44 protein-coding genes and 1 pseudogene (1 of these 45 running past the window's edge) are annotated in these 56,221 nt (G+C 72.2%); 13 read left to right on the top strand and 32 right to left on the bottom strand.

The genetic code is table 11. The features are described from left to right. Positions 1-169: 169 nt before the first annotated feature. The 12 genes from AC07AB_RS16835 to AC07AB_RS16780 all read right to left on the bottom strand — a co-directional run bounded on the left by AC07AB_RS16835 (position 170) and on the right by AC07AB_RS16780 (position 14,653). Positions 170-505, bottom strand: a complete 336-nt coding sequence (locus tag AC07AB_RS16835) for an RNA polymerase-binding protein RbpA (RefSeq protein ID WP_076971064.1) — start codon at positions 503-505, stop codon at positions 170-172. Between the two features lie 158 nt (positions 506-663). Beyond that, entirely contained in the window at positions 664-900 is a 237-nt protein-coding gene (gene secG, locus AC07AB_RS16830; protein ID WP_384400125.1) for a preprotein translocase subunit SecG, read from the bottom strand. Between the two features lie 169 nt (positions 901-1,069). Beyond that, entirely contained in the window at positions 1,070-1,846 is a 777-nt protein-coding gene (gene tpiA / locus AC07AB_RS16825; RefSeq protein ID WP_478566733.1) for a triose-phosphate isomerase, read from the bottom strand. Positions 1,847-1,852: 6 nt separating this feature from the next. Then, the gene (locus AC07AB_RS16820) at positions 1,853-3,073 is read right to left on the bottom strand and encodes a phosphoglycerate kinase (RefSeq protein ID WP_478566730.1); all 1,221 of its coding nucleotides are present in this window, start codon (positions 3,071-3,073) and stop codon (positions 1,853-1,855) included. A 102-nt stretch (positions 3,074-3,175) separates the two neighbouring features. Then, positions 3,176-4,180 (bottom strand): type I glyceraldehyde-3-phosphate dehydrogenase, encoded by a 1,005-nt coding sequence (gene gap / locus AC07AB_RS16815; RefSeq protein WP_478566728.1) that lies wholly within the window; start codon positions 4,178-4,180, stop codon positions 3,176-3,178. Positions 4,181-4,346: 166 nt separating this feature from the next. Further along, positions 4,347-7,298, bottom strand: coding sequence for a M14 family metallopeptidase (locus AC07AB_RS16810; RefSeq protein ID WP_478566725.1), 2,952 nt, complete (start codon positions 7,296-7,298; stop codon positions 4,347-4,349). A 165-nt stretch (positions 7,299-7,463) separates the two neighbouring features. Beyond that, positions 7,464-8,465 carry a DNA-binding protein WhiA gene (gene whiA, locus AC07AB_RS16805; protein WP_363229098.1) on the bottom strand — a complete coding sequence of 334 codons (1,002 nt, stop codon included), beginning with the start codon at positions 8,463-8,465 and terminating at the stop codon, positions 7,464-7,466. Beyond that, positions 8,456-9,496, bottom strand: coding sequence for a gluconeogenesis factor YvcK family protein (locus tag AC07AB_RS16800; RefSeq protein ID WP_478566722.1), 1,041 nt, complete (start codon positions 9,494-9,496; stop codon positions 8,456-8,458). Before AC07AB_RS16800 ends, whiA begins: the two co-directional genes overlap by 10 nt. Beyond that, positions 9,493-10,425 carry an RNase adapter RapZ gene (rapZ, locus tag AC07AB_RS16795; protein ID WP_478566719.1) on the bottom strand — a complete coding sequence of 311 codons (933 nt, stop codon included), beginning with the start codon at positions 10,423-10,425 and terminating at the stop codon, positions 9,493-9,495. Before rapZ ends, AC07AB_RS16800 begins: the two co-directional genes overlap by 4 nt. Beyond that, a complete protein-coding gene (gene uvrC, locus AC07AB_RS16790; protein ID WP_478566716.1) occupies positions 10,422-12,581 on the bottom strand; it encodes an excinuclease ABC subunit UvrC in 2,160 nt (719 codons plus the stop codon). Before uvrC ends, rapZ begins: the two co-directional genes overlap by 4 nt. Before the next feature lie 433 nt (positions 12,582-13,014). Continuing rightward, the gene (locus AC07AB_RS16785; protein ID WP_478566713.1) at positions 13,015-13,959 is read right to left on the bottom strand and encodes a hypothetical protein; all 945 of its coding nucleotides are present in this window, start codon (positions 13,957-13,959) and stop codon (positions 13,015-13,017) included. A gap of 4 nt (positions 13,960-13,963) precedes the next feature. Further along, positions 13,964-14,653 (bottom strand): papain-like cysteine protease family protein, encoded by a 690-nt coding sequence (locus tag AC07AB_RS16780; RefSeq protein WP_478566710.1) that lies wholly within the window; start codon positions 14,651-14,653, stop codon positions 13,964-13,966. A 233-nt stretch (positions 14,654-14,886) separates the two neighbouring features. Here AC07AB_RS16780 and AC07AB_RS16775 point away from each other — a divergent pair, with 233 nt between their 5' ends. Continuing rightward, positions 14,887-15,831, top strand: coding sequence for a hypothetical protein (locus AC07AB_RS16775; protein WP_478566707.1), 945 nt, complete (start codon positions 14,887-14,889; stop codon positions 15,829-15,831). Between the two features lie 159 nt (positions 15,832-15,990). Here AC07AB_RS16775 and AC07AB_RS16770 read toward each other — a convergent pair. The 3 genes and pseudogenes from AC07AB_RS16770 to AC07AB_RS16760 form a co-directional block, all read right to left on the bottom strand. Continuing rightward, positions 15,991-16,227, bottom strand: a pseudogene (locus AC07AB_RS16770) (GNAT family N-acetyltransferase); the annotation flags it as partial. Positions 16,228-16,356: 129 nt separating this feature from the next. Continuing rightward, positions 16,357-17,445: a GNAT family N-acetyltransferase gene (locus AC07AB_RS16765; protein ID WP_478566704.1), complete on the bottom strand. Its 1,089-nt coding sequence runs from the start codon at positions 17,443-17,445 to the stop codon at positions 16,357-16,359. Between the two features lie 473 nt (positions 17,446-17,918). Continuing rightward, a complete protein-coding gene (locus tag AC07AB_RS16760) occupies positions 17,919-18,344 on the bottom strand; it encodes a Rieske (2Fe-2S) protein (protein WP_478566701.1) in 426 nt (141 codons plus the stop codon). Positions 18,345-18,616: 272 nt separating this feature from the next. Between AC07AB_RS16760 and AC07AB_RS16755 the strand changes: the two genes are divergently transcribed. Beyond that, positions 18,617-19,549, top strand: a complete 933-nt coding sequence (locus AC07AB_RS16755) for a carbohydrate kinase family protein (RefSeq protein WP_478566698.1) — start codon at positions 18,617-18,619, stop codon at positions 19,547-19,549. A 173-nt stretch (positions 19,550-19,722) separates the two neighbouring features. Then, positions 19,723-20,847 (top strand): WD40 repeat domain-containing protein, encoded by a 1,125-nt coding sequence (locus tag AC07AB_RS16750; RefSeq protein WP_478566695.1) that lies wholly within the window; start codon positions 19,723-19,725, stop codon positions 20,845-20,847. Between the two features lie 116 nt (positions 20,848-20,963). Here the strand turns inward: AC07AB_RS16750 and uvrA are convergent, their stop codons facing one another. Next, the gene (gene uvrA / locus AC07AB_RS16745; RefSeq protein ID WP_478566692.1) at positions 20,964-23,984 is read right to left on the bottom strand and encodes an excinuclease ABC subunit UvrA; all 3,021 of its coding nucleotides are present in this window, start codon (positions 23,982-23,984) and stop codon (positions 20,964-20,966) included. Between the two features lie 178 nt (positions 23,985-24,162). Between uvrA and AC07AB_RS16740 the strand changes: the two genes are divergently transcribed. Next, positions 24,163-24,888, top strand: a complete 726-nt coding sequence (locus AC07AB_RS16740) for a maleylpyruvate isomerase family mycothiol-dependent enzyme (RefSeq protein WP_478566689.1) — start codon at positions 24,163-24,165, stop codon at positions 24,886-24,888. A 10-nt stretch (positions 24,889-24,898) separates the two neighbouring features. Next, positions 24,899-25,555: an MBL fold metallo-hydrolase gene (locus tag AC07AB_RS16735; RefSeq protein WP_478566686.1), complete on the top strand. Its 657-nt coding sequence runs from the start codon at positions 24,899-24,901 to the stop codon at positions 25,553-25,555. A 30-nt stretch (positions 25,556-25,585) separates the two neighbouring features. On the opposite strand, the gene AC07AB_RS16730 is transcribed toward AC07AB_RS16735, so the two are convergent. The 5 genes from AC07AB_RS16730 to uvrB form a co-directional block, all read right to left on the bottom strand. Continuing rightward, the gene (locus AC07AB_RS16730; RefSeq protein WP_478566683.1) at positions 25,586-26,035 is read right to left on the bottom strand and encodes a lamin tail domain-containing protein; all 450 of its coding nucleotides are present in this window, start codon (positions 26,033-26,035) and stop codon (positions 25,586-25,588) included. Between the two features lie 116 nt (positions 26,036-26,151). Further along, the gene (locus tag AC07AB_RS16725) at positions 26,152-27,138 is read right to left on the bottom strand and encodes a TerC family protein (RefSeq protein WP_478566680.1); all 987 of its coding nucleotides are present in this window, start codon (positions 27,136-27,138) and stop codon (positions 26,152-26,154) included. Between the two features lie 146 nt (positions 27,139-27,284). Continuing rightward, complete coding sequence (locus AC07AB_RS16720) at positions 27,285-29,342, bottom strand: TerD family protein (protein ID WP_478566677.1); 2,058 nt, start codon at positions 29,340-29,342, stop codon at positions 27,285-27,287. 121 nt (positions 29,343-29,463) lie between these two features. Beyond that, positions 29,464-30,042 (bottom strand): TerD family protein, encoded by a 579-nt coding sequence (locus AC07AB_RS16715; protein ID WP_478566674.1) that lies wholly within the window; start codon positions 30,040-30,042, stop codon positions 29,464-29,466. A gap of 143 nt (positions 30,043-30,185) precedes the next feature. Continuing rightward, entirely contained in the window at positions 30,186-32,303 is a 2,118-nt protein-coding gene (gene uvrB, locus AC07AB_RS16710; RefSeq protein ID WP_478566671.1) for an excinuclease ABC subunit UvrB, read from the bottom strand. Between the two features lie 198 nt (positions 32,304-32,501). On the opposite strand from uvrB, the gene AC07AB_RS16705 reads away from it, so the two are divergent. From AC07AB_RS16705 to AC07AB_RS16695, 3 genes are all read left to right on the top strand, one after another. Then, entirely contained in the window at positions 32,502-33,431 is a 930-nt protein-coding gene (locus AC07AB_RS16705) for a glycerophosphodiester phosphodiesterase (protein WP_478566669.1), read from the top strand. Between the two features lie 45 nt (positions 33,432-33,476). Then, positions 33,477-34,094, top strand: coding sequence for a methylated-DNA--[protein]-cysteine S-methyltransferase (locus tag AC07AB_RS16700; RefSeq protein ID WP_478566666.1), 618 nt, complete (start codon positions 33,477-33,479; stop codon positions 34,092-34,094). A 262-nt stretch (positions 34,095-34,356) separates the two neighbouring features. Beyond that, positions 34,357-35,796: a WGR domain-containing protein gene (locus AC07AB_RS16695; protein ID WP_478566663.1), complete on the top strand. Its 1,440-nt coding sequence runs from the start codon at positions 34,357-34,359 to the stop codon at positions 35,794-35,796. On the opposite strand, the gene AC07AB_RS16690 is transcribed toward AC07AB_RS16695, so the two are convergent. The 4 genes from AC07AB_RS16690 to AC07AB_RS16675 all read right to left on the bottom strand — a co-directional run bounded on the left by AC07AB_RS16690 (position 35,780) and on the right by AC07AB_RS16675 (position 42,695). Next, the gene (locus tag AC07AB_RS16690) at positions 35,780-36,427 is read right to left on the bottom strand and encodes a nucleoside/nucleotide kinase family protein (protein WP_478566660.1); all 648 of its coding nucleotides are present in this window, start codon (positions 36,425-36,427) and stop codon (positions 35,780-35,782) included. The genes AC07AB_RS16695 and AC07AB_RS16690 overlap by 17 nt on opposite strands. A gap of 142 nt (positions 36,428-36,569) precedes the next feature. Continuing rightward, positions 36,570-37,796, bottom strand: a complete 1,227-nt coding sequence (locus AC07AB_RS16685; RefSeq protein ID WP_478566657.1) for an SWIM zinc finger family protein — start codon at positions 37,794-37,796, stop codon at positions 36,570-36,572. Beyond that, positions 37,793-40,597, bottom strand: a complete 2,805-nt coding sequence (locus tag AC07AB_RS16680) for a DEAD/DEAH box helicase (protein WP_478566654.1) — start codon at positions 40,595-40,597, stop codon at positions 37,793-37,795. The genes AC07AB_RS16685 and AC07AB_RS16680 overlap by 4 nt, the downstream gene beginning before the upstream one ends. Before the next feature lie 220 nt (positions 40,598-40,817). Beyond that, positions 40,818-42,695, bottom strand: a complete 1,878-nt coding sequence (locus tag AC07AB_RS16675; protein ID WP_478566651.1) for a helicase-associated domain-containing protein — start codon at positions 42,693-42,695, stop codon at positions 40,818-40,820. A gap of 128 nt (positions 42,696-42,823) precedes the next feature. On the opposite strand from AC07AB_RS16675, the gene AC07AB_RS16670 reads away from it, so the two are divergent. Beyond that, complete coding sequence (locus tag AC07AB_RS16670; protein WP_478567124.1) at positions 42,824-43,111, top strand: DUF6343 family protein; 288 nt, start codon at positions 42,824-42,826, stop codon at positions 43,109-43,111. Positions 43,112-43,222: 111 nt separating this feature from the next. Beyond that, on the top strand, positions 43,223-44,143 hold the full coding sequence (gene bla / locus AC07AB_RS16665) for a class A beta-lactamase (protein WP_478566648.1): 921 nt from the start codon (positions 43,223-43,225) through the stop codon (positions 44,141-44,143). Between the two features lie 108 nt (positions 44,144-44,251). Here bla and AC07AB_RS16660 read toward each other — a convergent pair whose 3' ends face one another. From AC07AB_RS16660 to AC07AB_RS16650, 3 genes are all read right to left on the bottom strand, one after another. Then, positions 44,252-44,620, bottom strand: a complete 369-nt coding sequence (locus tag AC07AB_RS16660) for a tetratricopeptide repeat protein (protein ID WP_478566646.1) — start codon at positions 44,618-44,620, stop codon at positions 44,252-44,254. 95 nt (positions 44,621-44,715) lie between these two features. Continuing rightward, positions 44,716-45,336, bottom strand: a complete 621-nt coding sequence (gene coaE, locus AC07AB_RS16655) for a dephospho-CoA kinase (protein ID WP_478566643.1) — start codon at positions 45,334-45,336, stop codon at positions 44,716-44,718. Between the two features lie 25 nt (positions 45,337-45,361). Further along, positions 45,362-46,306, bottom strand: coding sequence for a PAC2 family protein (locus AC07AB_RS16650; protein ID WP_478566640.1), 945 nt, complete (start codon positions 46,304-46,306; stop codon positions 45,362-45,364). 233 nt (positions 46,307-46,539) lie between these two features. On the opposite strand from AC07AB_RS16650, the gene AC07AB_RS16645 reads away from it, so the two are divergent. Further along, a complete protein-coding gene (locus AC07AB_RS16645; protein ID WP_478566637.1) occupies positions 46,540-47,547 on the top strand; it encodes a right-handed parallel beta-helix repeat-containing protein in 1,008 nt (335 codons plus the stop codon). A gap of 112 nt (positions 47,548-47,659) precedes the next feature. Here the strand turns inward: AC07AB_RS16645 and rpsA are convergent, their stop codons facing one another. After that, positions 47,660-49,177, bottom strand: coding sequence for a 30S ribosomal protein S1 (gene rpsA / locus AC07AB_RS16640; protein ID WP_478566634.1), 1,518 nt, complete (start codon positions 49,175-49,177; stop codon positions 47,660-47,662). A 352-nt stretch (positions 49,178-49,529) separates the two neighbouring features. On the opposite strand from rpsA, the gene AC07AB_RS16635 reads away from it, so the two are divergent. Next, positions 49,530-50,333, top strand: coding sequence for a class I SAM-dependent methyltransferase (locus tag AC07AB_RS16635; RefSeq protein WP_478566631.1), 804 nt, complete (start codon positions 49,530-49,532; stop codon positions 50,331-50,333). 114 nt (positions 50,334-50,447) lie between these two features. After that, positions 50,448-53,063 (top strand): ATP-dependent RNA helicase, encoded by a 2,616-nt coding sequence (locus AC07AB_RS16630; protein ID WP_478566628.1) that lies wholly within the window; start codon positions 50,448-50,450, stop codon positions 53,061-53,063. On the opposite strand, the gene pgfA is transcribed toward AC07AB_RS16630, so the two are convergent. The 3 genes from pgfA to AC07AB_RS16615 all read right to left on the bottom strand — a co-directional run. Then, positions 53,064-54,059: a cell envelope lipid trafficking protein PgfA gene (gene pgfA, locus AC07AB_RS16625; RefSeq protein WP_478566625.1), complete on the bottom strand. Its 996-nt coding sequence runs from the start codon at positions 54,057-54,059 to the stop codon at positions 53,064-53,066. Positions 54,060-54,157: 98 nt separating this feature from the next. Further along, the gene (locus AC07AB_RS16620) at positions 54,158-54,292 is read right to left on the bottom strand and encodes an SPW_0924 family protein (protein WP_478566622.1); all 135 of its coding nucleotides are present in this window, start codon (positions 54,290-54,292) and stop codon (positions 54,158-54,160) included. 156 nt (positions 54,293-54,448) lie between these two features. Continuing rightward, positions 54,449-56,221, bottom strand: the 3' portion of a protein-coding gene (locus AC07AB_RS16615) for a lytic transglycosylase domain-containing protein (protein WP_478566619.1). 66 nt of this gene lie beyond the right edge of the window; the window shows 1,773 of its 1,839 coding nt (coding positions 67-1,839); its start codon lies off the right edge, out of view — the gene reads right to left on this strand; it ends in the stop codon at positions 54,449-54,451.

The raw sequence follows: 56,221 nt of genomic DNA, 5'->3' as shown, positions 1-56,221 counted from the left end.
TTTGTCCCTCCAGCTACCCCCCCCCCTAACCCAGCCCCGGAAACACACCCCCCCTCCCCCCCCCCCCCCCCCCCCCCCCCCCCCCCCCCCCCCCCCCCCCCCCCCCCCCCCCGGGCCGTGTTGGTCAGGGTCGTGCTTCCTGCCGCCGCTCCCGTCCGGTCGGACGTGCTCAGATCTCGCCGCGGAGCTTGGCGAGCGCCTCGGCGAGGATCGCCTCGCCGTCCGCGTCGCTGCGCCGCTCGCGCACGTACGCGAGGTGCGTCTTGTACGGCTCGGTGCGCGGCGGGTCCGGCGGGTTGTCCCGGTCCTTGCCTGCGGGGAAGCCACAGCGCGGGCAGTCCCAAGTGTCGGGAATCTGCGCGTCGCTGGCGAAGCTCGGCTGCGTCTCGTGCCCGTTCGAGCACCAGAAGGAGATGCGGAGGCGGGGCGCGGACTCGCCTCGCTCTGCCTCCCCCATCGGCCCCGCTCCGACCCGACTTCCTCGGATCGCGTTGCCACTTGCCACGGTCGTAACTCCCTGCGTGATGGTGCCGCGAAACGTCAATGAGCCGCTCCGCTGCGGGCGCCCCAGTCTACGTAAGGCCCAACGCGCGTCCAGTGGCCGGAGTTACCGCCCGTCCGCGAGACGCAAGGCCCATGATAGGCCGCGCATACGACGGTACGTCAGCTGTCGAGTTTCATCAGCAGGCCGAGCACGATGATGCAGATGAACCAGAGCACGCCGACGGCGATGGTGATCCGGTCGAGGTTGCGCTCGGCGACCGAGGAACCCCCGACGGAGGACTGCATGCCGCCACCGAACATGTCGGAGAGGCCGCCGCCCTTCCCCTTGTGCATGAGCACCAGCATCATCATCAGCAGGCTGAAGACGATGAGGGCGATCGAGAACCCCAAGACCACGGCTGGACCAACTCTCTCGGACTGAACACTCTCGGACTGAAAACGCCAGAACCGCTAAGGAACACTGAAAACGGCGCAGGGCCGGGCGGTGCGTGTACACCGGTCCCGGCCCCGACAGGGTACGACGGGTGGGCCCCATCGTCATAGCAGCCGTAGCCGCCGCCCGCTGCTACTGGTCGCGGAACCTGACGATCTTGACGAACTCGTCCACGTCCAGCGCCGCGCCGCCCACCAGGGCGCCGTCGATGTCCGGCTGCGCCATGATCGCCGCGACGTTGCCGGACTTCACGGAGCCGCCGTACTGGATGCGGACCTTGTCGGCCAGCTCCTGGCTGTAGAGCTCCGCGAGGCGCCCGCGGATGGCGCCGCAGACCTCCTGCGCGTCCTCGGGGGTGGCGACCTCGCCGGTGCCGATCGCCCAGACCGGCTCGTACGCGATCACGATGGACTCGGCCTGCTCGGCGGGGATGTCCGCGAGGGCGCCGTCGAGCTGCGCGAGGGTGTGCGCGACCTGGTTGCCGGCCTTGCGGACCTCCAGGCCCTCGCCGACGCAGAGGATCGGCGTGAGGCCGTTGAGGTAGGCGGCCTTGACCTTGGCGTTGCAGATCTCTTCGTTCTCGCCGTGGTACTGGCGGCGCTCGGAGTGCCCGATCGCGACGTACGCGCACTTCAGCTTGGCGAGCATCGCGCCGGAGATCTCGCCGGTGTACGCACCGGAGTCGTGCGCCGACAGGTCCTGGGCGCCGTACTTGATCTTGAGCTTGTCGCCGTCGACCAGCGTCTGCACCGACCGGAGGTCGGTGAACGGCGTCAGGACGGCGACCTCGACGGACTCGTAGTCCTTGTCGGCGAGGGCGAAGGCGAGCTTCTGGACGTGTGCGATGCCCTCAAGGTGGTTGAGGTTCATCTTCCAGTTGCCCGCCATCAGCGGGGTGCGGTCACTCACGGTGATTCAGTCCTCCAGTGCGGCGAGGCCGGGGAGCGTCTTGCCTTCGAGGTATTCGAGGCTCGCGCCGCCGCCGGTCGAGATGTGATCGAATCCCCGACCGGTCTTCTCGTCGAAGCCCAGCTGGCGCACGGCCGCGGCCGAGTCGCCGCCGCCGACGACGGTGAACGCCGGGCTGTCGAGAAGCGCCTGGGCGACGGCTTTGGTGCCCTCGGCGTAGTCGGGGTGCTCGAAGACGCCCATCGGCCCGTTCCAGAAGACGGTGGCCGCGTCGGCGAGCTTCGAGGCGTACAGCTTGCGGGTCTCGGGACCGATGTCCAGACCCTCCTGGTCGGCCGGGATGGCGTCCGCGGCGACCGTCGTGGGGTTGGCCGGGGCCTTGGTCTTCAGGTCCGGGAACTCCGGGGCGACCAGGACGTCGACGGGGAGTACGAACTCCACGCCGCGCTCCTCGGCGCGCCGGAGGTAGCCCTGGACCTTCGGGATCTGGTCCTCCTGGAGCAGCGAGATGCCGACCTCGTGGCCCTGGGCCTTGAGGAAGGTGTACGCCATGCCGCCGCCGATCAGGATGCGGTCGGCCTTCTCCAGCAGGTGGTCGATGACCCCGAGCTTGTCGGAGACCTTCGCGCCGCCCAGGACGACGGCGTAGGGCCGCTCGGCCTCGGCGGTGAGCTTCTTCAGGACGTCGACCTCGGTGGCGATGAGGTAGCCGACGGCGTGCGGCAGCCGGGCCGGGAGGTCGAAGACCGAGGCGTGCTTGCGGTGCACCGCACCGAAGCCGTCGCCCACGTACAGGTCCGCGAGCTCCGCGAGCCGGTCGGCGAACGCGCCGCGCTCGGCGTCGTCCTTGCTCGTCTCGCCCGCGTTGAAACGGAGGTTCTCCAGCAGCGTGACCTCGCCGTTCGCCATGGCGGCTACGGTGGCCTTCGCGCTGTCGCCGACCGTGTCGGTGGCGAACGAGACGTTCTTGCCGAGCAGTTCGCCCAGCCGCGCCGCGGCCGGCGCGAGGGAGAACCGCGGGTCCGGGGCGCCCTTCGGGCGGCCCAGGTGCGAGGCGACGATCACCTTGGCGCCCGCCTCGGCGAGCGCGGTGACCGTCGGAACGACGGCGCGGATGCGCCCGTCGTCGGTGATGGCTGTGCCGTCCAGCGGCACGTTGAGGTCGGCGCGGACGAAGATCCGCTTGCCTTCGACCCCACCCTGAATGAGTTCGTCGATCGTCTTCATGGTGACTCCGTCGTAGTCAGTCATGAGACAGGGCCCGGACGACGCGCCATCGCGTCGCACGAGCCCTGTCCTTCACATCTCGGTGCCCGGGTCAGGCAGCGTTCAGAGCCGGCCACCGACGTAGGTGGTCAGGTCCACCAGACGGTTGGAGTAGCCCCACTCGTTGTCGTACCAGCCGATGACCTTGACGCTCTTGCCCTGGACCATGGTCAGGGAGGAGTCGAAGGTGCAGGAGGCCGGCCAGTTGACGATGTCCGAGGAGACGATCGGGTCCTCGGTGTACTCCAGGATGCCCTTGAGCTGGCCCTCGGCGGCCTTCTGGAACGCGGCGTTGACCTCGTCCTTGGAGACTTCCTGCTCCAGCTCGATGACCAGGTCGGTGACCGAGCCGGTGGGGACGGGGACGCGCATCGCGATGCCGTCCAGCTTGCCGGCGAGCTCCGGGATCACCAGGGCGGTGGCCTTGGCGGCACCGGTGGTGGTCGGGATGATGTTCTCGGCGGCGGCACGGGCGCGGCGCAGGTCCGAGTGCGGGAAGTCCAGGATGCGCTGGTCGTTCGTGTACGCGTGGACCGTGGTCATCATGCCCTTGACGATGCCGAAGTTCTCCAGGAGAACCTTGGCCATCGGCGCCACGCAGTTGGTGGTGCAGGAGGCGTTGGAGATGACGTGGTGGTTGTCCGCGTCGTACTTGTCCTGGTTGACGCCCATCACGATCGTGATGTCCTCGTCCTTGGCGGGCGCGGAGATCAGGACCTTCTTGGCACCGGCGGCGAGGTGCTTGGAGGCGTCGGCCTTCTTGGTGAAGATGCCGGTCGACTCGATGACGATGTCGGCGCCGAGCTCGCCCCACGGGAGGGCGGCCGGGTCGCGCTCGGCCATCGTCTTGAAGGTCTGGTTGCCGACCGTGATGGTGTCGTCGGTGTGGCTGACCTCTTGCTTCAGGCGACCCAGGATGGTGTCGTACTTCAGCAGGTGAACCAGGGTGGCGTTGTCGGTCAGGTCGTTGACACCGACGATCTCGATGTCCGCACCCTGCTCCAGCAGTGCGCGGAAGTAGTTACGACCGATACGGCCAAAGCCGTTGATGCCTACGCGGATCGTCACGAACCGATCTCCTCGTTGGTTTGCCGGTCTGGACGCCGGCGAGCTGTATGGGATGTCCCCGACCGACTCCGACCCTACCTCTAACAAGGGACGTACGTGACATTGGCAGCGCTGGCCCGCACCCCCTTGCCGCGGGGTGCGGGCCGGCGCCATCGGTCACGCTCGGTCAGCCGCGTACGGCGCGCAGCGCGCCGCCCAGGAGCTTCGCCCGCTCGGCCGCTCCCGGCACGTGTTCCAGGCCGAAGCCCAGCAGGACGGTGTCGCGGGTGGTGACGGCCGCCGAGGAGTGGAAGAGCTCCTTGGAGCGGGTCCAGTCGAGGGTGCTCGCCGGGCTGCCGGGCGGCGGCCCGGGCACGGTCCAGGGGGCGAGGGCGGTCTCGAACCCCTCGGTGGGCTGTGCGGCGCCGCCGATGACGACCTTGGTGCTGTCGACGAAGACGCCGCGGCCTCCGGTGCTGGGGTCGGTGATGTAGGAGACGGCCAGCTCGGCCTTCTTGCCCGCGTAGGCGCTCAGGTCGAAGGAGGCCGGCTGCCAGCCCGCGGAGGCGCCGGTGAAGCGGTGCCACGCCCCCGAGGTGCCGCGCGGCTGGCAGCTGCCGTCGCCCAGGGTCAGGTAGTGGGTGAGCCAGGGATGCAGGTTGATGTAGTAGCCCTGGCCGCATTCGGCGGGGACGTCGGTGGTGGTTCCGCCGTTCGCGTCGGGCAGCGTGGTCCAGTCGTCCTGGCCCACCGTGTGCGCCTCGACGACCGCGTTGTCGTAACCGGTCTCGGTGTCGAAGCTGAGCCGGAGGGCGAGGCTCGGCTTGTCCGCGGCGCTCGCGCCGGTCAGGTCGACGGTGCGGGCCAGCCGGGTGTAGGCGCTGTCCTGGTGCTGGGTGGCCGCCATCCAGTCGCCCTCGTATGGCTGGGAGGGCGGGCGGAGGCCCGGGTAGTCCCCGGCGGCGGCGCTGCTGAACTGCGGGAATGAGGCCGGGGGCAGGGTGTCCGAGGTGACCGCGTACGAGCCGGCAGCGTCGAGGGGGTTGCCCGCGACGCCGGTGAGGTTCGCGGCGAGGTCCTTGAGGCTGCCGGCGCCGGTGAACTTCGTGGGCCCCTTGAGGGACGTACGGCCGTACGCGCCCAGGTAGTACTGGCTGAAGTCGTCGGTGTCGGCCGCGCCGACGCGCGCGCTGCCGCCGGCCAGTTCGCCGCTGGTGACGACCTTGCCGCCCTCGTTGATGAAGGCGCGCACGGCGAGCAGCGTCGCGCCGCCGGGGCGGTTCGCGCCGGAGTACCACAGGACGGTCTTGAAGTGGCCGAGCACGCCGAGCGCGTGCGGCGCGCCCTGTTTGGCGACGTCCCAGACGGCGGCCTCGCGGCCGTTGTCCGCGAGGGCCTCGGTATAGGCGGCGAGGTGCCGGGCGGGGCCGGCGCCGCCCTCGTCCGCGAGTACCAGGGTGTCGGCGCGGGGCCGCTCGGCGACCGTGTAGGTGAAGGGCTTGCTGGACGTGCTCGCGCCGTCGCGCGTACGGCCGGTGAACCACACCTGCGCCTTGGAGCCGACGCCGGCGTCCTCCACCTGGGCCCGGTACTGGTCGAAGCGGAGGTTGTCGTCGCCTCCGTACCGTTCGCCGCCGGTCCACGCCTTCAGCGGTTCGGTGTGCGTACGGCCGCCGTCCACGCGGTAGTTGAGCCGCTTGTCGCGGAGGCTCCTGCGGGCGGTGACGGCGACTTCCTGGCCCTCGCCGCGCGCGTAGGAGGTGGCGAAGGTGTCAGGGGTGAAGTCGGGCGCGGGGATGCCCACCGAGGAGGACGGCCGGTCGGGGTGGCGGGAGCTCTCGGCGACCGAGAGGGCGAACGGGATGTTCTTGGCGAACTCCCGCTGGATCAGCTTCTCGTCGTCGGGGAAGTTGAAGACGGACTGGCAGTCGGCCGGGTTCCAGGGGTCGTCCGGGTCGACGGCGGAGGCGGTCTGGCAGGTCGACATCTCCGGGGTGAACATCATGACCCCGTTGGCGTTGGCCGCGTGTCCGTCGGCCTCGCCGTTGGTGGTGTAGAGCTCGGAGGAGACCTGCGGGTGGTAGCCGGGGATCGCGGAGTTCTCGGGGGTGCCGGCCAGCGACCGGTAGATCACGTCGTCCGGGGTCGGGGTGGCGACCTGCCAGCCGACGCCGTAGAGCAGGAGTTCGGCCGCGGAGTGGTAGTTGATGGCGTACGTGAAGCCGACGCGCTTCTCGAACGCGTCGAGGGCCTGGGTCTCCGGCTCGGAGGAGGGGCCCGCGCCGCGGTAGGTCTCGCTCGTCGGACGGGGCGACGAACCCTCGTTGTCGTAGCCCCATTTATAGGAGAAGTTGCGGTTGAGGTCGACGCCGTCGCCGGCGGTGATCTTGCCGTCGCCGTTGTTGTCCCGGAGGTTCTTGCGCCAGAGCCGGTTGGCGGGGGCCTTGAAGGTGTAGTCGTAGCCGTCCGGGTTGGCGGAGAGCACGAACCACAGCTCGGTCTGGTCCACGAGCTTGGTGATCTGCTCGTTCTTGCCGTAGTTGTCGAGGTAGTAGTGCATCAGCCGGCGGGTCGTCTCGGGCGTGATCCACTCGCGGGCGTGCTGGTTGGAGCTGTACAGCGTCGAGGGCTTCTCGCCGTCGGCGGTCTTCTTCGCGCCCTTGCTGAGCTTGAGGGCGAGGATGTCCTGGCCGTTCACCGTCTTGCCGATGCTGACGACCTTGGTGATGTCCGGGTGGGCCTGCCCGGTCTCGACGATCTCCTGCTGGAGGCCGTTCTTGCCGCTGTACGGGCGGAAGACGCCGTCCCCGGCGGCCTTGAGCCGCGCGGCCGTCCGCTGGGAGATCTTCTTCTCGGTGAGGCGGATGCCCTGGCCACGCAGGTTCGCGGCCTGGCCGCCGGTGAGGTACAGCTCAACCGGGGCCGTGCCCTTGTCCGGTATGCGCGTACCGAGTTCCTGCCCGTCCACGCCCTCCCGGAGCAGCAGCGGCATCTGCGCGTGGCCCACCTCGGCGGTCCATACGGACAGCCCGTCCCCACCCGGCTGTGCCTGTGCCTGTGCCTGTGCGAAGGGTGCCGCGGCCAGTCCGCCGAGTAACAGCGATGCCACTGCGAGAACCGCTCTCGCCTTGCGTCTCATGTGCCCCCCTTGCCGTTGTCTGTCGCGTCTGTACGCAGACGACAGGCTTGCCACACTTCATGATCATGTCAATGACTCATCCGGGAGCGGACACAGCACTGTCCCCGGCACCCGTTCTTTTCGGACGCCGGGGACAGCCAAGGGCAGCTCAGCCGCCGCGGGCGGTCAGCCGACCAGCCCCTCGGCCAGGTCGTCGGCCAGGTCCTCGGTGAGATTCGACTCCGTACCCGGAATCCCGAGATCCTGCGCGCGCTTGTCCGCCATCGCCAGCAGCCGGCGGATACGGCCCGCCACCGCGTCCTTGGTCAGGGCCGGGTCGGCGAGCGCGCCCAGCTCCTCCAGCGACGCCTGCTTGTGCTCCATGCGCAGCCGGCCGGCCGCGGCGAGGTGCTCGGGCACCTCCTCGCCGAGGATCTCCAGCGCCCGCTGCACCCGCGCGCCCGCGGCGACGGCCGCCCGCGCCGAGCGGCGCAGATTGGCGTCGTCGAAGTTGGCGAGCCGGTTGGCGGTGGCCCGCACCTCGCGCCGCATCCGGCGCTCCTCCCAGGCCAGCACCGACTCGTGCGCGCCGAGCCGGGTCAGCAGCGCGCCGATCGCGTCCCCGTCCCGTACGACCACCCGGTCCACGCCGCGCACCTCGCGCGCCTTGGCGGCGATCTGCAGCCTGCGGGCGGCGCCGACCAGCGCGAGCGCGGCCTCCGGGCCCGGACAGGTCACCTCCAGCGACGAGGAGCGGCCGGGCTCGGTGAGCGAGCCGTGGGCGAGGAACGCCCCGCGCCAGGCGGCCTCCGCGTCGCAGGTGGCACCCGAGACGACCTGCGGGGGCAGTCCGCGGATCGGCCGGCCGCGGCCGTCGACCAGGCCGGTCTGCCGCGCCAGCTGGTCACCGCCCGCCACTACCCGCACCACGTATCTGCTGCCGCGCCGCAGCCCGCCAGGGGCCATCACCACCAGGTCGGAGGCGTGCCCGAAGATCTCCAGGATGTCCTTGCGCAGCCGCCGCGCCGCGATCCCGGTGTCCAGCTCCGCCTCGATCACGATGCGTCCGCTCACCAGGTGCAGCCCGCCCGCGAACCGCAGGATCGCCGAGACCTCCGCTTTCCGGCAGCAGGTCCGGGTGACGGGAAGCCGGGAGATTTCGTCCTTCACCGCTGCCGTCATCGCCATGGGCCGATCCTTCCATGCATCCGAAAAATACGGTCGTACGCGGCGGCCAACAGCTCCGGGTCGTGCTTCGGGGAGCCGTCGAGCGCGGCCACCGGCGCCAGCTCGACCGCGCCGCCGAGCCGTTTCGCGGCATCGGTGAGGCTCTCTCGGTCGGGCACGGCGGCCTCGTCGGCCAACACCACGTCCAGGGCGAGTTTAGGGGCGTGTCGGGCCAAAACCTCCAAATGACGCTGCGGGGAAAAGCCATCTGTTTCACCGGGTTGCGGTGCCAGATTCAACGAGAGGACCCGGCGCGCCTTGGTCTCCTGGAGCGCTTCGAGCAGTTCGGGAACGAGCAGATGCGGGATGACGGAGGAGAACCAGGAGCCGGGGCCGAGCACCACCCAGTCGGCGTCGAGCACCGCCGCCACGGCCTCCGGCACCGCCGGCGGGTCCTCCGGCACGACGTGCACCGACTGCACCTCGCCGGGGGTGAGCGCCACGGTGGCCTGCCCCCGGACGGTGGACAGCTCGTCCGGGCGGTCCGCGTCGTGGCCCCGTACGAGCGCCTGGAGCTCCAGCGGCACCGCCGACATCGGCAGTACCCGGCCGTGCGCCCCGAGCAGCTTGCCGACCAGGTCCAGGGCGCTCACATGGTCGCCGAGCTGCTCCCAGAGGGCGACGATCAGCAGATTGCCGACAGCGTGCTCGTGCAGCTCTCCCTCGCTGGTGAAGCGGTGCTGGATCACCCGCGCCCAGGTCTGGCCCCAGTCGTCGTCGCCGCAGAGCGCGGCCAGCGCCTTGCGCAGGTCGCCGGGCGGCAGCACGCCGAGCTCGTCGCGCAGCCGTCCGCTGGAGCCGCCGTCGTCGGCGACGGTGACGACGGCGGTCAGGTCGCCGGTGATCCGGCGCAGTGCGGTGAGCGAGGCGGACAGCCCGTGGCCGCCGCCGAGGGCGACGACCTTGGGCTGAGCGCCCCGCGCGCCCCGGCGCGTACGACTGCCCGGTACGAGCTTGCGTACGCGCCCCATGCGCATCGTGCGGCCCGTCATTCGCGCCCCATGTCCCGGTGGACGACCACGGTCTCGACGCCTTCCGAGACGAGGCGCTGGGCGAGCCGCTCGGACATGGCGACGCTGCGGTGCTTGCCGCCGGTGCAGCCGACCGCGATGGTCACATAGCGCTTGCCCTCGCGGCGGTAACCGGCGGCGATGAGCTGGAGCAGCTCGGCGTACCGGTCGAGGAACTCCTTGGCGCCGGGCTGGTTGAAGACATAGCCCGAGACCTCCTCGTTGAGGCCGGTGAAGGGCCGCAGCTCCGGGACCCAGTGCGGGTTCGGCAGGAAGCGGCAGTCCACCACGAGGTCGGCGTCGACGGGGAGCCCGTACTTGTAGCCGAACGACATGACGGTCGCCCGCAGCTCCGGCTCCTCCTCGCCCGCGAACTGGGCGTCCATCTTGGCGCGCAGCTCATGCACGTTGAGGCTGGAGGTGTCGATGACCAGGTCGGCGTCGCCCCGCAGCTCGCGCAGCAGCTCGCGCTCGGCCGCGATGCCGTCGACGATGCGGCCGGGGCCCTGCAGCGGGTGCGGCCGGCGGACCGACTCGAAGCGGCGGACCAGGGCCTCGTCGGACGCCTCCAGGAAGATCACGCGCCGCTTGACGTGCTTGGCCGCCAGGGCGGCGAGCGATTCGCGGAGGTTGTCGAAGAAGCGCCGGCCGCGTACGTCCACGACCACGGCGATACGGGCCACGTTGCCCTGCGAGCGGGCGCCGAGGTCCACCATGGTGGGGATCAGGGCGGGCGGCAGGTTGTCGACGACGAACCAGCCGAGGTCCTCCAGGCACTTCGCGGCGGTGCTGCGGCCCGCCCCCGACATGCCGGAGATGATCACCAGTTCGGGGATGGCCGGCGTCTCGCCGCTCGGCTCCGCCGTCGTCGCCGTACTCACCTGTGCCTCGTCTCCGTGGATCTCATTCATGCCTCGTGCCCCCGTTCCGATGAGGACGCAGCGGGCGCGGCCTCCTCATCCTCAATGATCTCTCCTGTCGCGGTGTTCACCGCAGGGGCGGCCGGAGCCGCCTTGGCGAGGGCCGCGGCGACCGTCTCGGCGGTCTTGCGGCCGATGCCGGGCACCTCGCAGATCTGGTCGACCGTCGCGGCGCGCAGCCGCTTGACGGACCCGAAGTGCTTGATCAGCGCCTGCTTGCGGGTGTCGCCGAGGCCGGCCACGGCGTCCAGCGGGCCGGCCTTGATGGCCTTGGCGCGCTTGCTGCGCTGGTAGGTGATGGCGAACCGGTGCGCCTCGTCGCGGACGCGCTGGAGGAGGTAGAGCCCCTCGCTGCTGCGCGGCAGGACGACCGGATCGTCGTCGTCCGGCAGCCAGACCTCTTCGAGCCGCTTGGCGAGCCCGCAGACGGCGACGTCGTCGACGCCCAGCTCGTCCAGGGCCCGCTTGGCGGCGGCGACCTGCGGCTGCCCGCCGTCGACCACGACGAGCTGCGGCGGGTACGCGAACCGCTTGGGCCGGCCGTCCTCGTCGAGGGAACCGGATTCCAGGGGCTCCGAGGGGGCCGCCGGGTCGGACAAGGCGGCCGGGTCGGACGGGGCCGCCGGGTTCATCAGAGCCGGGGCGCCCGTCAGGGCCAAGGCGTCCGTCGGAGCCGCGGGGCCCGTACCGGCCGCGGCGTCCGCCGTCGCCGCCGCGTCCTGCTCGCCCGCCCACTCCCCCGTCTTCTGCTTCTCCTGGAGATAGCGGCGGAAGCGGCGCCCGATGACCTCGTGCATGGACCGGACGTCGTCCTGGCCCTCGAACGTCTTGATCTGGAAGCGGCGGTACTCGCTCTTGCGGGCGAGCCCGTCCTCGAAGACGACCATGGAGGCCACCACGTCGTCGCCCTGGAGGTGCGAGATGTCGAAGCACTCGATGCGCAGCGGCGCGGAGTCCAGGCCGATCGCCTCCGCGATCTCCTCCAGGGCGCGGGAGCGGGTGGTCAGGTCGGAGGCCCGCTTGGTCTTGTGGAGCACGAGCGACTGCTGGGCGTTCCGCTGGACCGTCGCCATCAGGTCCTTCTTGTCGCCGCGCTGCGGGATGCGCAGGCTGACACCGGAGCCGCGGCGCTCGGCGAGCCACTGCGCGACGGGCTCGACCGGGTCCGGGAGGGCGGGGACGAGGACCTCCTTGGGGACCGCGTCCCCCTTCTCCTCGCCGTACAGCTGCTGGAGGGCGTGCTCGACGAGGCCCGCGGTGTCGACGGCCTCGACCTTGTCGGTGACCCATCCGCGCTGTCCGCGGACCCGGCCGCCGCGCACGTGGAAGATCTGCACGGCGGCTTCGAGTTCGTCCTCGGCGACGGCGATCAGGTCGGCGTCGGTGGCGTCGGCGAGGACGACGGCGTTCTTCTCCATGGCGCGCTTGAGCGCCTCTATGTCGTCACGGAGGCGGGCCGCCCTCTCGTACTCCATGTCCTCGGCGGCCTCCCGCATCCCCGCTTCGAGGCGCCGGATGTACGTACCGGTGCGGCCGGCCATGAAGTCGCAGAACTCCTCGGCCAGTTCGCGGTGCTCCTCGGGGGTGACCCGGCCGACGCAGGGGGCGGAGCACTTGCCGATATAGCCGAGCAGGCAGGGCCGGCCGATCTGGGCCGAGCGCTTGAACACCCCGGCGGAGCAGGTCCGTACCGGAAAGACCCGGAGCATCAGGTCGACGGTCTCGCGGATCGCCCACGCGTGCCCGTACGGCCCGAAGTAGCGCACGCCCTTCTTCTTGGGCCCGCGCATCACCTGGACCCGCGGGAACTCCTCGTTGAGGGTGACGGCGAGGGAGGGATAGCTCTTGTCGTCGCGGTACTTGACGTTGAACCGCGGGTCGAACTCCTTGATCCACGAGTACTCCAGCTGGAGCGCCTCGACCTCGGTGGACACGACGGTCCACTCGACGGAGGCGGCCGTGGTGACCATGGTCCGGGTACGCGGATGCAGACCGGCGAGGTCCTGGAAGTACGAGGCGAGCCGCTGGCGGAGGCTCTTCGCCTTCCCGACGTAGATCACCCGGCCGTGCTCGTCACGGAATTTGTAGACCCCGGGCGAGTCGGGGATCTGTCCCGGCTTGGGTCGGTAGCTGCTGGGGTCGGCCATGTCAGACACCCTACTTGCGGCCGGTGACAGTTCCGTCGCCGAGCGGTGCCGGCTCCGGGCCGGGGAACCCGCTCGCACTGGGGCCTCGGGGCCGTGCGGGGCACGGGAGAGCAGAGGCTTCGGCGGGGGCGGCCGGGGGCGAGGGGCCGATGGAGCCCCGGCGGCGGGGAGGCACTGCCGCCGGGGCCGCTGGTCGAGGACGGTCCGGCCGAAGCCGGTACGGGCGGGACCGCGGGCCGATCCGCGGCTCAGGCCGTCCGTCCAGGGGCCCCGGCGGCGATCCGCGGCCCAGGCCGTCCGTCCAGGGGCCCCGGCGGCGATCCGCGGCCCAGGCCGTCCGCGAGGCCGCGGGCCGGTCCGAGGCTCAGGCCGCGCCCTGCCCGTACCGGCCCCGGCGAACCGTTTCCTGCCAGGGCCGGGACCGGATTCGCGGTCAGGTCCTCCGCCGCCGCCTGGCCGCCACCACGGAGAGGCCGAGTGCCACCACGGCCGCCCCGCCCGTCGCGAGGGAGGTCGCGTTCAGCAGGCCGTCGTTGCCGTGTTCCACCGACGCGGCCTGCGTCACGGCCGGCGCCCCGGCCTCGGCGGAGCCGGCCTTGGCGGAGTCGGCGCCGTAGCCGCCCGCCAGGCCCTTCTTGGCGTACGCGGAGCCCGGCAGCTTGTCGCCGTACGCCTTGTGCACCCGTGCCTGGTACGCCTCGACGCTGATCCCCTTCGCGCCCACGGCGCGCTCGGCATCGGCGTCCAGCGGCAGTACCCGGTCGCCGCGCTGCACGTACCAGGCGTCGATCTGCGGCTCACGGAAGACGGTCCCGCCGCTCGCCTTCTCGGCACCGGCCGCGACGTAGCGCGTCTCGTCGTCGCCGGTCGAGATGTTGACCACCTTGTACGAGCCGCCCTGCCGGACGGCCCACACCGACGCCTTCCGCCCGTCGGCGGAGACGGCCTTGGTGGCGAGGAAGTCGAGCTTCGCCACAGGGGCCTTCGCCGTGCCCGCCACGAACTCCGGAGCGAGCGTGTAGACCGGCACGGTCGCGCCCTCGACCTTGGGGGCCGCCTTCGCCTTGGAGACCGCGCCGCCGGCCGCGCTGTCGCGGGCGAAGAAGCGGGAGAGCGTGTCGAGCGTGGCGGGGTCGGTCGCTGCCCGGTGGGCCTCGGTGACCGCGGAGGCGGCCGGGGCGGCCGGCGGGGCCGGTGGGGCGGCGGCCTGGGCCGACGGGGCGAAGCCCAGGAGCACTCCGGCGAGCGCGCCACCGGCGGCGGCCGCGCGCACCGCGTGCGTCTTGGTGCGGTTCGCCGTTTTGGTGCGGTTCGTCGCGTCGGTGCGGTTCGCAGCGTTGACGTGGTTCACCGCGTTGGTGCGGTTCGTCGCGGTCATGACCTCACGCTCCGATCCCGTAGAGCGAGTGGGTCCAGGAGAATTCTTGATTGCTGACATACCAGTCGTGCGAGGCCCAGTTGTAGCGGTTGTTGGAGGGCCACGGGTCGCCCCAGGAGACCTGGTTGTCGCGGGAGTTGTCGTAGCCGTACAGCACATGCATGTGCCCGCCGCCGGAGGCCCACTCGATGCGGGTCTCGATCGGCCGGCCGGCGCTGATCTCATTCTGCACGGTCGGGTAGCGCAGCCATCCGGTCACATAATTGCCGGAATTGATCCCGGCCCAGCGCAGCGCGGTCTGCACATTGCCGAGGTTGGCCTGGTTGTTGGGGCAGTCGGTGCCCTGGCGGCGGTTGAAGGCCGCGTTGCAGAACTGGTTCTGGTTGTAGTTCTTGCCGAAGAACGTGGCGATGGTGTCGCCTGAGGCGGCCCAGCACCAGTTGTCCTTCTGCTGGGCCTGCATGGTGATGTTGAGCTTCCTGGCGCCGGGCACGGCCTGCAGGCCGGCGCGCTGGCCGCTCGCGGCCTGGACCGACGCGGCGCTCGGTGCGGCGCTGCCGGCGGGCGCGGCCGTGGCGGCGGTCGCCGTCGTCACAGCGGTTCCGGCCAGCAGCGCCGAGGCTATGAAGCCTGCTATCGGCAGCCGTCTGCCGCGCGCGCGGCTCTTCTGTGAGGGTGCGGGTGCACGGGTCATCGCGTTCCTCCCGAGCTGGGGGGGTTGGTGTGGAGGAGCGCGTCCGGACGCTGGTGAGGAGCATCCGCGTGTTGTCGGGGGTCGGTCAACACGATTCAATGCGAGTGAGGCGGAGGTGTGAATGGCGGGAACCTGATGTGAACAGAGCACATCTGTCAGCCAGGAACACAACGGTCCCAGCGAATGAGACCTGCCACACTGGTTGTGAAAATTCACAGAGGGGCGCGGTCGCCGTGCACATCACCTCACGGTCGAAGCCGACCGAGGCCGAACTCGCGCAGACGCTGCGCACGGGCCCCTTCGACCTCGCCCTCCGCACGGCACTGGCCGCTCGCGGGCTCGCCCTGCACCGGGTGCAGCACCGGCTCGCGCAGCGCGGCATCAAGGTCGGGGTGACGAGCCTCAGTTACTGGCAGCAGGGGGCCCGCCGCCCGATGCGCCCGGAGTCGCTACGGGCCGTACGGGCCCTGGAAGACATCCTGGACCTGCCCGCGCAGGCCCTGACCCGGCTGCTGGCACCATCCGTCCGCGGCGCCGACCACGAGCGCCCGGCCGGTCGCACGTACCGCTCACTGGTGGACGAACCGCGCCCCCTGGAGCGGCTCCTGACCGAACTCGAAGCGCCCTCGGACGGCGGTCTGCACACCCTCTGCCACATGGAGCGGGTCCGCATAGGCGACCGGCGTGAACTGCGGGGCCGGGACTCGCACCATGTGGTGCGCGCGCACCGGGACGGCGTGGACCGCTACGTGGCCATCCACCACGGGGACCCCGGCTGCGACCCCGGCAGGGTGGCGGTACGGGCCATGGAGAACTGCCGGGTCGGGCGCGTGCGGTGGCACGCGGACACGGGCGTCGTCGTCTGCGAGCTGCTCTTCGACACGCGGCTGCGGGCCGGTGACACCTATGTCTTCGCCTACGGCTTCGAGGACGGCACCGGCGGACCGAGCACCGAGTACGTACGCGGGTTCGGCTTCGCGGGCGCCCAGTACGTCCTTCAGGTGTGCTTCGACGCGGCGGCCCTGCCGGTGCGCTGCCGGCGCTTCACCCAGGCCGCGGCCGGCGCGCCGCGCGGCAGACTGCAGGATCTGACGCTCGCCGGGCGGCATCGCGGGGTGCATCTGGTCGAGCAGAGCGTACGGCCGGGGATCCTGGGCATCGACTGGGACTGGAACTGAACCGGCGGCCGGACCGCTGGGAGCCGTCGAAGGCGGTACGCGGCGGCGGCCCGGCCGGAGCGCCTGCACGGCCGAGTCCGGCGAGACGGCGTCCCAGGCGCCGAACCGGGTCAGCCCGGCCGACCGGGCCGCCGCCGAGGCGTGACTGTCGGGCCGGCAGCGGTACTGCGGCTCATGGCCCCGTGCGATGGCATGCCGGAAGATCGCGCGTACGAGGCGCCGAGCGTGGCCCTTGCCCCGGCTGGGCGGGAGCGTCAGCACGCCGAGGTCGGCCGGCGGCGCGCCGCCCCACGGGTACATGCTCGCCACGCCCACCAGCCGTTCGCCCTCGAACGCTCCGTAGACCGCCCAGTGATCCGGCCGGACGTAGACGTCGTCGAGGTCCTGTTCCGGCGCCGCTTCCTCGAACCGCTCGGACGCCCGCGCGTCGGCCTCGGTGAGCGGGCGGGCGGAGGGCCCGTCCGGGCCTTCTGTCCGTCATGGCCGGGCGGCGGGGCGCGTGCCCCGCGGGTGAGTGGAGGGCGGTCAGAAGCGCTTGACGAGGCTGACCGCGCGGTCGCCGACGGTGAAGCCGAGGCTCTGGTAGAGGCCGAGGGCGCCGGAGGGGTTCTCGGCGTCGACGTCGAGTACGGCCTTGTCCAGCCCCTCGGCCCGCAGCGTCCGCAGCATGTGGGCCAGCAGCGTGCGCGCCAGCCCCTGCCCCCGCGCGTCCCGCCGTACCCCGAGGGCCGTGACGTAACCGAAGGGGCCGCCGCGCAGCGGCCACTCGTCCTTGGCCACGTCGACGAAGCAGAAGCCGACGACGCGGTCGCCGTCGGGAGCGGCGGGCGCGCCGGGAGTGTCCGGGGCGGCGGAGGCGACGGCGAGTACGGACAGGTCCGGGCGGAACGCTTCGAGACGGTCGCCTGCGGCCCACTCGGCGACGGTGACCGGCTGCGAGCCCCAGTGGTCCCGGAAGGAGTCGTTGAACGCGTCTCTGGCCTGCTCCTGCCACTGCTGTCCATAGGGCACCAGCCGCACTGCCGGTGCGGACGCCGGTTCGGCGACCGGCTCGGCGAGGTCGCGCTCCAGCTCCAGCCACCACCGGGCGCGCTCGTAGCCGTGTGCTCCGAGGAGGCGGAGCGTGGAGGTGTCGTGGTCGTTCGCGGATGAGGCGAGCCACCCGGGCAGGGTGGCGTCGCAGGCCGCGAGGTGCTGGAGCCCACGGGCCTCCTGCCACGCCAGCAGCGCCTCGCCGATGCCTTCACCGCGGCGGTCCGGGACCACCTCGCCGTCGAGGCCGACCCATACGATCGTCTCGCGGCTCGACGGGGCAGCGGCCGAACCGTAGGCGACGGCCCGCCCGGCGGCGTCCACGGCGATCACCGCGTCGCGCTCGGGTTCGAAGCTCTCGCCCTTGAACTCCTCCTCCAGCTCGTCTCTCGTCACCAGCCAGCGCGGATGATCGACCTCTCCGGCGGCCCGCTTCAGGTCGAGGATCAGACCGATGTCGGCGGCGGTGGCAGGTCGCCAGGTGAGTCCGTCGCCGACCGAGGGCAGCGCGATGGACGACGGAGCGGTCACCCGGTCGCGCAGCGGACGGAGCTCGGGGCTGTGGTGTGTCGTCCCGCTCATGGGGGTCCTTTCTCGATACCGGGCGCACCCGCTTGGGGGCCGCTGCGACAGTGGGCAGGCAGGCGGACGGGCCTGGCGGCCGCTTCCCGCAGGGCTTGCGCCGAGCTGACGCAGCGTCAGCCAAGCTCGGCCCGTTCGGGCTCCACCGGCTGCCGGTCCGAGCGTATCTGGGTAAAACTATGGAAAAAACTGATTATTGGTGCACCCCTACGCGACGCTGGCAGGCCCGGCCGCCGAGCCCAGGGCGTGCGCATGACACCCCGGCTCCCGGGCGGCCCATTGCCCGCCTCGGGGGCGTACGTGCTCCGGAACCGCGGCGGCTCCCTGCGGACACGACAGCGCGGCTCCGTACGGACACGACAGCGCGTCCCGCCGAGAGCCGGCCGCGTCCTTCGCGTACGTGCCCCGCCCTCCGGCCGGACCTCACGCCCGCCCGGCACGCGGAACCGCCACGGCGGCACACTCCGGTCCGCTCAGGCGTCCGGGCCCGCCACGAGCTTGCCGCCGTCCGTCTTGAGCGGCACGGGCGGCAGGGGCGCGCCCGCCGGACCGCGCAGGACCTTCCCGGTCTCCGCGTCGAACTGGCTGCCGTGGCACGGGCAGTTGATCTTGCCGTCCTCGATCTTGTCGACGACGCAGCCCGCGTGCGTGCAGACCGCGCTGAACGCCTTGAACTCGCCCTTGGCGGGCTGCGCCACGACGACCCGCTTCTCCCGGTAGAGCTTCGCGCCGCCCACCGGCACCGCGGCGGCCGCGCCGAGGTCGACCGGCGCCGTGGGGGTGGCCGGCGGCTTCCCCCCGGACGTGCCGCCCGAGCAGGCCGCCACGCCGAACCCGGCGGCCCCGGCCAGGGCGGCTCCGCGCAGCACGGTTCGGCGGGCGGGCGACTGGCTGCTCATGAGTGCTCCACGGGGCGGCTGGGGCGGTGCGCTGGCTCCCCGACGATACCGCCACAGATCATTCCGCTTCGGCCGCCCCACCCGGACTCCCCACTCGCGAGGGACCCGGCCCGCCAAGAAGAAAGAAGTGCTCGGCACGCCCGCTCGCGCCGCAGGTGTGATGGGATTCGCCGGGGCCACGGCGGTGGGGCGGGCGGCCCGGCCGCCTGCCCGCGCCACGCGCCCGCGACGCCGGGAGAACCCGGCTCAGGGATCAGGAAAGGAACGCCCGCGTGATCGTCGTCGCCGGAGAAGCCCTCATCGACCTCGTGCCCGGCAGCGCCCCGGCGGACGGCGGACTGCCCGCGCTGCTCCCCCAGCGTGGCGGCGGCCCGTACAACACCGCGGTGGCGCTCGGCCGGCTCGGATCGCCGACCGCCTTCTGCTCGCGGGTCTCGACGGATTCCTTCGGCGAGGCGCTCCTGGCCCAGCTGCGGGCGTCCGGGGTGGACGTGGAGCCGGTGCAGCGCGGCCCGCAGCCGACGACGCTCGCCGTGGCCGACATCGGCGCCGACGGCTCGGCGGGCTACGGCTTCTACGTCGAGGGCACGGCGGACCGGCTCTTCGAGCTGCCCGCCGCGCTTCCGGAGGGGACCCGGGCGCTGTCGCTGGGCACCTGCTCCCTGGTGCTGGAGCCGGGCGCGAGCGCGTACGAGGAGCTGCTGCGGCGCGAGGCGGGGCGCGGCGTCTTCACCACGCTCGACCCCAATATCCGGGCCGGGCTGATCCCGGACGCGGCCGCCTACCGTGCCCGCTTCCGCTCCTGGCTGCCGCATGTGACGCTGCTCAAACTGTCGGTCGAGGACGCCGAGTGGCTGGCCGACGGCTCGGACGTCGACGCCGCGGTGGCCCACTGGCTGGCGGCCGGCCCCGCCGCCGCCGTCCTGACCAGGGGTGGCGCCGGGCTGAGCGTACGGACCCGGTCCGGCGCCGCGTACGCGGTGCCCGGTGAGCGGGTCGACGTGGTGGACACGATCGGCGCGGGCGACACCGTGAACGCGGCCCTGCTCCACCGGCTCGCGGAGCACGGCGCGCTCTCGCCCGCCGCGGTCTCCTCGCTGGACGCCGGGCAGTGGCGCGACATCCTGGAATTCGCCGCCCGGGCGGCGGCGGTCACCTGCTCCCGCGCCGGAGCTCAGCCCCCTTACGCGTCGGAGCTCGTCTGAGGCGGCCCGAGAGTTCCGCGCCGGACCGGGGGCATGGCCGCCGAGCACCCCTAGAGTGTCGTCCGGGGCGTGCGAGGAGTCGTGCGAGAGCGGGACAGGTGCGGGAAGCCGTACGTGATCCGCGTGCACGGGACGTCGTACGAGAGCGGCGTGTACGGGAAGGGGCAGCTGCCATGTCTGATCCTCGATCGGTTCCTCCGGTACTCCGGTCCCGCCGTGAGCTCGCCGGCCGCGGGGTGGCCTCGCCGCCCCGGCCGACGCCGGCGGCGGCGTTGCCGATCACTTCCAGTGGTGCGACGTACGAGATGGCGCAGCGGCTCGCGTGGCTGGACGACGACCAGTTCGCCGTCGGCCGCTGGGACGGCTCCATGAGCGTCTTCCGCTTCACCGAGTCGGCGGTCGCCGGGCCGCGCATCAGTGTGGCGGTCAACAGCCCCGCCTTCCAGGGCGTGCAGATGCTCGCCCCCTTGCCCGGCCGGACGATCGCGAGCTCGAACGACGACCGCTCCATCGCCCTGTGGCACTCGCCGCGCGGCGATTGGAGCGACCTGTGCCCGGCCGGGACCGTCCCCTACGATCCGGCGCTGGGGGTCGCCACCAGCGGGCAAGGGGTCCGCGCCGGTTCACCGGGCACCTTGGTGGTCGGGCACTCCACGGGTCATGTCTCCCTGTGGGATTACGACCCGGCGCGGCGCCGCCTGAGGTTCGCGCGCAGCGTGGACATCCGGAACCCGCGTCCGGTCAACCCCTGGGGGCTGCACGATGTGCAGGCGATCGAGGTGATGTCCGACGCGGACGGCACCGCCTATGTGGTGACCGGTTCCGAGGACGGCTACGTCTGCGTTCTCCAGGTGCCGTCCGGCCGGATCATGTCGCAGACGGTGTTCAACCCCGAGGCGCAGCGCGGCATCAACAGCCTCTCCGTGCGCGGTGACGCGCTGCTGGTGGCGAACTGCTCAGTGGGCCCCCAGGACCACAACCTCTGGTACTTCACGGTGTCCGAGAAGACCTGGAAACCCTCGCTCCGGGGCCGGGCCAACCTCCTGGTCGACCCGCAGCGCCCGCAAGCCTTCAATTTCAGTACGACCTGGGGCGCGTACGCGGACGGGCCGTGCTGGTTCGCGTCGACGGAAGAGGGCGCGCTGTGGATGGGCACCACCACCCATGACGCGCTGAACGTCATCGGCTATCAAGAGGTCACCAGCCCCTTGGGCTCGGCGCTCGGCTACCGGGGCGGCCCCGGGCGGCTGGCCATGGTCGCGTACGACCTGTACGAATTCACGACCGGCGCGGCCTGAGCCGAAGCCGCTCCGGACCAGCCGCAGCGGGTCCCGGTCCGTACCCCGCCCGCTGCCGAACGACCGAGGACGTTCGACAGCGGCGAGGCCGGACGCGGGCGCGGCTCACCGACCGGTCAGGCGCCACGCGCCTTCGTGGTCTTCTTCGCGGCGGTCTTCTTCCCCGTGGCCGTCTTCGCGGCGGCGGCCTTCGTGACCGGCTTCTTCGCCACCGGCTTCCCAGCGGCCGCGGCCACCGACTTCTTCGCCGGTGCCTTCTTCGCCGCCTTCCGCGCCGCCGGCGCCGCGTCGCTCACCCGGTCGCCCAGCAGCTCGCGGAGGAACTTCCCGGTGTGGCTGGCCGGAACTGCCGCGACCTCTTCGGGCGTGCCCTCGGCGATGACCAGCCCGCCGCCGTTGCCGCCCTCCGGGCCCATGTCGACGACCCAGTCCGCCGTCTTGATCACATCGAGGTTGTGCTCGATGACGATGACGGTGTTGCCCTTGTCGACCAGCCCGGACAGCACATTGATCAACTTGCTGATGTCCTCGAAGTGCAGTCCGGTGGTGGGCTCGTCCAGGACGTAGACCGTACGGCCGGTCGAGCGCTTCTGGAGCTCGCTGGCGAGCTTGACGCGCTGCGCCTCACCGCCCGACAGCGTCGGCGCCGACTGCCCGAGCCGCACATAGCCGAGGCCGACCTCATGGAGCGTGCGCAGGTGCCGCGAGATCGTCGGCACCGACTCGAAGAAGTCGAGCGCCTCCTCGATGGGCATGTCCAGCACCTCGGCGATGGACTTGCCCTTGTAGTGCACCTCCAGGGTCTCCCGGTTGTAGCGCGCACCGTGGCAGACCTCGCACGGCACGTACACATCGGGCAGGAAGTTCATCTCGATCTTGATGGTGCCGTCGCCGGAGCAGTTCTCGCAGCGGCCGCCCTTGACGTTGAAGGAGAAGCGGCCCGGCAGATAGCCGCGGACCTTCGCCTCCATCGTCTCGGCGAAGAGCCTGCGCACATGGTCGAAGACGCCCGTGTACGTGGCCGGGTTGGAGCGCGGCGTACGGCCGATGGGCGACTGGTCGACGTGCACGACCTTGTCGACGAGATCGTCGCCGTCCACCCGGGTGTGCCGTCCGGGCACGGACTTGGCGCCGTTCAGCTCGCGGGCCAGGTGGGTGTAGAGGATGTCGTTGACCAGCGTCGACTTGCCGGAGCCGGAGACTCCGGTGACGGCGGTCAGCAGCCCGAGGGGGAAGGACACGTCGATGTCGCGCAGGTTGTTCTCGCGCGCGCCGTGCACCGTGAGCTGCCGCTCCACGTCCAGCGGCCGCCGGACGTCCGGGGTGGCGATGGCCCGCTTGCCGGCCAGGTACTGCCCGGTGATGGAGTCCTTGTTGCGCAGCAGATCCTTCAGCGAGCCGCTGTGCACGACCTTGCCGCCGTGCTCACCGGCGCCCGGGCCGATGTCGACCACCCAGTCGGCGACCTTGATGGTGTCCTCGTCGTGCTCGACGACGATCAGGGTGTTGCCCATGTCGCGCAGGCGCACGAGGGTCTCGATGAGCCGGTGGTTGTCGCGCTGGTGCAGACCGATGGACGGCTCGTCCAGTACGTACAGGACGCCGACCAGGCCGGAGCCGATCTGCGTGGCGAGCCGGATGCGCTGCGCCTCGCCGCCGGAGAGGGTGCCCGCCGCGCGGTTCAGCGACAGATAGTCGAGACCGACGTCGACGAGGAACCGCAGCCGTTCGTTGACCTCCTTGAGCACGCGCTCGGCGATCTTCTTCTCGCGGGCGGTGAGCTTCATGCCCCGCAGGAAGTCCGCGCACTCGCTGATCGACATCGCGGAGACCTCCGCGATCGACTTCTGCTGCACCGTGACCGCGAGGACGATCGGCTTGAGGCGCGTCCCGTCGCAGGTGGGGCACGGCACCTCGCGCATATAGCCCTCGAAGCGCTCGCGGCTGGAGTCGCTCTCCGCCTCGGAGTGGCGCCGCTTCACGAACGGCACCGCGCCCTCGAAGGCGGTCGTGTAGGCGCGCTCCCGCCCGTAGCGGTTGCGGTAGCGCACCTCGATCTGGGTCTTGTGGCCGTTCAGCAGGGCCTTCTTGGCGCGCTGGGGCAGGCCGGCCCAGGGGATGTCCATCCGGAAGCCGAGCTCCGTGGCGAGCGCGCCGACCAGCCGGTTGAAATAGTCCTTGGTGTGCCCGTGCGACCAGGGGTTGATCGCGCCCTCTTCGAGGGACTTGTCCTCGTCCGGGATGATCAGCTCGGGGTCGACCTCCATGCGGGTGCCGATGCCGGTGCAGTCCGGGCAGGCGCCGAAGGGCGAGTTGAAGGAGAAGGAGCGCGGCTCCAGCTCCTCGAAGGACAGGTCGTCGTACGGGCAGTAGAGGTGCTCGGAGTACATCCGCTCACGCTCGGGGTCGTCCTCGGCGAGATCCACGAAGTCGAGGATCACCATGCCGCCGGAGAGCCCGAGCGCGGTCTCGACCGAGTCGGTGAGCCGCCGCTTGGCGCTGTCCTTCACCGTCAGGCGGTCGATGACCACCTCGATGGTGTGCTTCTCCTGCTTCTTGAGCTTGGGCGGCTCGGCGAGCTGGATCGTCTGCCCGTCCACCCGGGCCCGGCTGTAGCCCTTGGTCTGGAGGTCGGAGAAGAGATCGACGAACTCGCCCTTGCGCTCGCGCACCAGCGGGGACAGCACCTGGAAGCGGCTGCCCTCGGGCAGCTCCAGCACCTTGTCCACGATGGCCTGCGGCGACTGCCGGGAGATCGGGCGGCCGCACTCGGGGCAGTGCGGCTTGCCGATGCGCGCGAAGAGGAGCCGGAGGTAGTCGTAGACCTCGGTGATCGTGCCGACCGTGGAGCGCGGGTTGCGCGAGGTCGACTTCTGATCGATGGACACCGCCGGGGAGAGCCCCTCGATGAAGTCCACATCGGGCTTGTCCATCTGGCCCAGGAACTGGCGGGCGTAGGAGGAGAGCGACTCGACGTAGCGACGCTGCCCCTCGGCGAAGATCGTGTCGAACGCGAGGGATGACTTGCCCGACCCCGAAAGCCCGGTGAAGACGATGAGGGAGTCACGGGGGAGGTCGAGCGAGACGTTCTTGAGGTTGTGCTCGCGAGCGCCACGGACGATGAGACGGTCGGCCACGCCGGTAGGCACCTTTCTTGAGAGCTGCGGGGTGCGCCGCACCCCGGACCCAGGGTATGGGGGCGTCGCTCGGATGTCGTTTCTCGTGCCTCACCCGAGCCTATAGCACGCACATTCGATTCACGGCCTGAGCCGACCACCTTCACCCGAATGGGTGGCCGCCGCTAGGGTGCCGATCATGAGCGATTTCGCATCCGTCACCGCCGCCGTGCGGACCGCCACCGACCGGCTCCTCACCGGGGCCCGGGCACTGGACGACGCCGGAGCGGCCGCCCCGTCGCTGCTCCCCGGCTGGACCCGGGGCCATGTGTTCGCGCACATCGCCCGTAACGCCGACGCCATCACCAACCTCCTCACCTGGGCCCGTACGGACGTCAAGACGCCGATGTACGCCAGCTCCGAGGCGCGCGACGCCGACATCGAGCGCGACGCCGCGCGCCCGCTGGCCGCGCACCTCGACGACCTCCGCGCCAGCGCCGCCCGCTTCGACGAGGCCGCCGCGGCCGTGCCCGAGGAGCGCCTGCGGTTCGAGGTGGAGATGCGCAACGGCGTCATGGAGCGGGCGGCCATGCTGCCGTTCCGCAGGCTCGTGGAGGTCGAGCTGCACCACGTGGACCTCGGGATCGGCTACGGGCTGGACGACCTGCCGGCCTCCTTCGTCACGCTGGAGATCGAATTCATGACCGGCGTGAAGCTCGCGGGCCGCGCCGGGGTGCCCGCGCTGCGGCTGACCACCCCCGACGGGAGCAGCTGGCGCACGGGCCGTGAGGACGGCGACATCACCACCGTCACGGGCTCCTCCCCCGACCTGCTCGGCTGGCTCACCGGGCGTACGGACGGCGCCGGCCTCGACGCCCGGGGCGCCTCCTCCGGCGGCCTGCTGCCCGCGCTCCCGCCGCTATAGGGTTGGAGCCATGACATACAGCGGAGCGGTGAAGGTCGGCGGACCGGCGGACGTACACGAGCTGACCGAGCTGATGATCTCGAAGGTCGCGGTCGGCCCGACGGACAACAACGCTTATCTGCTGCGCTGCCGCGCGACCGACGAGCAGTTGCTGATCGACGCCGCCGCGGAGCCGGCGACCCTGCTGCGCCTGATCGGCGACAGCGGCATCGCCTCGGTGGTCACCACCCACCGGCACGGCGACCACTGGGGGGCGCTGCGCGAGGTGGTGGACGCCACCGGCGCCCGCACCTACGCCGGGCGCTACGACGCCGAGGGCATTCCGGTGCCGACCGATGTGCTCGTCGAGGACGGCGACACGATCCGGGTCGGCCAGGTCGAGCTGACCGCGCGCCACCTCGTGGGCCACACGCCGGGCAGCATCGCCCTGGTCTACGACGACCCGCACGGCCACCCGCACCTGTTCACGGGCGACTGCCTCTTCCCGGGCGGCATCGGCAACACCTGGGGCGACGCCGAGGCGTTCGCCCGGTTGCTCGACGACGTCGAGAACAAGCTCATGGCCCCCCTCCCCGACGAGACCTGGGTCTACCCCGGCCACGGCGGGGACACCGCCCTCGGCGCCGAGCGTCCGCAGCTCGCCCAGTGGCGCGAGCGCGGCTGGTGACGCCGGGCGGCGGTGCGTGGTGACGTCAGGTCAGCACAGGACCGAGGAGCGGCGGGAGTTGCTGTAGGAGCACGAGTCGGCCTTGGCGCCGCTCGACTTGCGCAGCGTCGCCGTGTCCCGGTCGTTGTTCCAGACGTAGGCCCGGCGGTCCTGGTAGCGGTTGGCCGAGGTGTCGTTGCCCTGGCCGGTACGCACCTTCACCGACTTCCCGGCCCCCAGGGTGTAGGCGCGGAACTTGTACTGGTGGCGGGAGGCGTCCGTCAGCGTCCAGTTCTTCAGGCTCACGGCGTGTTTCGTCGGATTCTTTATCCGTACCCATTCGGCGTTGAGGCTGGAGTTGGAACGGGTGTCCTTGCCGGGGCTGTTGTAGTAGATCTCCGTGATGTGCACGGAGGGCGCGGCGGATGCCGGCGCCGCGGCGAACAGGGTCGCCGCTGCCGTGCCCGTCGCCAGAACGACGGCTGCGATGCGGTGGTGCATGGGGTCCCCCCTCGGGACGAGCGGCGCCGGTCGCGGGCCGCTGTGCGCACCACGGTAGTGGGGCGGCCGGGTTACGGCCCCTCTCCGGAGGGCCCGTAACCCGGCACATGCCCGTGTCAGACTCCGAGGCTGTCCTTGCTGTCCGCGGCGTCCGCCAGGGCCTGCTTCTTCGAGGCCCGCAGGCTGGTGATCGTGGTGATGACCAGGACCGCGCAGATGACGCCGAGCGAGACGGGGATGCTGATCTCCGGGACGCTCAGACCGGACTCGTGCAGCGCGTGCAGCACCAGCTTCACCCCGATGAAACCGAGGATGACCGACAGGCCGTACGAGAGGTGGACCAGCTTCTTCAGCAGGCCGCCGATGAGGAAGTACAGCTGGCGCAGGCCCATCAGCGCGAAGGCGTTGGCGGTGAAGACGATGTACGGGTCCTGGGTGAGGCCGAAGATCGCCGGGATGGAGTCGAGCGCGAAGAGGACGTCGGTCGTGCCGATCGCCAGCATGACGACCAGCATCGGCGTCATCAGCCGCTTGCCGTTCTCGGCGATGAACAGCTTGGTGCCGTGGTACTCGCTGGTGGAGGGGACGCGCCGCTCGACCGCCTTGAGGAGGCGGTTCTCCTCGAACTCCTCTTCCTCCTCGCCGCTCCGCGCGTCCTGGATGAGCTTCCAGGCCGTCCAGATCAGGAACGCGCCGAAGAGGTAGAAGATCCAGGAGAAGTTGGCGATGATCGCGGCGCCCGCACCGATGAAGATCGCCCGCAGAACGAGCGCGATGAGCACGCCGACCATCAGCACCCGCTGCTGATAGATCGGCGGGACCGCGAACTTGGCCATGATCAGGACGAAGACGAAGAGATTGTCGACGCTCAACGACTTCTCGGTGATGTATCCGGCGAAGAACTCACCCGCGGGCTGACCGCCGCCGAACACGAAGAGGCCGAGGCCGAAGAGGGCCGCGAGGGCGACCCAGACGACCGTCCAGACACCGGCCTCCTTGATGGAGACCGCGTGCGGCTTGCGGCCGCCGATGAAGAAGTCGGCGGCGACGAGGGCGCACAGACCGACGATCGTCAGCGCCCACAGGATCAGGGAAACATGCACTGCAGCTCCTCCGGCAGAGTCGTACGGCACTCACAGCGTCGTCGCTGCCGGAGGTCCCGGCCCGCTCACACGCCGACCATGACCTCCACACTCCAGAGGGTACAGGAAAAGCCAATAACAGGTAAAGAGAAAGGCAAATCAGCAGGTCAGCGGCGGTAAGCTTGCAGCGCCTGGCCCACTTCCCGGATCAGCCGCCCCAGCACTTCGCTCCCCCGCGGCACGGCCGGCGGCTCGTACGTCCAGGCGTGCCCGACCCACGGGTCGGCCAGGTGGTCGTCGGGGACCGGCGTGAGCCGCAGCAGCGCCCGCCACAGCGGATCGAGCACCGGCCCGTACTCCCGGGCCTCCTGCCGGTCGGCCACCATCATCAGATGGACGCCCACCGACGGCCCCTCGTCCGCGAGGTAGCGCAGCTGGTTGACGGCCCGGTCGTCGAAGCCGTGCGGGAAGTCGTTGACGATCAGCAGCTGTTCGGCCGTGTCGAGGTCGGGCGGCAGTGAGTCCACGGCACCGCTGCGGACGGCCATCTGCACCAGGTCGACGCGGTGCGTGAGCTTCGTCAGCGTCGAGGACACCCCTCGCGCCCCGGCCGCCGGGGGCTCCCGGAGCACGCCCGAGCGCAGCAGCGGGGCGAGCGAGGCGCCCGCCGCGCCGGCCGGGTCGATCACCTGCACCGCGAAGTCACCGACCGGGTGGACCGCGAGCAGCCGCGCGGCGTGCGCTATCGCGGTGTCCATGGCCAGTCGGCGCACCTCGGCCGGGGCCATCAGCGCCGCCTCCGGAGCACCCGTCCGGCCACTGTCGATCCACAGCCCGCGCTCCAGCGGCAGCCGCACCAGCATGGGGATGCGCAGGCCATCGCGCTCCGGCAGGCGCAGATCGCCGAGGCGCAGGGCCATCGGGGTCTCGGACGGCGCCTGGTAGCCCTGCCAGACGGGGCTGTCCCACCGGGCGAAGGCGGGCGGCAGCGCGTGCTCGACGACCTCGGACTCGGCGGCGAGCCGGCCGAGGTCGCGGTCGAGGACGGCGCGGGCCTGTTCGACGAGCCGGGACTGCTTGCCGCGCGCCGCCACGCGGGCGGCGTCGGCGGCCGGGCCGACGCGGGTGCGCGGGTCCGAGAGGACCTCGTCGAGCTCCCGCTCCATGCGGGACTCGGCGAAGTCCACCGCGCTGCGGTACGCCGCGACCGTACGGGCCAGGTCCTCGAACATGCCCCAGACCTGGTTGTAGAGCCGCTCGTCCATCGTCCAGCCGCTGGCATCGCCCGCTACGGGCGGGGCTGGCCGCTCCTGACCGCCGGGCTGCTCCTGACCGCCGGGCTGCTCCTGACCGCCGGGCTGCTCCTGACCGCTGGGCCGCCCTTCCGCTCCGGCCCGCGGCGGGGCGTCCGGGGCGGCAGAGGGCTGATCGGCCGGCGGCGCCTGGGGCGGCTTCGCGGGCCGGCGCCCGGGGTGCCGGTAGCTGATCGGTCCGGGCGCGGCCGGTTCAGACGCGGCCGGTTCGGGGGGCTCGTTCTCGCCGCCGGGGTGCCGCAGCCGCTCGCCCTTGTCTTGGTCCTTGTCCTTGTCCTGGCCCTTGTCCTGATCCCGCTCCTGATCCCGCTCCTGGCCCCGCTCCTGAGAGGGCCGCGGCGGTGGGGCGATCGAGCGGGCCGCCCCCTGAGCCACCGACGCCTCGATCGCGGCGGCCAGTTCGGCAGCGCCGGGGAGCCCCTGGTCGTGCAGCATCGCGGTCAGCCCGCCCGCGTACCCCTGGCCCACGGCCCGTACCTTCCACGCGCCCTGCCTGCGGTAGAGCTCCAGCGCGACGACCGCGGTCTCGCGGTCCAGATCGGTGATGGTGTAGGCGGCGGCCTCGGTGCCGTCGAGGCCGGTGACGGCTACGGACGGCGCGGCCATCGCGCCGAAGCGCACCGGTCCGCCCGTGCCGGCCGGCAGCGCGAGCAGCACGCTGACCCGGTGGGCGGCGGCGGGGAGCGCGTCCAGGTCCACGGCCAGCCGGTGGTCGGCGGCGGCCTGCTGGGACACTTCGAGGCCGGGGAGGCGCGGCGCGGCGGGATGCGCCACCCACGCGGCGTCCGCGGCCCGGCCCCGCTCATCGCCGAGAACCGCCCCGGCCACGACCGGGCTTCCCGCCGAGACCCGGATCTCCAAACGGGTCTGAGGCAGTGGATGGTTCTGGCCCCGGACCAGTTCGGCCGTCATCGGCACGCCCCCTCGCTATGTCGTTCGCGGCCGTGCCCGTCGCGCACGGCCGTGCCCCCGGCCCGGCGGATCACTCCCGCCAGGCCCGGCCGGAGTCTCCGCCCCGGCCCGTTCCCACCGCCTACAGGCTGGGCAGGATCGCCGGCATCAGGTCCTGGAAGGTGCGGCCGTTGGCCGGGACGCCGATCGCCGTCATCTGCCAGCCGTCGCCGGACCGGTGCACCTTCGCCATGATCTGCGCGGTGTACTGGCCACCGCCGTCGAGGGTGTAGCGGGCGAGCTCCTGGCCGTTGGTCTCGTCGACCAGCCGGCAGAAGGCGTTCTTCACCTCGGCGAAGGTCTGGCCGGTGAACGAGTTCACCGTGAACACGATCTGGTCGACGTGCACCGGAACCCGCTGCAGGTCGACGAGGATCGCCTCGTCGTCGCCGCCCTGGCCGGCGCCGCCGACCAGGTTGTCGCCGGTGTGCTGAACCGAGCCGTCTTTGCTGACGAGGTGGCGGAAGAACACCACGTCGACCGGTTGCTCGTCGGCGAACAGCACCGCCGAGGCGTCCAGGTCGATCTCCTTCGTGCGCGAGCCGAACAAGCCGCGGCGGGGAGCTGCCTGCCAGCCCAGCCCCATCCGCACCGCGGTCAGGGTGCCCCCGTCGGCCTTCTTCAGGCTGATGCCCTGGCCCTTGGCCAAGTTGACCGTCACGCGCTGTCCCTTCTCGATGTACCGAGTATCCCCGTGGCCGCGCGGTCGGCGCGGCCTCCTGGGAAAACCCTATGCACTGACGCTCCCGCGGCCATCGGTCGGGCGTGGTTTGTGGCGTTCTTGCAACACGTCACGGCCGCCCGTCAGGCGATTCCGGCCTCCCGCATCTGCCGCAACTCCTTCTTCAACTCCCCCACCTCGTCGCGCAGCCTGGCCGCGACCTCGAACTGCAGCTCCGCCGCCGCCGTCCGCATCCGCTCCGTCATCTCCTCGATGAGCTCAGCGAGCTCCGCGGCGGGGCGGTCCGTGAGCGGGGCGCCCTTGCCGGTGCCGGCGGCCGCCTTGCCGGACGCCGCGGGCACCGGCGCCTTGCCCTTGCTCTTGTCGCCCTGGCGGTAACCGGTGCCCAGCAGCTCCTGGGTGTCGATCTCCTCGCGCGCGATGGTCGCGACGATGTCGCCGATCTTCTTCCGCAGCGGCTGCGGGTCGATCCCCCGCTCCGTGTTGTAGGCGATCTGCTTCTCCCGGCGGCGGTTGGTCTCGTCGATGGCCTTCTCCATCGCCGGGGTGACCTTGTCGGCGTACATATGGACCTGGCCGGATACGTTGCGCGCCGCGCGTCCGATGGTCTGGATCAGCGAGGTCCCGGAGCGCAGGAACCCTTCCTTGTCGGCGTCGAGGATCGCGACCAGGGAGACCTCGGGAAGGTCGAGCCCCTCGCGCAGCAGGTTGATGCCGACCAGCACGTCGTACTCGCCGGCCCGCAGCTCGCGCAGCAGCTCGATGCGGCGCAGGGTGTCGACGTCGCTGTGCAGGTAGCGCACCTGGATGCCCAGTTCCAGGAAGTAGTCGGTGAGGTCCTCGGCCATCTTCTTGGTGAGGGTGGTCACCAGGACGCGCTCGTCCTTCTCCGTGCGCGTCCGGATCTCGTGCACCAGGTCGTCGATCTGCCCGTCCGTCGGCTTGACGACGACCTCCGGGTCGACGAGGCCGGTGGGGCGGATGATCTGCTCCACGAAGCCGTCGCCGCGCGCCAGTTCGTACTTGCCGGGGGTGGCGGAGAGGTAGACGGTCTGGTCGACCCGCTCGACGAACTCCTCCCACTTGAGCGGGCGGTTGTCCATGGCGGACGGCAGCCGGAAGCCGTGCTCCACCAGGGTGCGCTTCCGGGAGGCGTCGCCCTCGTACATCGCGCCGATCTGCGGGACGGTGACGTGCGACTCGTCGATGACGAGGAGGAAGTCCTCCGGGAAGTAGTCGAGGAGGGTGTTGGGCGGCGAGCCGGGCTCGCGGTCGTCCATGTGCAGCGAGTAGTTCTCGATGCCGGAGCAGGAGCCGATCTGGCGCATCATCTCGATGTCGTACGTCGTACGCATCCGCAGCCGCTGGGCCTCCAGCAGCTTGCCCTGCTTCTCCATGGTGGCGAGGGTCTCCGCCAGCTCGGCCTCGATCCCCGCGACGGCCTTCTCCATGCGCTCCGGACCGGCGATGTAGTGGCTGGCCGGGAAAACGTACAGCTCCCGGTCCTCGGAGATCACCTCGCCGGTGAGCGGGTGGAGCGTGGAGAGCGCCTCGATCTCGTCCCCGAACATCTCGATCCGGACGGCGAGCTCCTCGTAGACCGGGAAGATCTCGATGGTGTCGCCCCGGACCCGGAAGGTGCCGCGGGTGAAGGCCATGTCGTTGCGGGTGTACTGGATCTCCACGAACCGGCGCAGCAGCTGGTCGCGGTCGATCTCCTCGCCGACCTTGAGCGGCACCATGCGGTCCACGTACTCCTGCGGGGTGCCCAGGCCGTAGATGCAGGAGACGGAGGCCACCACGACCACGTCCCGGCGCGTGAGCAGCGAGTTCGTCGCGGAGTGGCGCAGCCGTTCGACCTCCTCGTTGATGGAGGAGTCCTTCTCGATGTAGGTGTCCGACTGCGGTACGTACGCCTCGGGCTGGTAGTAGTCGTAGTACGAGACGAAGTACTCGACCGCGTTATTGGGCAGCAGCTCCCGGAATTCGTTGGCGAGCTGGGCCGCGAGGGTCTTGTTCGGCGCCATGACCAGGGTGGGCCGCTGCAACTTCTCGATCATCCACGCGGTGGTCGCCGACTTGCCGGTACCGGTCGCGCCGAGCAGCACTACATCTTTCTCACCTGCGAGAACACGCCGCTCCAGCTCGGCGATGGCCGTCGGCTGGTCGCCGCTGGGCTGGTAGGGGCTGACGACCTCGAAGGGCGCCACAGTGCGTTCGATCTTGGATACGGGCCGCATGGAACCACCGTACGACCCACCACTGACAACGGCCCGGCTACCGGGGTCCGGGGCCCGTCACGCGGCCGAACGGGGGGCGAAATATCCGCGAAGGCCACCGATGCCCGCGCGCGCTCGCCCGGCATCGCGTACTTATCTTCTTGTACGCCACATCCGGGGCGCTCCCCCGCCCCGGATCGGACGCCGCGAGGAGACCGTATGCAACTGCGCCCCGCCGCCGCCGTCGCCAGTGCGCTTCTGGGCATGTCAGCGCTGCTCACCGGCCCTGCCCCCGCCCACGCCACCCCCCATTCGCACGAACTCGTCGTCATCGGCCACCGCGGCTCGCCCGTCCGCGCGCCCGAGAACACGCTCGCCTCCGTCGACACCGCCGCCCGCCTCGGCATCACATGGGTCGAGAACGACGTCCAGCGGACCAGGGACGGCGCACTGGTCGTCATGCACGACACCACTCTCAGCCGGACGACCGACGTCGAGCGGCGCTACCCGGACCGGTCGCCGTGGAGGGTCTCGGACTTCACGCTCGCCGAGATCGAGCGGCTCGACGCGGGCAGCTGGTTCGGCCGCCGGTTCGCCGGGCAGCGCGTGCCGGCCCTCGGCCGCTACCTCGACCACGTCGAGCGGAACCGCCAGAACCTCCTCATGGAGGTCAAGGCGCCGGAGCTCTACCCCGGAATCGAGCGCCGGCTCACGGCGGAGCTGGGCCGCCGAGGCTGGCTGGACCGGCGGCACGTGGCCCGCAGGCTGGTCGTCCAGAGCTTCAGCGCCGCCTCGCTGCGCACCCTCAACCGGCTCCGCCCCGACCTGACGCTCGGGTTCCTCGGCACCCCGAGGGCCGCCGAGCTCCGCTCGTACGCGGCGTTCGCCGACCAGATCAACCCGAACCACCAGAGCGTCACGGCGCGGTACCTGCGCGCCGTCCACGCGCTCCGGGGGCCGCACGGCCGCCCCCTGCGGCTCTCCACATGGACCGTCGACGACGCCGGCACCGCGCGGTCCCTGGCCCGGATGGGCGTGGACGGCATCATCACCAACAAACCCGCGGAGGTCCGCCGGGCCCTCGCCGCGGGTGCCGCGGGCGCCGCGGGCGCCGCCGGCCCAGCCGACCGCGTGCCGGCCGCGGCCTGACCGGGGGCGCCGCGGGGGCGGCGTTCCAGGGCCTACGCTGCTGGTGTGACAGACACCGACGGCGCTGCGAGCGCCGCGAGCGTCCCGCGGGCACCGGAGCCCGGCGCGGCGGAGAGGGCCGTGGCCCGGTCCTGGTCCTGGACGACGCTGGAGACCTCCATCGGCGCGCTGGGCATCGCCGTCACGGCCGAGGGGCTGCTCAACGTCGTCTTCGACGCCGACGAGGAGCGAGCGGCGCAGGCCGTGGAGCGGCTGACCCGCCGCCTCGGCACCGGGCCCGAGGCGGCGACCGGAGCGGCCCGTGACCGGCTGGCGGAGCCGGAGAGCCAGCTCGGGGCCTACTTCGACGGCCGGCTGCGGGCGTTCACCGTGCCGCTGGACTGGTCGCTCACCGCCGGCTTCAACCGCCGGGTGCTGCACGCGCTCGCCGCCCACGTCCCGTACGGCACGGTCGTCGGCTATCAGGACCTCGCCCACCGCGTCGGCGACCCCGGCGCCGCCCGCGCCGTGGGGGCGGCGATGGGCTCCAACCCGCTGCCGGTCGTCGTCCCGTGCCACCGGGTGATCGAGAGCGGCGGGGGCCTCGGCGGCTTCGGCGGGGGCCTGGAGGTCAAGCGCGCCCTGCTGGCCCTGGAGGGCGTCCTGCCGGAGCCGCTTTTCTGAGCCCGGCCGACTTCTCCCGGCCCGGCCGACTTCTCCCGGCCCGGCCGACTTCTCCCGGCCCGGCCGACTTCTCCCGGCCCGGCCGACTTCCTCCGGCCCGGCCGACTCTTCCGCCCCGGCCGGACCCGCCTCTTCCCGCCCGGTCGGGCCGTTCCTCCAGCCCGGACGGGCCGCTCGCCCGGTCGATTGTCAGTGGCAGCCCCTAGCGTTTCCCAGCAGTAGAGGTCGGCCGCTGGAGGCCGCCCTGGGAGAGGGGTATGCCGTGACGCAGGCGTCGGGCGACAAGACGTATCTGGAGCTGTCACAGGACGGCGGCGGGGCGCACAAGTTCTATGAGGTGACCGTGGACGGGGTCACCGTCTCCGTCCGGTACGGACGGATCGGCGCCGCGGGACAGTTGCAGACCTCCTCCTTCCCCACCGTCGCGAAGGCACAGGCCGCGGCGGCGAAGAAGATCGGCGAGAAGGTCCGCAAGGGGTACGCGCCGGCCGTGCGGGGCGGGCGCGCCGCCCGGTCCGTGACGCGCCGTCAGGCAACGTCCGCGCCGTCGACGGCGCGCGCCGTGGCCCCCGTGCTGTGGCGGTTCCGCACGGAATCCTCGGCGTTCGGCATCCACATCGACCAGGACCGCTGCTGGGTGGGCAATCAGTCCGGCGATGTCTACACCCTCACGCACGACGGCGAGGTGCTCTCCCGCTACCGGCTGCCGGACGGCGTCAAGTGCCTGGTGGCGGACGACTTCTGGATCTACGCGGGCTGCGACGACGGCACGGTCTACGACCTGTCCTCCAAGCTCCCCTTCGCCGCCTATCAGATCGCGGCGGACGTCGACATCTTCTGGCTGGACGTCCACGAGGGCGTGCTCAACGTGGCGGACCGGAACGGCGGCCTGACGGTCATCGACCACGAGGACGAGTACCAGTGGTCGCGCAAGAGCGCCGGCGCGCACGCCTGGATGGTCCGCCGTGACGAACGGGCCGTCTACCACGGTCACACCCACGGCGTGACGGCGTACGCCCACGACGGCAGCGGCGAGTTGTGGCACACGAAGACCAACGGCGCGGTGCTGTTCGGCTGGCAGGAGGACGACGCGGTCTACGCGGGCACCAGCCACCACGTCGTCCAGCGCCTGTCGAAGGCGACAGGCCGGACGGAGGCCACCTTCCCGTGCGACACCACGGTCTACTCCTGCGCCACCGCTCCCGGCGGGCGCTACGTCTTCGCGGGTGACTCCGCCTCGTCCGTGTACTGCTTCGCGGCGGACGGCACCCGGCTGTGGAAGCTGGGCACCGGCGGCGGTTCGGCGCTGTCGATGCAGTACCTCGACGAGAAGCTCTACATGGTCACCACGGACGGGTCTCTGGTGTGCGTCGACGCGTCGGAGGCCGCGATCGCCGCGGCGCGGACCGGCACCGTACCGGTCCCCGTGGACGTCAAGTCGGCCGAGGCGCTGCCCACTTACGCGCCGACGACCACGCTGGCGACGGTGGCGGCCGCCCCGGCGTCGGGCGTCGTCGTGGAGTGCGTCGAGGAGGGCGGCCGGCTCCGGGTCCACGTCCTGTCCGAAGGCTACGAACCCATGTGGAACGTCCAGTTCCCACGCCAGATACGCCAGCCCGGCGTCCGTTACGTGGTCGACGCGCTCGCCCCCGCCCCGGCCGGTTTCTACCGTGTCCGCGGCGAGATCAAGCGCCTGCTGTGAACCCGCTCCACGCCGGATGGCGCGGGTCGTCGGCCCGTACGACCACCTGGGCGGCCTCTTCCGGCCGCACCTCGTCCGCGTAGCGCGCGAACGCGGGTACGGTCCAGGCTTCCGCCTCGTCCGTGTGGCGCGCCAGCGCGGCGGGGGACATCCGCAGATGCACCGCCAGGTCGAACGGGAACCAGTGCCCGAGGAGGAGCGGGCCGTGCACGATCACCACGCCTCCGGGCCGCACCGTCGTGTACGGGCTCCGCGTCGCCCGGTCCGCCACCGGGTCCCAGAGGTCGGGCAGCACCCGGCCGCTTCCGCCGGGCTCCAGCGGGGCGAACACCTCGCGGTGGAGCGCGCCGGTGTCGAGCCACAGGTCGTAGTACGCGTCGGCGTCCTGCCGCCCGTATTCGTACCGCAGCGAAGCGGGCCGCAGGAATCCGCCGGCCCCGATGACGGCCACCGGCCGCCCTCGCGCCCGCAGTTCCTCGGCCATGCCGAGCGCCAGTTCCGCGGGCCGGGCGGCGGCGGCCCCGTCGACGGCGACTCTCAGCCAGGGGCCGCCGTCTTCCGCTTCCGCCCCCGCGATCCGCTCCACGAGCGCTTCCGTCAACCGCGTCCACGAGATCGCTTCCCACTGCACGGACCCATGATGCACGCTCCGCTCCACTCTGCTCCGAGGGGAGGGGCCCGGCCCGGTCCGCTGAGGGGCCGCCGGTCCCCCGCGAGCGGTCGGGCCGAGCGGCGCGACGGCCGGCCACCGCGCCCCCTCGGCCCGGGGGATGTCAGCGCGGGGGCGCCGCCGGCGGTATCGAGTCGTCCCGCTGCCGCAGGGCCGTCAGGGCGTCCACCGGGTCATCGGCCGCGGGGCCCGCGGGCCACCAGTCCGGGTCCGGTCCCGGATCCGCCTCGTAGGGGTACCAGCGGCCGTCGTGGCCGAAGCGGAGCTGGAGGCCCTGGGCGTCGTCGGTGAGGTGGTTGTGGCGCGGACGCAGGGGCGGCAGATCCGCGGCGGCCAGGGCGGGGCGGGCCCGGTCGAAGGGGCCCGCCGGGGGGTTCCAGGGGGTTTCCAGGAGCGTGAGCCCCTCCAGGCCGCCCTGCCGCCAGGCGGCCACCGCGCGGGCCACGTCCGTCGGGGTGCGGCCGGTGCCGGCGGCCAGGCTCCGGTAGAGGGTGCGGGTGGTGGCGGTCAGTCCGGAGGTGGGCCGGGTGGCGGCGAGCCGCACCGCGTCCTGCCAGGGGGTGAGGCCGGGGTGCGGGTCGCTGCCCGTGGTGAGGAACGCGTGGGCGCGGGCGGCAGCGTCCGTGGCCAGCAGGTCGAGCGCCGCCGGGTCCACGGGCAGCCGGCCGGCGGGCGGGAGCGCGGGCGGAATGCCGGGGTGCGGCGGGGCGGGGAGCGGCTCCGGAAGGGCCGCGAGGACGCGCTCTTGGTCGCAGAGCGCGGTCCGGGCATCGACGCCTGTGCGTGCGGCGCGTGATTCGCGGGACGCGTGGGCCGCGTTGCGACGGGCGAGGTCGTCGAGGAGCGCGCGTTCGTCGCGGCCCCGCATCAGGAGGAGGACGAGCGGGTCCGCGTCCAGCAGCCGGGCGGCCTCGTAGCAGAGGGCGGCGGCGTGCTTGCACGGGTGTCCCCGGTCGGGGCAGGTGCACCGCGGCGACAGGTCGCCGGGGCCCGGGAGCAGCCGCACGCCGGCCTCGGCGGCGGCGTCGACGAGCGCGTGCGGCATGTCGTGGTCGAGCAGGGCCGCGATGTGCGACGGCTGGGCGGCCACCGCGCTCAGGAAGCGGTCCCAGTCGGCGTCGGAGAAGACGCCCAGCCCGATACCGGTGCGGTACGGGCGCGGGCGGCTGCCGTCGACGCGGGCCCCGATGCGGCCGGGCGTGACGGTGATGTCGTGGACGTGGCCGCCGCGCGCGTAGGTGCGGCCCCTGGAGAGCCGCCCCGCGTCGAGCGAGGCGCTCTCCAGGGCTTCGATCCAGGCGTTCCCCCACCAGGACTCGGCGAAGGTCATCGCGGCCCCCTCAAGGTCACCAGCTCGGCGAGTTCCGCGTCGCTCAGCTCGGTCAGCGCCGACTCGCCGCCGCTGAGAACCGCGTCGGCCAGCGCGCGCTTCGCCTCCAGCATCTCGGCGACGCGGTCCTCGACCGTGCCCTCGGTGACGAGGCGGTGGACCTGTACAGGCTGGGTCTGGCCGATGCGGTAGGCGCGGTCGGTCGCCTGGTCCTCGACGGCCGGGTTCCACCAGCGGTCGTAGTGCACGACATGGCTCGCGCGGGTGAGGTTGAGCCCCGTGCCGGCCGCCTTCAGCGACAGCAGGAAGACGGGGACCTCGCCGGCCTGGAAGCGGTCCACGAGTTCCTCGCGCCGCGCGACCGGGGTGCCGCCGTGCAGCAGTTGGGACGGTACGCCGCGCGCCGTCAGGTGGGCGGAGAGCAGCCGGGCCATCTCCACGTACTGCGTGAAGACCAGGACCGACGCGCCCTCGGACAGGATGGTGTCCAGCAGCTCGTCGAGCAGTTCCAGCTTCCCCGAACGGCCGGCCAGCCGCTCCCCGCCCTCCTTCAGATACTGGGCGGGGTGGTTGCAGACCTGCTTCAGCGCGGTGAGCAGCTTCATCACCAGGCCGCGCCGCGCCATGCCCTCGGCCCCCTCGATGTGCACCAGGGTCTCCCTGACGACGGCCTCGTAGAGGGCGGCCTGTTCGCGCAGCAGCGCCACCGGCTGATCGGTCTCCGTCTTGGGCGGCAGTTCGGGGGCGATGCCCGGGTCGGATTTCCTCCGGCGCAGCAGGAAGGGCGCGACGATGCGGGCCAGCCGCTCGACGGCCTCCTGGGCCTGTTCGTCGCCCTCGCCGCTCTCGATGGCGCGGGCGTGGCGGGCCCGGAAGTTCTTGAGGGAGCCCAGCAGCCCCGGGTTGGTCCAGTCCAGGAGCGCCCACAGCTCGGAGAGGTTGTTCTCCACGGGGGTGCCGGTGAGGGCGATCCGGGCGGTGGAGGGGATGGTGCGCAGCGCCACGGCGGTGGTCGCGTACGGGTTCTTCACGTGCTGAGCCTCGTCCGCCACCACCAGCCCCCAGCGGTGCTCGGCGAGTTCCCCGGCGCTGGCGCGCATCGTGCCGTACGTGGTGAGGACGAAGCCCCCGGCCAGGCCCTCCAGAGTCCGGCCGGCGCCGTGGAAGCGGCGCACGGGGACGCCGGGCGCGAAGCGCTCGATCTCGCGCTGCCAGTTGCCGAGCAGGGAGGCCGGGCAGACCACCAGCGTGGGGTCGGCGGGGGCGCGGTGCAGGTGGAGGGCGATGACGGTGATCGTTTTGCCGAGCCCCATGTCGTCGGCGAGGCAGCCGCCGAGGCCGAGTGAGGTGATCCGGTCGAGCCACCCGAGCCCGCGCAGCTGGTAGTCGCGGAGCGTGGCGCGCAGTCCGGGCGGCTGGACGACGGGTTTGGCCTCGGAGGTGAGCCGGTCGCGCAGGACCGCGAGCGCCCCGGTCGGCACGGCCTCGACCCGTTCGCCGTCGGCTTCGGCGGTGCCGGTGAGCGTCATGGCCAGCGCTTCGGCGGGGTCGAGCCGTCCGAGTTCGCGCTTGCGGGCCTTGCGTACGAGCGCGGGGTCGACCAGCACCCACTGGTCGCGGAGGCGCACGACGGGCCGGTGCGCTTCGGCGAGCGCGTCCATCTCCTGCTCGGTGAGCGGGGAGCCGCCGATCGCCAGCTGCCAGCGGAATTCGAGGATCTGCTCCGCGTCGAAGAAGCTCGGTTCGTCGGACGCGGTGCCCGGGGCGATCCGGATGACCGCGCGGGCGGTCATATCGCGGGCCAGCTCCCGGGGCCAGTGGACGGCGACCCCGGCCGCCGACAGGCACTGGGCGGCCATACCGAGCAGCTCGTGCAGCTCGTCCTCGTCGAGCGTCAGCACGTCGGGGACGGGCCGGTCCAGGAGGCGTCCGAGCGGTGGCCAGACGCGGGCGGCGCGCCGGAGCGAGAGGACCGTGTCGATGCGGGCGCGTGCCCCGAAATGCGCCCCCGCGCGCCCCTCCCACAACTCGGCCGCGTCCGTGAGCAGGGTGGGGTCGGTGAGGCTGTGCACCTGGACCACGGCCGCCGCGAGCGCGCCGTCCTCTTCAAAGAGGTCGTACGCACGAAGGTCCAGGCGGAGCGAGATCCGTACCCCGCCGTCCGTCCCGGCGGCGGCTTCCGCGGCCCACTCACGCAACGCGGGCAGGCGGTGCGCGGCGCGCGCGGCGTACGCCTGCCCCGCCGCGTACGGCGCCGCGGGCGTCCGCGGCAGGGTGTCCGCGACCGCGTCCAGCAGCGCCCGTACGAGGCCGTCGGGGTCCGGGAGCCGCAGCGGTCCGGGGCCGGGCAGCGGCACCGCGTACGCCTCGGACGGCATGGCGGCGGCGACTGCCCGCAGGTGCGCGAGATCCTCGGTGTCCAGCGGTCCGGCCCGCCAGGTGTCCTGGTCGTCCTCGGTGAGGCCGGGCAGCAGCCGGCCACGCGCCACGAGCTGCAACCCGTGCAGCGCAGCGGCCCCCCAGCAGGCGGCGGCCGGATGGGCCGAGGGATCGTGACGGGCGCTGACCAGGAGGGAGACGGCCTGCTCCAGGGGGAGCACGATTGCGGGCACAGCACGCTCTTGTACGCCGTCTCCACTCCGGCGCACGACCGTCAGCTCGGTGCGCTCCCCCGCCACCGCGGCCGGGAGTTCGTCGCCGTCCGGCCGCCAGAAGGCGACGCTGCCCTCCCGCGGGGGTCCGCCGGGCAGGAAGACAGCGGCGCAGCGGGCCAGCGGACCGGCTGAACCGGCCTGACCCACTCGGTCAGCCGCACCGTCCGGACCGGCCCCGCCGACCCGACCGGTCGAAGGGCCACGAGGGTCCGCGACGGCCGACAGCCTCCCCGGTACCAGCCTCACCCGTCCCACCACCTCGCCGTTTACCGTGCTCGCCGAGCCGCTTTCCGTGCTCTGCGAGCCGTTTCCCGTGTTGTCCGAGCGGTTCCCGAGTCTACGGAGGGGCACTGACAATCCGGCTGGGTCAGCCCCGCAGCAGCCTCTCGGCGAGGGCGAGCGGTCCGGCGGCCTTGCGGGAGGCGGGCAGCGGCGCCGGAGCCTTCGCGCGGTGCGCGGCGACGCGTTCGACGACCGTCGTACCGGTCTCCGCCTCCAGTACGGGCGCGTACCCGGCCGCCCGCAGGGCCCGCAGCACGGCGTCCGGCGGTTCGGCGGCGACCAGGACCGTCGGCGCGACGGCGCGCAGCCCCAGGGCACGCAGCTCGCGGTGGGCGGCGAGCTCCCGTACCAGTGCCTCGTCGTCGGAGCGGAGGCAGCAGGCGGTGCGTACGACGCGTACCCGGCCGTGTGTGCGGGCGGCGTCGCCGATCAGGTACGTCAGGGGCTGCGGCAGCGATCCCGAGGCGGACGCTCCGGTCAGCTCGGCGATCAGCCCGGCGGGGGTGTGCCCCGCGTCCAGGGCGCGCCGTACGGAGTCGGCGCTGAACCGCCAGGTGACGGCGTGCCCCTCCGATTCGCGGTCGGCGCAGGCGCCGAGGAGCTCCGCGAGCCCGGCCGATGGCGCCCCGGGGGCGACGGCGGTCAGGTCGGCCTGGAAGTGGGCGAGTTCGAGTGGCGGCGGCAGGAGGCGGCCGAGCTCGGCGCGGAGTTCGGCGGGGCCCGCGAGCAGGGCCCTGCCGAGCGGGCTGAGCGCGCCATGGGCGACGACGCCGAGGAACGCCGCCTCGCTCAGGGTGTGCGCCGACCGCTCCGCCGCCATCGGCCGCCCGGTGACGGCGAGCGGACGGTACCAGTCCGCGGCCTGGACGAGCGCGTGCAGCGGCTGGAGCGCGGCCGTGTCCGGCGCGTCCGGCAGCGGCGGCGCGGGAACGGCGACGCCGGCCCCCTCGGGCAGCGTGGCGAGGGCCTCCAGCAGCGCTCTGCGCAGGGGCGCGGCGTACCGGTCGTGACCGCGTACGAGCGTGGCCGGCGGCTCCCCCAGCGCGCCCAGGGTGGGTATGGCGTGCAGTTCCGCCCAGGCCACGAGCACGGGCTCCAGCCGTTCGCCCGCGGGCCGCGCCAGCCAGTCGTCGTACGCGGCGGTGGGCAGCGCCGTCGTGCCGCCGCGGTCCCGGCTGAGCGCGATCAGCCCGGCGGCCTCGGCGGTGTCGAGGAGCAGCCGGGCGCGGTCTTCGCCGGTGCCGGCGGCTTTGGCCAGGCGCTTGGTCTCGCGGACGGCCAGCCCGCCGGACTTCCGCAGGGCGGCGGGCTGCGCGGCGAGAGCGGCGAGGAGCCGGTCCATGGCCGCCGAGAGGGCGGCCGCGGCGGCCTGCGTCTCCGCGCTGATGAGCCCGGGGCCGGTCTGTGTCAGGGCGGCGGGCGCGGGCAGCGGGGCGCGGCGGGCGAAGTCTCCGAGGTCGAGGCCGCCGATGAGCTGCGGAATGCGGGGCGGTACGACAATCCGGCCGTCTTCGCCGGGTGCGGCCACCCCGTCCTCGTACAGGGCGTGCAGTGCGGCGGTGGCGGCCTCCCTGTCGGGTCCGGGGGCGGCCGCGCCGAGCGCCTCGTACACCGCCTCGGCCGGTACGGGCTCCGCGGCGAGCTGCGGGAACGACAGGCTGTGCGACATCAGCGCCTCGAAGCCGGCCCCGGAGCGCGGCGCGGGCGGCCGGGGCGGCGCGTTCTCCTCGGCGAGCCGCTGCCCGGCCCGGGCGACGGCGGCGAGGAGCTGGAGCCGGGGCCGGTCGAGCTGGAGGACGAGGTGGTGGACGGTCTCGTACGACCACAGGGAGGCGGCCAGCGCACGCAGCCGAGTGGGCGCGGGCCGGTGGGAGAGGGGCTCGCGGTGGCGCGCGAGGAGGCCCGCGAGCTGCTCCGGGGTGCGCTGTCCGAGCGCGCGGGCGAGGGTGTCGAGGCCGTCCATGACCCCGACCCTACTGGCCGCCGAGAGCCCCGATTCGCAGGTGGGAGGGGAGCCCGCGGGCGCGGGCCGCGGGGGCGTTTCGCGGGGGCCGGGTTCGGGTGGATGCTGGGAGGAGGAGATGCGTGACTATGCGTACGGGCAGCGAACCGATGCGGGCACGCAGCCCGCTCAGGCTCAGGTGCGGGCTGGCCGTGTGGGGGCTGGCCTGGGCCGTCGCGGGCACGGTGCTCTTCGCGTACGCCGGCCGGCCGGGGTGGGCGATCGCCTGCGGGGTGCTCTCCGCGGTGACGAGCGTGGACCTGGTCATGGTGGTACGCCATATCCGCCAGGGCCCCCGGTACCAGCCGGGTCGGGATGTCCCGCCGTATGGTCCGGTCGAGGGCGATGGCCGGGGGCGGCGGAGCGGCCCCCGGTAGCCCCCTTCCCGGGGCCGTCCCCGGCCTCGGTTCCGCTTCGGGGGAACCCGAGGGCCCGCGGAAGAGTCTTCTCTTCACGATGTTGATCATCCGGCAAAGGAGAATTCCCTCGTGGAGACTTTCGGAACGCGCCCGAGCCGCCGCACTGTTCTCGCCCTCGGCGCGGGAGCGGCGCTGGGCACCGCTGTATTCACCAGCGGGTCGGCTCACGCGGCGTCACCGCGCACGGACGACGGCGTTTCGCGGGCGCTGGGCGAGCTTGAGCGGCAGCACTCCGCCCGCCTGGGAGTGGTCGCGCGCAATACGGTCACGGGCAGGAGCGTGCGGTACCGCGCGGACGAGCTCTTTCCGGTGTGCTCGGCGTTCAAGGCGATGGCCGCGGCCGCCATCCTCAGGGACCTCGACCGCGACGGCGAATTCCTCGCCAAACGCATCCGGTACACCGAGAAGGATGTCGCGGGTTCGGGCTACTCCCCCATAACCCGTACGCCCGAACACCTCGCGAACGGCATGACCGTCGCCGAACTGTGCGCGGCGGCCCTCGACTACAGCGACAACACCGCGGCGAACCTCATGCTCCGCGAGCTCGGCGGCCCGGCTGCCGTCACCCGCTTCTGCCGCTCGATCGGCGACCGGACGACCCGGCTCGACCGGTGGGAGCCCGAGCTGAACTCGTCCGAACCCGGGCGCGTGACGGACACCACCAGTCCGGAGGCCATCGGGCGCACCTATACGGAGCTCGTACTCGGCGACGCGCTCGCGCCCCGCGACCGGCAGCAGCTGACCACGTGGCTGCTCGCCAACACCACCAGCGAGGCCCGCTTCCGCGCCGGCCTCCCCAAGGGCTGGACACTCGCGGACAAGACCGGCACCGGCGACTACGGCACCACCAATGACGTCGGCATCGCCTGGACCCCGGACCGAACGCCGATCGTTCTGTCCGTCCTGTCCACCAAGCAGCATGCCGACGACCCCTCGGACGACGCTCTCCTCGCCAAAACGGCCGCCCTGCTGGCGCCCGCGCTCACTTAGGGCCGCACGGAGGACACATCAGCGGGGCGGCGCAAGGAGACGGCCGCCCCGCTGCCGGCCCGCCCCGGTAGGCGTTGGCCCCGGAACAGCCGTCAGGCCGTACGGGCGTCAGGCCCCCTCGTCGAAACGCGCCGCCTCGACGAAGTCGGGCCGCGGGTCGAGGGCCGCCGCCAGGCGGAAGTGGCGGGTGGCCTCGGCGGGGCGACCGTCGCGCTGGAGGGTGCGGGCCAGGGCGAAATGGGCGAAGGCGTTGTCCGGTTCGCGCTCCAGAACCAGCTGGAATTCCAGTTCGGCGGGGCGCAATTGGGCCGCGGCGAAGAAGGCACGGGCGCGCAGCAGACGTGCCGCGGTGTTCTCGGGGTGGGCGGTGATGACCGAGTCGAGGAGCTTGACGGCCCCGCGCGGATCGCGGGCGTCCAGCAGCTGCTCCGCTGCGCGGTAGTCGATGACGTGGGTCTCGGGCGTCGGCTCGGACACGTACCGTTCTCCTTCCCGGACACGGAATGCCGGGGTCCGCCCCCGGTCGCGCGTGATCGCGGCGTATGCCGGTGCGAACGCGGCCCGGCCGCGGCCTATTCCGGCCGCCGTCCGGACAGCCGCTCGGCCCGCTCCACCAGCTCCGTCCAGACCTCGCGGACCTGCGGCTCCAGCGCTTCGAGCGGACCGTCGTTGTCGATGACGAGATCCGCGACCGCCAGCCGGTCCGCGCGGGTCACCTGAGCCGACATGCGCGCCCGCGCGTCGTCCGGTGTCATGCCGCGCAGCCGTACGAGCCGGTCGAGCTGGGTCCCGGGAGCCGCGTCGATGACGACGACGGCTTCGTAGAGCGGTGCGAGGCCATTCTCCGCGAGGAGCGGCACGTCATGGACGACGATGGCGTCCGGGCCGGCCGCGGCCTCCAACTCGGCGGAGCGGGCCCCCACCAGGGGGTGCATGATCGCGTTGAGGGCCGCGAGCCGGTCCGGGTCGGCGAAGACGACCGCGCCCAGCGCCGGCCGGTCCAGGGAGCCGTCGGCCGCGAGCGCCTCGGGGCCGAACTCGGCGGCGACGGCCGCCAGTCCGGGTGTGCCCGGCTCCACCACCTCGCGCGCGATCCTGTCGGCGTCCACGACCACCGCCCCGTAGGAGGCGAGCAGCCGCGACACCTCGCTCTTGCCGGCTCCGATCCCGCCCGTAAGGCCCACCTTCAGCATGCGGCCCACGCTATCCGGCCGGAGGTCACTGGCCCGCGTCGCCCTCGCGGTCGGCGAGGAAACGCTCGAATTCCGCGCCGAGTTCGTCAGCGGAGGGCAGTTCCACGGGCTCCGCCACGAGGTTGCCGCGCGCCTCGGAGCCCGCCACCGCGTCGTACTGGTGCTCAAGGCCCCGTACCAGCGCGACGAGGTCCTCGTCGCCCTCGCCGATCTGCCGCTCGATCTCCTCCTGCGTGCGCAGCGCCTCGGTGCGCAGCGAGTGCGCGGCGCTCGGCAGGACGAGCCCGGTGGCGGCGGTGACCGCCTCCAGCGCGGTGAGGGCGGCATCGGGGTAGGAGGAGCGGGCCACATAGTGCGGGACGTGGGCCGCCACGCCGAGCACGTCGTGGCCGGCCTCCGCGAGACGGTATTCGACGAGCGCCTCCGCGCTGCCGGGGACCTGCGCCTCATCGAAGAAAGCGGCGTGGCCGGGCATGAGGTCCGTGCGGTTGCCGTGCGGCGTGACGCCTACGGGGCGCGTGTGGGGGACGCCCATGGGGATGCCGTGGAAGTTGACCGACAGCCGTACGCCGAGCCGCTCGACCATCTCGCGCACGGCCGCCGCGAACCGCTCCCACTCGACGTCCGGCTCGGGGCCGGCCAGCAGCAGGAACGGCGCGCCGGTGGCGTCCTGCACCAGGTGCAGCTCGATCCGGGGCGTCTCGTACGCGGTCCAGCGGTTGCGCTGGAAGGTGAGCAGAGGACGGCGGGCCCGGTAGTCGACGAGCCGGTCGTGGTCGAAGCGGGCGACGACCTGATGCGGCAGCCCGTCCAGGAGCCGCTCCACGATCTGATCGCCGGTCTCGCCGGCGTCGATGTAGCCATCGAAGTGGTAGAGCATGACCAGTCCCGCCGAGTCCTGGGCGAGGGCCAGGTCGGCTACGGCGAGCCCCTTGGGCTCCCATTCGTACAAACCCTGCGGTTCCAGCACAGTGACCGCTCCTCCTTGTGTATCCGTCTTGAAGAACACCGGGTACCGGTCGGCCATTCCCGCTTGCCGGTAGCGGGAGTTGAGGCGGAGTCCCTGGTACGGGCGCGGCCCGTTCCGGTGTATCGCGCATGCGTCCCGCTGGGTTGACGCTGCGTCAGGCAGGCCCTAGGTTCGCGAACCGCTGCACGGGTTCATATCCACGCCCCTCGTTCACATACAGGAAAGGATTTCGGATGCGTGCCAGACCGCTCCTGATGGCCCCCACCGCCGCTCTGCTCGCCGCCGGCGGCCTCGTGGCCCCCGCGTCGGCCGCGAACGGCGCCCCGGCCGCCGGTCACGTCCCGTCCTCCGCCTCCCACTCGTCCGTGATCTCCGTCTCCACCGCGGCCCAGCTCAAGTCCGCCCTCGCCGCCGCCGGGCCCGGCGACACGATCCGGCTCGCCGACGGCACGTACAACGGGAACTTCAAGACCACCGTCCACGGCTCCGCGTCCTCGCGCATCACGCTCACCGGTTCGCCGAGGGCCGTACTCACGGCCGGCGGCGGCTACGGGCTCCACCTCGACGGGGCCTCGTACTGGACGGTCAAAGGCATCACCGTCACCGGCGGCCAGAAGGGGATCATGATGGACGGCGCGGACGGCGTCGCCATCGACTCGGCGACCGTCCACGGACTCGACATGGAGGGCGTGCACTTCCGCAAATCCAGCCGCGACGGCGTCGTCAAGAACTCGAAGATCTACGACACCGGCAAGGACGGCCAGGGCATGGGCGAGGGCGTCTACATAGGCTCGGCCGGCGGGCTCTCCGACAAGAGCGACAACATAGTGATCCAGTCCAACACCATCGGCCCGGACGTCCGCGGCGAGAACGTCGACATCAAGGAAGGCACCACCGGGGCGAGGATCTCCGGCAACGCCTTCGACGGAAGCGGGCTCAGCAACGCCAACTACGACGACTCCTGGGTCGATGTGAAGGGCAACGGCGTGCTCGTCGAGAACAACACGGGCAAGCACACCAGCAACGACGGCTACCAGACCCACACCCAGCAGTCCGGCTGGGGCTGCGGGGCCGTCTTCCGCGGCAACACGTCCGATCTGAACGGCGCCAAGGGCTCTTCGCGGCTCGCCGTCAACGTCACCAATTACGACGCGAGCAGTTGCAAGGCCACCGTGTACGCGAGCAACTCCGTCTCCGGCGGCAAGGGGCTGACCAACATCAAGGTCACCTCCGGCGGCTGAGCCACGAGGGACGCTCTCCGCCACGCGCCCCGTTACATGAGTAAGGCCCGCTCCCCATGGGGGAGCGGGCCTTACTTCAGTCAGCCACTACGACCGACCGCAGAGCAGAGTGTCAGCTCTGACCACCGGCCAGCTTCTCGCGAAGCGCGGCCAGGGCCTCGTCCGACGCCAGGGCGCCGGAGTTGTCCGCCGACTCCGAGGAGTACGAGCCACCGGAGACGTTGCTGCCGCCACCCGTGCTGGCGCTGCCGGCGGCGGGAGCCGCAGCACCCTCGGCCGCGGCCTGCTCGTCGGCCTCGCGGGACTTGATGACCTGGGCCTGGTGCTGCTCGAAGCGCTGCTGCGCCTCGGCGTACTGGGTCTCCCAGGCCTCGCGCTGCTGCTCGTAGCCCTCAAGCCAGTCGTTGGCCTCGGGGTCGAAGCCCTCGGGGTAGATGTAGTTGCCCTGGTCGTCGTAGGACGCGGCCATGCCGTACAGGGTCGGGTCGAACTCGACCACGGACGGGTCGCCGCCGAAGGACTCGTTGGCCTGCTTCAGCGAGAGGCTGATGCGACGGCGCTCCAGGTCGATGTCGATGACCTTGACGAAGATCTCGTCGTTGACCTGGACGACCTGCTCCGGGATCTCCACGTGGCGCTCGGCCAGCTCGGAGATGTGGACCAGGCCCTCGATGCCCTCGTCGACGCGCACGAACGCACCGAACGGAACGAGCTTGGTGACCTTACCCGGGACGACCTGACCGATCTGGTGGGTCCGGGCGAACTGCTGCCACGGGTCTTCCTGCGTCGCCTTGAGCGACAGGGACACGCGCTCGCGGTCCATGTCCACGTCGAGAACCTCGACGGTGACCTCCTGGCCGACCTCGACAACCTCGGAGGGGTGGTCGATGTGCTTCCAGGAGAGCTCGGAGACGTGCACCAGACCGTCGACGCCGCCGAGGTCCACGAACGCACCGAAGTTGACGATCGAGGAAACGACGCCGGAGCGGACCTGGCCCTTCTGCAGGGTCGTGAGGAAGGTCTGGCGGACCTCGCTCTGGGTCTGCTCAAGCCAGGCACGGCGGGACAGGACCACGTTGTTGCGGTTCTTGTCCAGCTCGATGATCTTGGCTTCGAGCTCCTTGCCCACGTAGGGCTGGAGGTCGCGGACGCGGCGCATCTCGACGAGAGACGCCGGCAGGAAGCCACGGAGGCCGATGTCGAGGATGAGACCACCCTTGACGACCTCGATGACGGTACCGGTGACGATCCCGTCCTCTTCCTTGATCTTCTCGATCGTGCCCCAGGCACGCTCGTACTGAGCGCGCTTCTTGGACAGGATGAGTCGACCTTCCTTGTCCTCCTTCTGGAGAACAAGGGCCTCGATCTCGTCGCCGACCTTGACGACCTCGTTCGGGTCGACGTCGTGCTTGATCGAAAGCTCGCGGGAAGGGATGACGCCTTCGGTCTTGTAACCGATGTCGAGCAGGACCTCGTCCCGGTCGACCTTCACGATGACGCCGTCGACGATGTCGCCGTCGTTGAAGTACTTGATCGTCTCGTCGATCGCGGCGAGGAAAGCTTCCTCGTTACCGATGTCGTTGACCGCAACCTGCGGGGTGGTGGCGGTGGTCTCGGTGCTGCTCGTCATGTGGGAAAGGGCTCCGGTACGGACAGTGAGTCGTAGGTACTGCTACGCCGTGAGCCGGTGTCGCACTGCCGAAGCCGGACAGCCTTAGAAGCGCACCTCCGGAAAATCCCGGAACGCCTCGGCAACCGAGGGGACATACAACAAGTGCGAGCGCGACCTGCTCTGTCTGAGGTGCGCAGGCCCGCAGCGCAACTTGTAGCATACGGGGGCAGCCGGGCACGGTCAATGCGCGAAGGCGCACACCCAGGACAGAACACCCCATACCTGGCACAACTCATGTTCAGCGAGGCCACAAGGGTCGTGCCGCGCACCGCGGCCATCGGCCCGAACGAAGGGTACGACGGGCGTCACGATGATCCAAGAGCATGAGCCGGAGGCTACCCGACGCGCCGCCGGGGAGACCGAGAGCAGCCGGGCCAACCGCGGCTGGTGGGACCGGAACGCCGACGAGTACCAACTCGATCACGGTGGGTTCCTGGGCGACGACCGGTTCGTGTGGGGCCCGGAGGGACTGGACGAGGCCGAGGCCGAGCTGCTCGGCCCGGCCGCCGGCCTGAAGGGCCGCGACGTCCTGGAGATCGGGGCAGGCGCGGCGCAGTGCTCCCGCTGGCTGGCCGCACAGGGCGCGCGCCCGGTGGCGCTCGACCTCTCGCACCGGCAGTTGCAGCACGCGCTGCGCATCGGCTCCGCGTTCCCCGTGGTGGAGGCCGACGCCGGGGCGCTGCCGTTCCCCGACGAGTCGTTCGACCTCGCGTGCTCGGCCTACGGAGCCGTCCCCTTCGTCTCCGACCCGGTACGCGTGATGCGCGAGGTACGGCGAGTGCTGCGGCCCGGAGGCCGCTGGGTCTTCTCCGTCACCCACCCCGTCCGGTGGGCGTTCCCGGACGAACCAGGACCGGAAGGGCTCTCCGTCGCCGCCTCGTACTTCGACCGCACGCCCTATGTGGAACAGGAAGAGGACGGCCGCGCCGTCTACGTGGAACACCACCGGACCATGGGCGACCGGGTGCGGGACGTGGTGGCCGGCGGCTTCCGCCTGGTCGACCTGGTCGAGCCGGAGTGGCCGGCGTGGAACAGCCAGGAATGGGGCGGCTGGTCCCCGCTGCGCGGAAACCTCATCCCCGGGACGGCCATCTTCATCTGCGAGCGCGACTGACCCGGCCGTACGGGCGGCCCGCCCCGCCGCCCCGGCCGCGGCGGTTGCCCCGGCCGTACGGGCGGTTGTCCACAGGCGCCCGGCGCCGCGCGGGGTCGCTGCGAAGATGAACCGGTGACCATCCGCACTGACGCGCTCGACCGACTGCCCGTACGCACCGCGGTGCCCGCCCTGACCCGGGCCCTGGACGAGCACGGGGTGGCGGTGCTCTGCGCGCCGCCCGGCACCGGCAAGACGACCCTGGTGCCGCTGGTGCTCGCCGGGCTGGTCGGGGACGGGCCCGCGCGCCGGGTGATCGTCGCCGAACCGCGCCGGATCGCGGCCCGGGCCGCCGCCCGCCGGATGGCCTGGCTGCTGGGCGAGAACGTCGGCGAGCGGGTCGGGTTCACCGTGCGCGGCGAGCGCACGGCGGGGCGGCGCACCGTCGTCGAGGTGGTGACGACGGGTGTGCTGCTGCAACGACTGCAACGCGACCAGGAGTTGGCGGGCGTCGACGCCGTCGTGCTCGACGAGTGCCATGAACGGCACCTCGACGCCGACACCACCGCCGCCTTCCTGCTGGACGTACGGGCCGCGCTCCGGCCCGAGCTGCGCCTGGTGGCGGCGTCCGCGACGACGGACGCGGAGGGCTGGGCACGGCTGCTCGGCGACGCGCCCGTCGTGACGGCCGAGGGCGTCTCGCACCCCGTGGAGACCGTCTGGGCGCCACCGCCGCGCCCGGTGCGGCCACCGCACGGCATGCGGGTGGACCCGGCCCTGTTGGAGCACGTCGCCGCGGTGGTGCGCCGGGCGCTGCGCGAGCGGGGCGGGGACGTGCTGTGCTTCCTGCCGGGCGTCGGCGAGATCGGCCGGGTCGCCGGGCTGCTGGGCGGCGCGGAAGCGCTGGGCGCCGAGGTGTTGCAGGTGCACGGCCGTGCGCCGGCCGCCGTGCAGGACGCGGTTCTCGCGGGCGGCACCGGGCGGCGGGTGGTGCTGGCGACCTCGGTCGCGGAGTCGAGCCTCACGGTGCCGGGGGTGCGGGTCGTGGTGGACGCGGGGCTGGCCCGTGAGCCCCGCACGGACCACGCCCGGGGGCTGAGCGCGCTCACGACCGTACGGGCCTCCCGGGCCGCCGCGCGGCAGCGGGCCGGGCGGGCCGGGCGTGAGGCGCCGGGTGCCGTCTACCGCTGCTGGGCGGAGGCCGACGACGCGCGGCTGCCGCGTTTCCCGGCCCCGGAGATCACGGTCGCGGACCTGACGGCGTTCGCGCTGCAGGCCGCCTGCTGGGGCGCGCCGGACGCGTCGGGGCTCGCCCTGCTCGACCCGCCGCCGGCCGGCGCGCTGGCCGCCGCCCGGGACGTGCTGACCGCCATCGGCGCGGTGGGGGCGGACGGCCGCGCCACGCGGCGGGGCGTGCGGATGGCCCGGCTGGGGCTGCATCCCCGGCTCGCGCGGGCGCTTCTGGACGGCGCTGCGGAGATCGGCGCGCGCCGGGCCGCGGAGGTGGTGGCGCTGCTGAGCGAGGAACCGCCGCGCGAGTACGGCGACGACCTGGCGGGCGCGTGGCGGGCCGCCCGCCGTGGCGGGGACGGCTATGGCGCGCGCTGGCGCGTGGAGGCCCGCCGCCTGGAGGGCGCGCTCCGCGACAGGCCGCCCCGGGGCCGACCGCCGGAGGGCCCCGGGGCGGCCGCGGGGCCGGGCGGGGACGCGAGCGCGCGTACGGACGCCGGCGCGCGTACGGACAGGTCCGGCGCGGCAGCGGCCCTCGGCAGCGATGACGTGGCCGCCGGTCTCGTGGCGGCTCTCGCGTTCCCGGAGCGGGTGGCCCGGGCGCGGGGCGCGGGCGCGTATCTGATGGCGTCGGGCACCGGTGCGGAGCTCGGCGACGGGTCGCGGACGCGCAGCGCGGCGTGGCTCGCGATCGCCGTCGCCGATCGGCCGGTGGCGGCGGTGTCCGCGCGGGTGCGGCTCGCCGCCGTGATCGACGAGCACACGGCCCGCAGGGCCGCTGCCGCTCTGTGGGAGGAGAGCGAGGAGGTCGGCTGGAGCGAGGAGCGGCGGGATGTCGTGGCGCGCCGGGTGGAGCGGCTGGGGGCGATCGAGCTGGGCGAGCGGCGGTTGTCGGCTCCGGATCCCGCGCGCGTGCGGTCGGCGCTGCTGGAGGGGTTGCGGCGGGAGGGGCTGGGGCTGCTGCGCTGGACGGCCGACGGGGCCGTGCTGCGCGAGCGGTTGGCCTTTCTGCACCGGGAGTTGGGGGCGCCGTGGCCGGACGTGAGCGATGCGGCGCTGTTGGACCGTATCGATGACTGGCTGGGGTTTGAACTCGATCGCGCGCAGAAGCGGGCCGGTTTGGAGCGTGTGGACGCCGCGAAGGCGCTCGCCCGGCTGCTGCCGTGGGCGACCGGGGACGCCGCTCGCTTCGACGAGCTGGCCCCTGAGCGGATCGAGGTGCCGAGCGGTTCGCGGGTCCGTGTGGACTACGGCGGCGATCAACCGGTGCTGGCGGCGAAGCTGCAAGAGCTCTTCGGCTGGCAGGAGGCGCCGCGGATCGCGGGTGGCCGAGTGCCCCTGCTCGTACATCTGCTGTCGCCGGCCGGCCGCCCGGCGGCCGTCACCGCCGATCTGGCGTCCTTCTGGAAGGAGGGGTACCGGTCCGTGCGGGCCGAGTTGCGCGGCCGCTACCCCCGGCACCCCTGGCCCGAGGACCCGGCGGCCGCGGCTCCGACGCGCCGCACGAACGCGCGGCGCTGATCAGGCGGGCACGGGTTCGGGGTCCGGTGCCGGGGCCTCGGCCGGGGTGGCGCCGGAGCCCGGGCGGCGGGAGCGGGCTTCGAGGACGAGGGAGAGCGCGAGGAGGACGCCGCCCAGTCCGAGGAGGCCCCACGGGAGGTAGCTGGTGAGCAGCAGGACGAGCGTCCGCTGGGACTTGACCAGTTCGACGGTGGACTCGACGTAGTCCGGCCGCATCTTCACATGCCCGGCGAAGGCGGTGATCGGCTTCTTCTCGGGGTGGCCGATCCAGCGCATCTCCTCTTTGTGGAGCTCCTCGCCGTTGACGGGGGCCCCGGTGACGGGGTCGACCCAGAACATCCGCTTGGTGCTGTACCAGCGCTCCAGGCCGGTCTGTTCGACGACCTTCGGTGTGACGCCCAGCGGCATCTTCTGGGGCAGTGGGACCTTGGTCCACGGGATGGTCTGCTCGAAGTAGTAGACCTTCAGGCCGTGGAAGGTCCGGGTGCCCCCGTAGTGGATGGGCGCGGAGGTGCGGGTCTGCATGTCGAAGTACTGGTAGTCGCGCTTCTCGGTGAGGAAGGGCCACTTGTACTCGATGCCGTCGCGGCGCACCGGGGTGCCGTCCACGCTCTCGCCGCCCGCGTGGACGGGCTCCTGGCTGTGGGCGTCGAAGACGTAGCGCTCGGGGATCCGGGAGACCATCTTGCCGTCGGGGCCGACGATGTAGCTGAGGGTGTCCCAGACGACGACGTCGCGGCCGGTGGCGTCCTTGACCTTCTTGGCCTGCTCGACGTTGCCCTTGAGGGTCTGCACGATGTCGACCTTGGAGACCTTTCTGGCCTCCATCTTGTTGTAGTCGATCAGATCGGCGTCCTTGGCCTCCATGACGACCGACTGGTACTGGCTGGGCGGGACCTTCGCGAGCCGCGGGAAGGCGTACCAGCGCATCAGTGGCGAGAGGGCGGCGCAGAAGACGGCCAGGGCGAGCAGCACGAGACTGGCCCTGCGGCGCATCCCGCCGCGGGTGCGGGGTTCGGCCGGGGGGCCGGGGGGTGGGGCTTCCCGGTCTTCCCCGGGTGGCACAGCGCGGCGCATGGCGGTACGTCCCTCCCTCAGGGGTGTTCGGGGATGGTGGTCATCAGGGGTTTGGGGGAGGTTTCGCCGCTGGGCGGTCCGATGGCGGTGATGGCGAGGACGAGCCCGAGGGCGGCGATCAGTCCGATGGCCGCGGCGATGAGTGCGCGCATGCTCGGCCTCCCAGTTGCTGATGTGGCGTCAGGGCTGGGGCACCGTAGCAACGGGGGGCTGAGATGAGAACACGTTGCACCGCCCTGTGCCGCCCGGCTCGGAACCGGGCGGCACAGGGCGGGCACGTGCGAGGGGCGGCGGCGCGCCCCGGTGGGTCAGTGGGCCGCGGGTGCGGTGACGGTCAGCTCGATGGTCAGGGCCGCGCCGTCGGCGGTGGTGAGGCGGAGCTGGAAGGTGCCGGTGTGGCCATCGGTGAAGATCTCCGGGAGCGTGAGGACGCCGCTCGCGTCCGTCTTGAGGCCGGAGAGGGCGCGGATCGGCTTGTCGACGCCCTTGTCCTTGCCGTTGGCTCCGGCACCGGCGTCGGAGCCCTTGCCGCCCGAGTTCTCGGGCGCCTTGAAGTACGGGCCCTTGTCGTTCTCGGCGGGCTTGCCGGGGCCGGGTGCGACCATCGTCGCGGTCACGGGCACGCCCGCCGCGAGCTTGCCCCGGTACGTCGCCTTGACGCCGATGTGCCCGGCGAAGGAGCTGCCGGCCTCGGCCGTGAGGGGCCCGGTGCCCGTACGAACCAGCGTGTCGGCCTTCGGGGTGGGTACGGGGCGGGCGGTGACGGTCGCCGCGAAGTCGACCGCGGACACGTTCTGCCCGGGAACGGTGGCCCGTACGGTGAACGCGCCGGTCTGCTCGCCCGCGCGGAGCTTCGGGGCGGTCGCGGTGCCGTCGCGGCCGGTGACCACGGAGGCGCGGGTCGCGTCGCCCGGGAACCGCGCCTTGGTCCTGCCGACGATCTCGTACTGGACGCGCACCCCGGCGAGCGGCTTGCCCGCCTTGTCCTTGGCCTTGACCCGGGGCCGCTCGGTGAAGTCGGCGCCCGCCGTGGCCGTCAGCTCGCGCGCGCCGACGGAGTCGAGGCCGGCGGGCTGGGCGGGCGTGGTGGGCGGGGTCGTCGGGGGCTTCGTGGGAGGCGTCGTGGGGGGCTTCGGCTTGGGTTCGGGCGAGGGCTTGGACGGCACCTCGATGCCGCCGTGGCCGGTCTTCGGCGGGAGGTGCGAGGGCGAGGGGCTCTTGCCGTGCCCCCCGGCGCCGCCCTTGCCGGCGCCCGCGCCCTTGCCCGTACCGGGGAGGTCCTTGCCGGCGCCCTTGGCCGTGCCGCCGCCCGTGCCGGGGGTCGGGGTGGCCTTCGGGAGCTTGGGGAGTTCGCCGGTGCCGTCGGGCACCCCGTGCGTGCCCTTGCGGTAGTACTCGTACCAGGTGCGGACCGTGTTCAGATAGTCCGTCGAGTGGTTGTAGCCGAGGATCGCGAGATCCATCTTGGCGCCGTCCGACAGATCGCCGCCCACCCCGCACAGGTAATACCCCGTGGTGAGCGCCGCGTCGTAGATGTTGTTGGGGTCCTTGATCCCGTCGCCGTTGCCGTCCTTGCCCCATATCGCCCATGTCGAGGGGATGAACTGCATCGGGCCGACCGCGCGGTCGTACTGCGAGTCGCCGTCGTACTTGCCGCCGTCGGTGTCCTTGATCAGCGCGAAGCCCTTGCCGTCGAGGACCGGGCCGAGGATCGGCTGAAGGGTCGTGCCGGCCTCGTCGACCGCGCCGCCATGGGCGTGGCCCGACTCGACCTTGCCGATCGCGGCCAGCAGTTCCCAGGGCAGGTTGCAGCCGGGCTTGGCGGTCCCCAGGGTCGACTCGGCCTTCTTATAGGCGTCCAGAACGGTCGCGGGTATGCCGGACTCCGGCGTGCCCGTGCCCGAACCGGCCGACGAGCCGGGCGAAGTGCCCGGCTTGTTCGGGGTGTTCAGGGGCGGCAGGTCCGTGTGGTAGGGCGAACCGCCGTCGGCCGGTGGGCCGGGAGGCGGCGTCGCCTCCGTGGCCGGGTCCGTGCGGGACACGGCGAACCCGGGGGCCTGGGAGGCCGTCATCGCGGCCAT

It is taken from the genome of Streptomyces sp. NPDC044033, assembly GCF_056434425.1.
Note: the sequence above shows the minus strand (reverse complement) of the source record. Positions and strands in the feature narration are given on the sequence as shown.

Coding starts and splice junctions, on each gene's coding strand:
- AC07AB_RS16750 (WP_478566695.1), top strand. CDS start 19,723: ATGTCTGATCCTCGATCGGTTCCTCCGGTACTCCGGTCCCGCCGTGAG.
- AC07AB_RS16675 (WP_478566651.1), bottom strand. CDS start 42,695: ATGGACGGCCTCGACACCCTCGCCCGCGCGCTCGGACAGCGCACCCCG.
- coaE (WP_478566643.1), bottom strand. CDS start 45,336: ATGCTGAAGGTGGGCCTTACGGGCGGGATCGGAGCCGGCAAGAGCGAG.
- rpsA (WP_478566634.1), bottom strand. CDS start 49,177: ATGACGAGCAGCACCGAGACCACCGCCACCACCCCGCAGGTTGCGGTC.
- AC07AB_RS16820 (WP_478566730.1), bottom strand. CDS start 3,073: ATGAAGACGATCGACGAACTCATTCAGGGTGGGGTCGAAGGCAAGCGG.
- AC07AB_RS16765 (WP_478566704.1), bottom strand. CDS start 17,445: ATGAGCGGGACGACACACCACAGCCCCGAGCTCCGTCCGCTGCGCGAC.
- AC07AB_RS16670 (WP_478567124.1), top strand. CDS start 42,824: ATGCGTACGGGCAGCGAACCGATGCGGGCACGCAGCCCGCTCAGGCTC.
- AC07AB_RS16800 (WP_478566722.1), bottom strand. CDS start 9,496: ATGACGGGCCGCACGATGCGCATGGGGCGCGTACGCAAGCTCGTACCG.
- rapZ (WP_478566719.1), bottom strand. CDS start 10,425: ATGAATGAGATCCACGGAGACGAGGCACAGGTGAGTACGGCGACGACG.
- uvrC (WP_478566716.1), bottom strand. CDS start 12,581: ATGGCCGACCCCAGCAGCTACCGACCCAAGCCGGGACAGATCCCCGAC.
- AC07AB_RS16705 (WP_478566669.1), top strand. CDS start 32,502: ATGCAACTGCGCCCCGCCGCCGCCGTCGCCAGTGCGCTTCTGGGCATG.
- AC07AB_RS16620 (WP_478566622.1), bottom strand. CDS start 54,292: ATGCGCGCACTCATCGCCGCGGCCATCGGACTGATCGCCGCCCTCGGG.
- AC07AB_RS16735 (WP_478566686.1), top strand. CDS start 24,899: ATGACATACAGCGGAGCGGTGAAGGTCGGCGGACCGGCGGACGTACAC.
- whiA (WP_363229098.1), bottom strand. CDS start 8,465: ATGGCGATGACGGCAGCGGTGAAGGACGAAATCTCCCGGCTTCCCGTC.
- pgfA (WP_478566625.1), bottom strand. CDS start 54,059: ATGCGCCGCAGGGCCAGTCTCGTGCTGCTCGCCCTGGCCGTCTTCTGC.
- AC07AB_RS16780 (WP_478566710.1), bottom strand. CDS start 14,653: ATGACCCGTGCACCCGCACCCTCACAGAAGAGCCGCGCGCGCGGCAGA.
- AC07AB_RS16785 (WP_478566713.1), bottom strand. CDS start 13,959: ATGACCGCGACGAACCGCACCAACGCGGTGAACCACGTCAACGCTGCG.
- AC07AB_RS16720 (WP_478566677.1), bottom strand. CDS start 29,342: ATGACGGCCGAACTGGTCCGGGGCCAGAACCATCCACTGCCTCAGACC.
- AC07AB_RS16635 (WP_478566631.1), top strand. CDS start 49,530: ATGATCCAAGAGCATGAGCCGGAGGCTACCCGACGCGCCGCCGGGGAG.
- AC07AB_RS16645 (WP_478566637.1), top strand. CDS start 46,540: ATGCGTGCCAGACCGCTCCTGATGGCCCCCACCGCCGCTCTGCTCGCC.
- AC07AB_RS16760 (WP_478566701.1), bottom strand. CDS start 18,344: ATGAGCAGCCAGTCGCCCGCCCGCCGAACCGTGCTGCGCGGAGCCGCC.
- AC07AB_RS16740 (WP_478566689.1), top strand. CDS start 24,163: ATGAGCGATTTCGCATCCGTCACCGCCGCCGTGCGGACCGCCACCGAC.
- uvrB (WP_478566671.1), bottom strand. CDS start 32,303: ATGCGGCCCGTATCCAAGATCGAACGCACTGTGGCGCCCTTCGAGGTC.
- AC07AB_RS16685 (WP_478566657.1), bottom strand. CDS start 37,796: ATGACCTTCGCCGAGTCCTGGTGGGGGAACGCCTGGATCGAAGCCCTG.
- AC07AB_RS16730 (WP_478566683.1), bottom strand. CDS start 26,035: ATGCACCACCGCATCGCAGCCGTCGTTCTGGCGACGGGCACGGCAGCG.
- AC07AB_RS16810 (WP_478566725.1), bottom strand. CDS start 7,298: ATGAGACGCAAGGCGAGAGCGGTTCTCGCAGTGGCATCGCTGTTACTC.